This is a genomic window from Caenispirillum bisanense, assembly GCF_039523075.1.
GTDB lineage: Bacteria > Pseudomonadota > Alphaproteobacteria > Rhodospirillales > Rhodospirillaceae > Caenispirillum > Caenispirillum bisanense.
This window is the reverse complement of the sequence record NZ_BAAAEP010000005.1, coordinates 1-42,812: the sequence shown is the minus strand read 5'-3', so window position 1 is coordinate 42,812 and position 42,812 is coordinate 1. Positions and strand designations below refer to the sequence as shown.

42 protein-coding genes and 1 riboswitch are annotated in these 42,812 nt (G+C 71.4%); of the genes, 22 read left to right on the top strand and 20 right to left on the bottom strand.

Annotation, left to right across the window (positions count from 1 at the left end; translation table 11 throughout):
• Window positions 1-157 precede the first annotated feature (157 nt).
• The 3 genes from ABD056_RS04310 to ABD056_RS04300 all read right to left on the bottom strand — a co-directional run bounded on the left by ABD056_RS04310 (window position 158) and on the right by ABD056_RS04300 (window position 3,651).
• Complete coding sequence (locus ABD056_RS04310; RefSeq protein WP_343864754.1) at window positions 158-820, bottom strand: YiaD family glycine zipper/OmpA-like lipoprotein; 663 nt, start codon at window positions 818-820, stop codon at window positions 158-160.
• An 80-nt stretch (window positions 821-900) separates the two neighbouring features.
• Window positions 901-1,809, bottom strand: coding sequence for a DMT family transporter (locus ABD056_RS04305; protein WP_343864753.1), 909 nt, complete (start codon window positions 1,807-1,809; stop codon window positions 901-903).
• Window positions 1,810-1,968: 159 nt separating this feature from the next.
• Window positions 1,969-3,651 (bottom strand): diguanylate cyclase domain-containing protein, encoded by a 1,683-nt coding sequence (locus tag ABD056_RS04300; RefSeq protein WP_343864751.1) that lies wholly within the window; start codon window positions 3,649-3,651, stop codon window positions 1,969-1,971.
• Window positions 3,652-4,038: 387 nt separating this feature from the next.
• On the opposite strand from ABD056_RS04300, the gene ABD056_RS04295 reads away from it, so the two are divergent.
• From ABD056_RS04295 to ABD056_RS04280, 4 genes are read left to right on the top strand one after another with little or no spacing between them, the layout of a single operon-like run.
• Window positions 4,039-5,970, top strand: a complete 1,932-nt coding sequence (locus ABD056_RS04295; RefSeq protein WP_343864749.1) for an MASE1 domain-containing protein — start codon at window positions 4,039-4,041, stop codon at window positions 5,968-5,970.
• A complete protein-coding gene (locus ABD056_RS04290) occupies window positions 5,967-6,440 on the top strand; it encodes a response regulator (protein WP_343864747.1) in 474 nt (157 codons plus the stop codon). Before ABD056_RS04295 ends, ABD056_RS04290 begins: the two co-directional genes overlap by 4 nt.
• A complete protein-coding gene (locus ABD056_RS04285; RefSeq protein ID WP_343864745.1) occupies window positions 6,437-7,036 on the top strand; it encodes a molybdopterin-dependent oxidoreductase in 600 nt (199 codons plus the stop codon). The genes ABD056_RS04290 and ABD056_RS04285 overlap by 4 nt, the downstream gene beginning before the upstream one ends.
• Complete coding sequence (locus ABD056_RS04280) at window positions 7,033-10,341, top strand: PAS domain S-box protein (protein ID WP_343864743.1); 3,309 nt, start codon at window positions 7,033-7,035, stop codon at window positions 10,339-10,341. Before ABD056_RS04285 ends, ABD056_RS04280 begins: the two co-directional genes overlap by 4 nt.
• A 27-nt stretch (window positions 10,342-10,368) precedes the next feature.
• Here the strand turns inward: ABD056_RS04280 and ABD056_RS04275 are convergent, their stop codons facing one another.
• The gene (locus tag ABD056_RS04275) at window positions 10,369-11,298 is read right to left on the bottom strand and encodes an LOG family protein (protein WP_343864742.1); all 930 of its coding nucleotides are present in this window, start codon (window positions 11,296-11,298) and stop codon (window positions 10,369-10,371) included.
• A gap of 94 nt (window positions 11,299-11,392) precedes the next feature.
• Window positions 11,393-11,968, bottom strand: a complete 576-nt coding sequence (locus ABD056_RS04270; RefSeq protein ID WP_343864740.1) for a gamma-glutamylcyclotransferase — start codon at window positions 11,966-11,968, stop codon at window positions 11,393-11,395.
• A 77-nt stretch (window positions 11,969-12,045) separates the two neighbouring features.
• Between ABD056_RS04270 and ABD056_RS04265 the strand changes: the two genes are divergently transcribed.
• Window positions 12,046-13,404 carry an NAD(P)/FAD-dependent oxidoreductase gene (locus tag ABD056_RS04265; RefSeq protein ID WP_343864739.1) on the top strand — a complete coding sequence of 453 codons (1,359 nt, stop codon included), beginning with the start codon at window positions 12,046-12,048 and terminating at the stop codon, window positions 13,402-13,404.
• A 4-nt stretch (window positions 13,405-13,408) separates the two neighbouring features.
• On the opposite strand, the gene ABD056_RS04260 is transcribed toward ABD056_RS04265, so the two are convergent.
• Window positions 13,409-13,933, bottom strand: coding sequence for a DUF2155 domain-containing protein (locus ABD056_RS04260; protein ID WP_343864737.1), 525 nt, complete (start codon window positions 13,931-13,933; stop codon window positions 13,409-13,411).
• A gap of 134 nt (window positions 13,934-14,067) precedes the next feature.
• Here ABD056_RS04260 and ABD056_RS04255 point away from each other — a divergent pair, with 134 nt between their 5' ends.
• Entirely contained in the window at window positions 14,068-14,790 is a 723-nt protein-coding gene (locus tag ABD056_RS04255; protein WP_343864736.1) for a response regulator, read from the top strand.
• Here ABD056_RS04255 and ABD056_RS04250 read toward each other — a convergent pair.
• Window positions 14,758-16,203: an ATP-binding protein gene (locus ABD056_RS04250; protein ID WP_343864734.1), complete on the bottom strand. Its 1,446-nt coding sequence runs from the start codon at window positions 16,201-16,203 to the stop codon at window positions 14,758-14,760. The genes ABD056_RS04255 and ABD056_RS04250 overlap by 33 nt on opposite strands.
• 242 nt (window positions 16,204-16,445) lie before the next feature.
• Here ABD056_RS04250 and napF point away from each other — a divergent pair, with 242 nt between their 5' ends.
• From napF to moaA, 8 genes are all read left to right on the top strand, one after another.
• Window positions 16,446-16,961, top strand: coding sequence for a ferredoxin-type protein NapF (gene napF / locus ABD056_RS04245; RefSeq protein ID WP_343864732.1), 516 nt, complete (start codon window positions 16,446-16,448; stop codon window positions 16,959-16,961).
• Between the two features lie 25 nt (window positions 16,962-16,986).
• Complete coding sequence (locus ABD056_RS04240; RefSeq protein ID WP_343864730.1) at window positions 16,987-17,313, top strand: chaperone NapD; 327 nt, start codon at window positions 16,987-16,989, stop codon at window positions 17,311-17,313.
• Window positions 17,310-19,802: a nitrate reductase catalytic subunit NapA gene (napA, locus tag ABD056_RS04235; protein ID WP_343864728.1), complete on the top strand. Its 2,493-nt coding sequence runs from the start codon at window positions 17,310-17,312 to the stop codon at window positions 19,800-19,802. Before ABD056_RS04240 ends, napA begins: the two co-directional genes overlap by 4 nt.
• A 77-nt stretch (window positions 19,803-19,879) precedes the next feature.
• On the top strand, window positions 19,880-20,692 hold the full coding sequence (napG, locus tag ABD056_RS04230; RefSeq protein WP_343864726.1) for a ferredoxin-type protein NapG: 813 nt from the start codon (window positions 19,880-19,882) through the stop codon (window positions 20,690-20,692).
• Entirely contained in the window at window positions 20,689-21,639 is a 951-nt protein-coding gene (gene napH, locus ABD056_RS04225) for a quinol dehydrogenase ferredoxin subunit NapH (protein ID WP_343864724.1), read from the top strand. The genes napG and napH overlap by 4 nt, the downstream gene beginning before the upstream one ends.
• Window position 21,640: 1 nt before the next feature.
• A complete protein-coding gene (locus ABD056_RS04220; RefSeq protein WP_343864722.1) occupies window positions 21,641-22,081 on the top strand; it encodes a nitrate reductase cytochrome c-type subunit in 441 nt (146 codons plus the stop codon).
• A gap of 32 nt (window positions 22,082-22,113) precedes the next feature.
• Complete coding sequence (locus tag ABD056_RS04215) at window positions 22,114-22,776, top strand: NapC/NirT family cytochrome c (protein ID WP_343864720.1); 663 nt, start codon at window positions 22,114-22,116, stop codon at window positions 22,774-22,776.
• A gap of 121 nt (window positions 22,777-22,897) precedes the next feature.
• Entirely contained in the window at window positions 22,898-23,896 is a 999-nt protein-coding gene (gene moaA / locus ABD056_RS04210) for a GTP 3',8-cyclase MoaA (RefSeq protein WP_343864719.1), read from the top strand.
• 28 nt (window positions 23,897-23,924) lie between these two features.
• Here moaA and ABD056_RS04205 read toward each other — a convergent pair whose 3' ends face one another.
• From ABD056_RS04205 to ABD056_RS04175, 7 genes are all read right to left on the bottom strand, one after another.
• Window positions 23,925-24,077: a hypothetical protein gene (locus tag ABD056_RS04205; RefSeq protein ID WP_343864717.1), complete on the bottom strand. Its 153-nt coding sequence runs from the start codon at window positions 24,075-24,077 to the stop codon at window positions 23,925-23,927.
• 198 nt (window positions 24,078-24,275) lie between these two features.
• Window positions 24,276-25,352 (bottom strand): DUF4142 domain-containing protein, encoded by a 1,077-nt coding sequence (locus ABD056_RS04200; RefSeq protein ID WP_343864715.1) that lies wholly within the window; start codon window positions 25,350-25,352, stop codon window positions 24,276-24,278.
• A gap of 249 nt (window positions 25,353-25,601) precedes the next feature.
• Entirely contained in the window at window positions 25,602-25,709 is a 108-nt protein-coding gene (gene cydX, locus ABD056_RS04195; RefSeq protein ID WP_343864713.1) for a cytochrome bd-I oxidase subunit CydX, read from the bottom strand.
• Window positions 25,710-25,721: 12 nt separating this feature from the next.
• Window positions 25,722-26,873, bottom strand: a complete 1,152-nt coding sequence (gene cydB, locus ABD056_RS04190) for a cytochrome d ubiquinol oxidase subunit II (protein ID WP_425545004.1) — start codon at window positions 26,871-26,873, stop codon at window positions 25,722-25,724.
• Between the two features lie 14 nt (window positions 26,874-26,887).
• A complete protein-coding gene (locus ABD056_RS04185) occupies window positions 26,888-28,474 on the bottom strand; it encodes a cytochrome ubiquinol oxidase subunit I (RefSeq protein WP_343864711.1) in 1,587 nt (528 codons plus the stop codon).
• A 4-nt stretch (window positions 28,475-28,478) separates the two neighbouring features.
• The gene (locus ABD056_RS04180) at window positions 28,479-28,700 is read right to left on the bottom strand and encodes a hypothetical protein (RefSeq protein WP_343864709.1); all 222 of its coding nucleotides are present in this window, start codon (window positions 28,698-28,700) and stop codon (window positions 28,479-28,481) included.
• Window positions 28,701-28,752: 52 nt separating this feature from the next.
• Entirely contained in the window at window positions 28,753-29,193 is a 441-nt protein-coding gene (locus tag ABD056_RS04175) for a DUF2946 family protein (RefSeq protein WP_343864707.1), read from the bottom strand.
• 271 nt (window positions 29,194-29,464) lie between these two features.
• Here ABD056_RS04175 and ABD056_RS04170 point away from each other — a divergent pair, with 271 nt between their 5' ends.
• Both ABD056_RS04170 and ABD056_RS04165 read left to right on the top strand, forming a co-directional pair.
• Window positions 29,465-29,968, top strand: coding sequence for a ferritin-like domain-containing protein (locus tag ABD056_RS04170; RefSeq protein ID WP_343864705.1), 504 nt, complete (start codon window positions 29,465-29,467; stop codon window positions 29,966-29,968).
• Window positions 29,965-30,384, top strand: a complete 420-nt coding sequence (locus ABD056_RS04165; RefSeq protein ID WP_343864703.1) for a DUF2141 domain-containing protein — start codon at window positions 29,965-29,967, stop codon at window positions 30,382-30,384. Before ABD056_RS04170 ends, ABD056_RS04165 begins: the two co-directional genes overlap by 4 nt.
• On the opposite strand, the gene ABD056_RS04160 is transcribed toward ABD056_RS04165, so the two are convergent.
• Window positions 30,378-31,184, bottom strand: a complete 807-nt coding sequence (locus ABD056_RS04160; protein ID WP_343864701.1) for an AraC family transcriptional regulator — start codon at window positions 31,182-31,184, stop codon at window positions 30,378-30,380. The genes ABD056_RS04165 and ABD056_RS04160 overlap by 7 nt on opposite strands.
• A 76-nt stretch (window positions 31,185-31,260) precedes the next feature.
• Here ABD056_RS04160 and ABD056_RS04155 point away from each other — a divergent pair, with 76 nt between their 5' ends.
• The 6 genes from ABD056_RS04155 to ABD056_RS04130 all read left to right on the top strand — a co-directional run bounded on the left by ABD056_RS04155 (window position 31,261) and on the right by ABD056_RS04130 (window position 36,997).
• The gene (locus ABD056_RS04155; protein ID WP_343864699.1) at window positions 31,261-31,677 is read left to right on the top strand and encodes a nuclear transport factor 2 family protein; all 417 of its coding nucleotides are present in this window, start codon (window positions 31,261-31,263) and stop codon (window positions 31,675-31,677) included.
• A 26-nt stretch (window positions 31,678-31,703) separates the two neighbouring features.
• Window positions 31,704-32,165, top strand: a complete 462-nt coding sequence (locus ABD056_RS04150; protein WP_343864697.1) for a GNAT family N-acetyltransferase — start codon at window positions 31,704-31,706, stop codon at window positions 32,163-32,165.
• Between the two features lie 113 nt (window positions 32,166-32,278).
• Window positions 32,279-33,820, top strand: a complete 1,542-nt coding sequence (locus ABD056_RS04145) for an ABC transporter substrate-binding protein (protein ID WP_343864695.1) — start codon at window positions 32,279-32,281, stop codon at window positions 33,818-33,820.
• Window positions 33,817-34,752, top strand: coding sequence for an ABC transporter permease (locus tag ABD056_RS04140; protein ID WP_343864694.1), 936 nt, complete (start codon window positions 33,817-33,819; stop codon window positions 34,750-34,752). Before ABD056_RS04145 ends, ABD056_RS04140 begins: the two co-directional genes overlap by 4 nt.
• On the top strand, window positions 34,749-35,603 hold the full coding sequence (locus ABD056_RS04135; RefSeq protein ID WP_343864693.1) for an ABC transporter permease: 855 nt from the start codon (window positions 34,749-34,751) through the stop codon (window positions 35,601-35,603). The genes ABD056_RS04140 and ABD056_RS04135 overlap by 4 nt, the downstream gene beginning before the upstream one ends.
• On the top strand, window positions 35,600-36,997 hold the full coding sequence (locus ABD056_RS04130) for an ABC transporter ATP-binding protein (RefSeq protein ID WP_343864691.1): 1,398 nt from the start codon (window positions 35,600-35,602) through the stop codon (window positions 36,995-36,997). Before ABD056_RS04135 ends, ABD056_RS04130 begins: the two co-directional genes overlap by 4 nt.
• Here the strand turns inward: ABD056_RS04130 and ABD056_RS04125 are convergent.
• The 5 genes from ABD056_RS04125 to ABD056_RS04105 all read right to left on the bottom strand — a co-directional run bounded on the left by ABD056_RS04125 (window position 36,991) and on the right by ABD056_RS04105 (window position 42,141).
• Window positions 36,991-37,800 carry an ABC transporter ATP-binding protein gene (locus tag ABD056_RS04125; protein ID WP_343864689.1) on the bottom strand — a complete coding sequence of 270 codons (810 nt, stop codon included), beginning with the start codon at window positions 37,798-37,800 and terminating at the stop codon, window positions 36,991-36,993. The two genes, ABD056_RS04130 and ABD056_RS04125, sit on opposite strands and share 7 nt — an antisense overlap.
• Window positions 37,797-38,801, bottom strand: coding sequence for a FecCD family ABC transporter permease (locus ABD056_RS04120; RefSeq protein WP_343864687.1), 1,005 nt, complete (start codon window positions 38,799-38,801; stop codon window positions 37,797-37,799). The genes ABD056_RS04125 and ABD056_RS04120 overlap by 4 nt, the downstream gene beginning before the upstream one ends.
• Window positions 38,798-39,553 carry an ABC transporter substrate-binding protein gene (locus ABD056_RS04115; RefSeq protein ID WP_343864685.1) on the bottom strand — a complete coding sequence of 252 codons (756 nt, stop codon included), beginning with the start codon at window positions 39,551-39,553 and terminating at the stop codon, window positions 38,798-38,800. Before ABD056_RS04115 ends, ABD056_RS04120 begins: the two co-directional genes overlap by 4 nt.
• A 74-nt stretch (window positions 39,554-39,627) precedes the next feature.
• The gene (locus ABD056_RS04110; RefSeq protein ID WP_343864683.1) at window positions 39,628-40,197 is read right to left on the bottom strand and encodes a DUF7676 family protein; all 570 of its coding nucleotides are present in this window, start codon (window positions 40,195-40,197) and stop codon (window positions 39,628-39,630) included.
• Between the two features lie 15 nt (window positions 40,198-40,212).
• Window positions 40,213-42,141, bottom strand: a complete 1,929-nt coding sequence (locus ABD056_RS04105; RefSeq protein ID WP_343864681.1) for a TonB-dependent receptor plug domain-containing protein — start codon at window positions 42,139-42,141, stop codon at window positions 40,213-40,215.
• 254 nt (window positions 42,142-42,395) lie between these two features.
• Window positions 42,396-42,616: riboswitch (cobalamin riboswitch) on the bottom strand.
• Between the last annotated feature and the right edge of the window lie 196 nt (window positions 42,617-42,812).

Below are 42,812 nucleotides of genomic sequence, written 5' to 3'. Positions count from 1 at the left end.
TGAGTCTGGTGCGGTCCCTCAGGTGCCGGGCGCGCGCTGACCGCGCGCTTGGCTCCCGCGGCATAAGCCGCGCGGCGCGGTCGCGCCGTGCAGCCGGCGATGAGGCAGGGTCATCGCCGGCTGGTGGTGGTTCATCCGCTCAGGCGTCGGGCAAGGGTCAGGCGCCTTCCCGGATGGGCGATACCTCGATCTCGACGCGGCGGTTCTGGGCGCGGCCGTCGGCGGTGTCGTTGGTGGCGATGGGGCGGGTCTGGCCGGCGCCCAGCGCCTCGATGCGGTCGCGCGGCATGCCCTGGGCGATCAGCTGGCGCATCACCGCGTCGGCGCGGCGCAGCGACAGGTCGACGTTGTAGTCCGGGCGGCCGGTGGAATCGGTGTGGCCGATCACCCGTACCGTGGTCTGCGGGTTGTCGCGCAGGGTGCGGCCGACGTCCATCAGGGTGTTGCGCGCCTGCGGCGTCAGTTCGGCGGAGTCATGGGCGAAGGTGACGTTGCTCGGCAGGGTGACGACGATGCGCTCGCCCACCCGCTGCACCTCGGCGCCGGTGCCCTGCAGGTCTTCGCGCAGGCGGGTTTCCTGGGCATCCATGTAGGCGCCGATGCCGGCCCCGGCGAGGCCGCCGATGGCGGCACCGATGGCGCCGCGCTGGGCCCGGTCGCGGCCGCCGTCGCCGGTCATGGCGCCGATGGCGCCGCCGCCGGCCGCGCCGATCAGGGCGCCGGTGCCGGTGCGGTTCATGCCGCCGCCCTCGGCGCAGGCGGCCAGGGCGACCACGGCGGCAAGGACGGTGGCGGGGATGACGATGCGACGGCGCGGCATGGCGGCCTTCCTCCTTCGAGCGGATTGTGATCGAAGGTTCAACGGGAGAGGCGGGCGAGCGTTGCCGCGCCCGGCCGCGGTCAGCGCTGCGGCCGCAGCCGCCGCGCCACCAGCCCCTGCAGGCGGCCGTCGATGATGCCGAGGCCGGCGAAGATCAGCGCCATGCCGCCGAAGGCCCGCGGCTCCAGCCGCTCCCCCAGGATCAGCACGCCGAGCGCCAGGGCGCTGACCGGGATGAGGAAGGTCACCAGCGCCACGTTGGTGGCGCCCGCCGACTGCAGGATGCGGAAGTAGAGCAGATAAGCGAGCGCCGTCGACAACAGGGCGAGGCCGACCACCGCCGCCACATGCACGGCGCCGGGATCGAAGGCCCACGGCCGTTCCACCACCACCGCCGCCGGGATCAGCACCACCGAGGAAGCGCACAGCATCCCCGCCGCCGCCACCTGCACCGGCAGCCCCTTGAACCGCCGCCCGTAGAGGCCGGCGCAGGCGTAGGAGATGCCGGCCGCCAGCACCGCCAGCATGCCCCAGCCCGCCGCCGTCAGCCCGCCCAGCGCCGCCGGGCCGATCAGCACCACCACCCCGGCCAGCGCCACCACGACGCCGAGGCCCTTGGCGGCGGTCAGCTTCTCGTCGGCGGTGGCGGCATGGGCGATGAGCACGGCGAAGACCGGCGTCATGGCGTTGAGGATGGCGGCCAGGCTGCTGTCGATATGGGTCTGGCCCCAGAAGATCAGCGTGAAGGGGATGGCGTTGTTGAGCATCCCCATGACCAGGAAGGCGCCCAGCGCCGCCGCGCCGGTCGGCATGGCGTGCCCGCCCAGGCGCACCACCGCCAGCAGCACGGTCGCCGCCAGCGACACCCGGCAGGCGGCGGTGGTGAGGGGGCCGATGGCGCCGACGGCGATCTTCGAGAAGAAGAAGGCGCCGCCCCACAGGAGCGACAGCAGGATCAGCAGGCCCCAATCGCGGCCGGACATGGACATGGCGGAGGATCTCCCTGTCAGGGTGGCACGGTGGCACCGGACAGGGGCGGCGGAAAGGGCCGTTTCGGCGGCGGTCCCCCGGCCTGTCCGGCCAGGGGCGATCATTGCGGCGGTCGGGGGGCGCCGCCATCCGGCGGCTGGCGCCAAAGTGTCGGCCGGTCAGGCCGGGGCGAGGTCGGACGCTGCCCGGTGGTCGACTGCCGGGGCCAGCCGCCAGGTGCCCTTGCCGGCATGCTTGGCCTCGTACATGGCGTGGTCGGCGGCATCCAGCAGCGCCTGGGCCGGCACCGGCTGTTCCGGCTCGCGGCCGGAGGCGAGGGCGATGCCGATGGAGGCGCCGATGCTGGCCTCGCCGATGCCGAGCGCGAAGGGCGGCGTCAGCGCCGCCAGCAGCTTGTCGGCGACGGTGGCGGCGGCCTCCGGGCTGCCGCTGCCGAGGCTGACCACCACGAACTCGTCGCCGCCGACGCGGGCGACGGTGTCGCTGTCGCGCACGCAGCCGCGCAGGCGCTGCGCCACTCCCTGCAGCAGCATGTCGCCGGCCAGGTGGCCGAAGGTGTCGTTCACCGGCTTGAAGCCGTCGAGGTCGATGAACAATACCGCCAGGCCGCTGCCGTCGCGGGCGGTGCGGGCGAGAGCCTGGCCCAGGCGGTCCTGCATCAGGGCGCGGTTGGGCAGGCCGGTGAGGGCGTCGTGGGTGGCGGCCTGCTTCAGTGCCGCCGTCGCCTCCTTCTCCGCCGTGATGTCGCTGAACACCCCGACGTAGTTGGTGACGGTGCCGTCATCATCGGAAATCTGCGAGATGGTCAGGCGCTGGACGTAGAGTTCGCCGTCGGCGCGCCGGTTCCACACCTCGCCGCGCCAGTGGCCGGTCTCCTGCAGGCAGTCCCACATGCCGGAATAGAACAGGCTGTCGTGGCGGCCGGACGACAGCGCCGCCGGCGTGCGGCCGAGGATGTCGGCGGGGCCGTAGCCGGTGGTCTCGGTGAAGGCGCGGTTGACGGCGATGATGCGGGTGGCGGCATCGGTGATGCACATGGCCTCGGCGGTGGTCTGGAACACCGCCTGGGCCAGCCGCTGCTCGCGCTCGCGCGCCCGTCGCGGGCCGATGTCGCGCACGATCAGCTGCGCCGCCCGCCGCCCGCCGAAGCCCACCGGCGCCACCGAGGCCTCGGCATCCAGCGGCCGGCCGTCCAGATCCACCAGCTGGTACTCCGCCGTCGTTGCCGCCGAACCGGAGGCGAGCGCCGCCGCCACCGCCGCCGCCAGCACCGGGCCGCCCGGACCGGCGAGCAGGCTGTCGACCGGCATGCCTTCCAGGTGCTGGCGGCGGCTGCGGCCGAACAGGCGCAGGGCGCTGGGATTGGCGAAGATGACGCCGCTGTCGCCGATCAGCAGGATGGCATCGGGCGACATTTCCACCAGGGCGCGGAAGCGTTCCTCGCTTTCCCGCACCTGCCGCTCGGCGGCGTGGCGTTCCATGGCGTGACGCAGGGTGCGGGCCAGCAGGGCAGGGTCGGTGATGCCCTTGACGACGTAATCCTGGCAGCCCTGCTGGACGGCCATGACGCCAGTCTGCGGATCGTCGAGCCCGGTCATCACCACCACCGGATGGTCGGTGGCGAGCTGAAGGGCGCCGTTCACCGTCTCCAGCCCATGGGAATCGGGCAGCCCGAGGTCGGTGACCACCACATCCGGGGCGACGGCGCCCGCCATGCGGCGCGCCTCGGCCAGGCTGCGCGCCCAGTCGATGCGGATGTCCTCGCCGCTCTCGTTGACCAGTTCCTCGAACAGACGCGCGTCGGTCGCGCTGTCCTCGATCAGCAATACCCTCAGAGTCACGCCATGCCCCCGCACGCCGGCCCAGGTCGTCCCCTCCACAACCTGGAATCGTCTCACCCCGCGGAACTATCCACGGCCCCACGCGAAAGCGCAACACGCTCATTCGCCGCAGGGATGAATTATACTTCTGGCGCCTTATTGCTGTCGCCTTTCGTTCGAGGGGTCAGGTAAAATGAGGGCGGCCGCGTGGGGCGGCCAGGGAGGAGGGGCGCGGTCGGACGACCGGCGTCGGGAGTGGGGGTTATTCGAATGGACAGGGCGAGCGGCGACCTTTCGCCGGGCTCCGCAGTGCGGCCGCCGGAGCCGCCGGAACCGCCGCCGCCCGCACCGGGCGGCCCGGGTGGAACAGGCGGCGCGGGTGGCCGCGAGAGGCTGCGCCGGGGGGCGATGCTGGTCGGCGTCGCCGTGGCCTATGTGCTCAGCGCCAAGCTCGGCTTCGCCATGGCCTTCGTCGGCGGCAACGTCTCGGCGGTGTGGATTCCCTCCGGCCTCGGTGTCGCGGCCCTGCTGGTGGGCGGACTGCGGCTGTGGCCGGCGCTGTGGGCCGGCGCCTTCCTCGCCACCGCCGATACCGGCGCGCCGCTGCTGACCGCCGCCGGCATCGCCAGCGGCAACACCCTGGAATACATCGTGGCCGCCGTCGTCCTCCGCCGTCTGGCCGGGGGCGTGCCCACCTTCCGCAGCGTGCGGCAGGTGGTGGCGCTGGCGGCCGTGGCGGCGATGGCGCCGGCGGTGTCGGCGCTGCTCGGCACCGCCTCCCTGTGCCTGGGCGGCGTGGCGCCGTGGGCGATCTACTGGATCATCGTCAAGACCTGGTGGCTGGGCGACAGCGCCGGCATGCTGCTGGTGACGCCGCTGCTGGTGGCGTGGAGCCAGTCGCGCCTGCCGCTGCACGGCCAGCGCATGGGCGAACTGGCGCTGCTGGCGGCGCTGGCCGCCGCCGCCTCGGCCAGCATCTTCGGCGCCCAGCTGTGGGAGGCGGACGACCATGTCTTCGCCTACCTGATGTTCCCCTTCCTCATCTGGGCAGCGCTGCGCCATGGCATCCGCGGCGCGGCGACGGTGGTGCTGGCGGTGAACATCCCCGCCATCGTCTTCACCGCCCAGGGCATGGGCCTGTTCGCCCGCCCCGACCAGACCCAGAGCCTGCTGCTGCTGCAGGCCTTCATGACGGTGGCGGCACTGACCGCCCTGGTGACCGCCGCCGCCCTGGCCGAGCGCGATGCCGCCAGCGACCGCGCCCGCCTGCTGGGCCACGCGGTGGAGCAATCGGCGACCACCGTCATGATCACCGACCCGCAGGGCAACCTGACCTTCGTCAACCGCGCCTTCGTCGACCTCACCGGCCACCGGGCGGAGGACGTCATCGGCACCAACCCGCGCTTCCTGAAGACCGGCCACACCCACCCCGACGAATACGCCCGGCTGTGGGAGACGATCTCGTCCGGGCGCACATGGCGCGGCGAGTTCCTCAACCGCACCGCCGATGGCGGGGTGATCTGGGGGCTGGCCACCATCTCGCCGGTGCGCGACGAGGACGGCCGCATCACCCACTACATCGGCACCGAGGAAGACATCACCGCCCGCAAGGCCGGCGAGGCCCGCCTGCGCCGGGCGCTGGCCAAGGTGGAGCGGGCCAAGGCGGAACTGGAGCGGGTGGCCTATGCCGTCACCCACACCCTGCAGGAGCCCCTGCGCGGAATCGGCGGCTTCACCCAGCTGATCGAACGCCGCTACGGCGCGCAGCTGGATGCCGAAGGGCGCGGTTACCTTCAGCGGGTGGTCGAGTCCACCCACCGCATGCAGCGGCTGTTCCGCGACCTCATGGACTATGCCCTGATCGACCAGGTGCAGGAGGTCGACACGCCCGTCGATCTGGCCGCCGTGGTGCGGGCGGCGGTGGAGGCCTGCGGCGGTGCCGGGCGGGTGGAGGTCGGGCCGCTGCCGGTGGTCAGCGGCAATGCCACCCAGCTGCGGCATGTGATGACCCACCTGATCGGCAACGGCCTCACCTACCATCCGCCGGGCCGGCTGTCGCGGGTGACCGTCACCGCCGACCGCGACACCGACATGTGGAAGATCGTCATTGCCGACGACGGCATCGGCATCGCCGACGAATACCACGACCGCCTGTTCAACCTGTTCGTCCGCCTGCATACGGAGCAGGAATACCCCGGCTCCGGCGTCGGCCTCGCCTATTGCCGGCGGGTGGTCGAGCGCCACGGCGGCGCCGTCGGCCTGGAATCCGACCCCGGCCTCGGCACGCGGGTGATCCTGTGGCTGCCGGTCCCGTCCACGCCCGAGGAGATCGCTGCATGAGCCAGCCGCCGCATGTGCTGATGGTCGACGACAACCTGTTCGACGTCGAGCTGACCCGCGAGGCGCTGGTGGAGCTTGGCTTCGGCGGCTCGTTCGCCACCGTCTCCAACGGGCTGGAGGCGCTGGCCTACCTGCGCGGCGACCCGCCCTACGGCGACCGGATGCGGCCGTCGCTGGTGCTGCTCGACCTCAACATGCCGCGCCTGGACGGGCGCTCGACCCTCGCCCGCATCAAGGCGGATGCAGCGCTGTGCGACATTCCGGTGGTGATCCTGTCGACCTCGGAGTCCGAGCGCGACGTGCTCGACTGCTATCGCGGCCATGCCGCCGCCTTCATCACCAAGCCGGTGACCATGGACGACCTGATCGACAAGTTGCGGGTGGTCTGCCAGCTGTGGCTCGGCGGCGTCGCGGCGCTGCCGCACGGACCGGAGGCCGCCCCCACCGACAGCGGGGAGGTGCCGCCATGACCCCGATCCTGACCCCCACCCCGACCCTCTGGCGCTCCCTCCTGCCGACCCTGGTCCTCGGCTGCCTGCTGCTGCTGGCGACCGCCGCCGTCGCGGTGGCGGCAGGCGCCGCCCGGCCGCAGCCGGTGACGCTGCCGCCGCTGCCGCCCGGACCGCCGGTGCTCACCGTCGCCGCCGAGGGCGGGGCGCGCGCCTTCTCGGTGGCGGAGCTGGAGGCGCTCGGCCTACATGCGCTGGAGGTCGACCTGCTGTGGCAGGGGGAAAGCGACAGCTACCAGGGCGTCCTGCTGGCCGATGTGCTGCGCGTCACCGGTCTGGCGGCGGCCGAGGCGGTGGAGGTGGAGGCCCTGGACGGCTACCGCGCCGTCATCCCGCGGGCGGACATCGAGGCCTGGTCGGTGCTGCTGGCGACCCGCCGCGCCGGCCGCCCCATGTCGGTGCGCGAGAAGGGGCCGCTGCGCATTCTCTATGCCATGACGCCGGAGCAGCTGCTGGCGGCTCCCCAGATGGACACCCGCTGGGTGTGGATGGTGCGCGCCATCCGCCCCGCCACGACCGTTCCGGCCATGGCCCCGGGCAAGGAGGCGGAGCGATGAGACAGACCAACCGCCTGTACTTCCTCTCCCTGGCCGCCCTGCTGCTGACGGCGGCGCTGCTGGCCGGCGGCTACAGCACCATCGTGCTGACCGACATCGAACAGGGCCTGCCGCGGCGGGCCGAACTGGTGGCGCGCGAGGCCGGCAAGCTGGACCGCGAGGTCGCCACCCTCGACCAGGCGCTGGCGGTGGTGGTGGCCACCGGCCGCGCCACCGACGCCGCGCAGGCGCAGCTGATGGTGGATTTCGTCCACGCCCGCATCGGCACCGTCGCCAGTCTGGCGGAGACCGTGGCACCGCCCGGCACCCTTGGCATCACCACCCTGGACGCGCCGCTGGATCAGGTGGAGACGGCCCTGCACCGGCTGGTGGCCGCCGCCGAGGCCGCCGGATCGGGCGGCAGCGCCGCCACGGCCGAGCGCGAGGCGGTGGCCGAGGCCGGCCGCGCCTTCGACGCCGTGGTGCAGACCGTGCGCGACGACGCGGTCACCGCCGGCGATCTGGCCGCCGCCGCCATCGCCCGTCAGGCCGAGAAACTGTCGGCATTCCGCACGTCGGCGCTGCTGGTGCTGGGGGCGGGGGCGCTGACCCTGCTGGTGGCGCTGGGACAGCTGTACCGCCAGCACCTCACCGCCGCCGCCCTGCGCGACAGCCAGATGCGCTATCGCCGGCTGTTCGAGGACAACGGCGCCATGATGCTGGTGGTCGACCTGCAGGCGCAGCGGGTGGTGGACGCCAATGCCGCCGCCGCCGCCTTCTACGGCTGGTCGCTGGAAACCCTGCGCGGCATGCCGCTCGCCACCATCAACCCGCTGTCGGCCAGCGAGCGACGGGCGGAACTGGACCGGGCGGCGAGCGAGAACCGCCGTCACCTCTACATGCAGCACTGCCGCGCCGACGGCAGCCTCTGTGACGTGGAGGTCCATGCCGCGCCGGTCGTGGTCGACGGTCGTCCGTTGGAACTGTGCGTCGTCCACGACATCTCCGGCCGCCGCGAGGCCGAGCGCATGCTGTCGGAAACCGAGCAGCGCTACCGCAAGATCGTCGATTCCGCCACCCAGGGCTTCTGCTTCGTCGCCCCCGGCACCGGCTCCATCATCGACGTCAACCCCAGCCTCTGCCGCATGCTCGGCTATGAGCGGGAAGAGATGCTGGGCCGCCCCGCCGTCGACTTCCTCACCGGGCCGGACCGCGAGCTGCTGGTCGACCAGCTCCGGCAGGCGGCGCTGACCCAGCACCGCAGCTATGAACTGACGCTGACCCGCAAGGACGGCGGCAAGGTGCTGACCCGCTTCAACGCCACCACCCTGCGCGACGGCGCCGGGGTGATGCGCGGCTCCTACGCCTTCATCGACGACATCACGGAACAGCGCGCCTTCGAACGCCGGCTGGCGGAGAGCGAGGCCATGCTGCGCTCCATCACCGCCAACATCCCCGGCGTGCTCTACCAGTGGTACGAGCGGCCGGACGGCAGCCGCGGCTTCCATTGGGTCAGCCCGCGGTCGCTGGAAATCCTCGGCATCCCGCAGAAGGAGCTGGAGCGCGACTGGCGCGTGCTCACCATCCACCCCGAGGATGTGCCGCGCTGGCAGGCTTCGATCCGCCAGGCGGTGGAGACCAGCAGCGACTGGTCGTTCGAGGGGCGCTTCATCCTGCCCGGCGGCCGCATCATGTGGTGGCGCGGGCTGGCGCGGCCGGTGGTCACCGCCACCGAAACCCTGTTCAACGGCATCGTCTTCGACATCACCCACCAGAAGGAACTGGAAGCGGCGCTGGGCGAAAACCGTCGCCTGCTCGACCTCGCGCTGGAGGCGGGGCAGGTGGGGGTGTGGGATCTCGACCTGAAGACCGGCGCCGTGTGGTTCTCGCCGTCGTGGAAGGCCCAGCTGGGCTATGCCGACGACGAGTTCGAGAACACCATGGAGGCTTGGCGGGCGGTGATCTTCCCCGAGGATGCCGAGGCCGCCATGGCGCTGGTGGACGCCTATCTCGCCGGCCGGGCGGAGACCTTCGAGGCGCTGCAGCGCTTCCGCCACCGCGACGGCTCCACCGTCTACATCCGCACCCGCGCCCAGGCGGTGCGCGACGATGCCACCGGCGAACCCATCCGCCTGATCGGCGCCCATGTGGACCTGACGCCGCAGATCCAGGCGCAGGAGAAGCTGGCGCAGGCCGGCATCCACACGGCGCTGATCCTCGACAGCACCGCCGACGGCCTGTACGGCCTTGATCTTGCCGGCAACCTCACCTTCGCCAATGCGTCCTGCCAGCGCCTGCTCGGGTTCAGCGAGGAGGAGCTGATCGGCCGCAACATGCACCTTCTCACCCACCACACCCGTGCCGACGGCAGCCCCTATCCCGCCGACGACTGCCCGGTGTTCAAGGTGCTGCGCGACGGCAGCCGGCGCGAGCAGATGGACGAAATGCTGTGGCGCAAGGACGGCGCCGCCATGCCGGTGGAGATGAGCGCGGCGCCGATGACCGTCGACGGCCGCGTGGTCGGGGCCATCGTCAGCTTCCGCGACGTCACCGAGCGGCAGAAGTACAAGACCGAGCTGGAACGCTCCAACGCCGAACTGGAACAGTTCGCCTATGCCGCCTCCCACGACCTGCAGGAACCGCTGCGCGGGGTCACCAGCTACCTCAGCCTGCTGAAGCGCCGCCATGGCGCCGGGCTTGATCCGGCGGTGATGTCCTTTGTCGACCAGGCCATGGACAGCGCCTTGCGCATGACCACCATGATCCGCGACCTGCTGACCTATTCCCGCGTCTCCACCCGCGGGCAGCAGATGGTGCCGACCGATGCCGGCGCCTGCATCGCCATGGCCCTGGCCAACCTGCGCATCGCCATCACCGAGGCGGAGGCCGAGGTGGTGGTGGACGGCGAACTGCCGCACGTGCGCGCCGATACCGGCCAGCTGACCAGCCTGTTCCAGAACCTGATCGGCAATGCGGTGAAGTACCGCGACCGCTCCCGCCGGCCGTTCGTGCGGGTGCGGGTGGAGCCGGCGCCGGGCCGCCGCTGGAAGTTCAGCATCAGCGACAACGGCATCGGCATCGAGGCGGCCTATCTGGAGCGCATCTTCCTGCCGTTCCAGCGCCTGCACGGCCACGACCAGTACGAGGGCACGGGCATCGGCCTGGCGGTCTGCCGCAAGGTGGTGGAACGCCACGGCGGCCGCCTGACCGTCACCTCCACCCCCGGCGAAGGCTCGGTCTTCACCTTCGACCTGGAGGCGGCCGCCGCCCCCGACGAGCTGGAATGGGCCCCGGCCAAGGCCCCGGCGGAGGCGGCGGCCCCCTGACGGTTGCCGCTCCGCCGCCTCGCCCGCTTACTCGGTCGGCGCCGCCGCCCAGCGGTTGTGGGGCGGGCGGTTGCGGTAGAAGTCGATGATGTGCTGCCAGCCTTCTTCCGCCGTCTCGACGAAGCGGATGATGTCGAGGTCGTGGGGGGAGATGGTGCCGGCGTCCACCAGGGCGTCGAAGTTGACCACCTTGCGCCACCAGCTTTCGCCGAACAGCAGCACCGGCATGGGCTCGATCTTGTGGTTCTGGATCAGGGTCAGGGCCTCGAACAGCTCGTCCAGGGTGCCGAAGCCGCCGGGGAAGCAGGTCAGCGCCTCCGCCCGGATCAGGAAGTGCATCTTGCGGACGGCGAAGTAGTGGAAGTTGAACGACAGCTTGGGCGTGATGTAGCGGTTGGGCGCCTGCTCGTGCGGCAGCACGATGGACAGGCCGATGCTTTCCGCCCCGACGTCGTCGGCCCCGCGGTTGGCCGCTTCCATGATGCCGGGGCCGCCGCCGGTGACCACCACATAGCGGCGGTTGCCGCTCTGCTGGCCGTGGCTGGAGACCAGCCGCGCGAACTCCCGCGCCACGTCGTAGAAGTGGCTGGTGTCCATGACGTTGCGCGCCACCTTGAGCGCCTGCTGCGCCGCCGCGTCGTCGGGGTGGGCAGCCGCCGCCTTCTCCGCCGCCGCCAGCCGCGCCTTGGCGACCTCCGGTTCCGGGATGCGGGCGGAGCCGAACACCACCACGGTGGAGACGATATGCTCTTCCTGCAGCAGCAGTTCGGGCTTCAGCAGTTCAAGCTGCAGGCGGATCGGGCGCAGCGCCCGGTCGGTGAGGAAATCCAGGTCGGTGAAGGCAAGGCGGTAGCTGGGCGACAGGGTCTGCGGCGTCTGTTCGCGGGCGACGCTCGCCTCGTGCGACCGCTTGTCTTCGGCGGCGGAGGGGAAGCGGCTGCGGCCTTCTCGCGACATGGTGTCTCCTCGTCGGATGCTTGGGGGGCGACGACGATAGCGGCGGCAGCGCGGGGTGCCTAGCGAATATGGGGTGAACGTCCGTGCGGCGGGGTCAGATACCCTGGCCGGCTTCAACCTCTCCGGTCCGGCGCCAGACCTCTTCCAGCAAAGCGTGTAGCGGCGGCTCGACGACGCCGTGCGCTTCCAGTTCCCGCACCGTGTTGATCAGGTAATCGCGGTTGAGTCCGTTGCGGCCGACCGCCTCCATGATGATCGCCGCCGAGGCCTCGACGCCCAGGTCGCCGGCGTACTGGCGGTGGGCGGGATCGGCAACGAAGGTATAGGCGGTCACCGCCTGGCCGTCGCGCAGGCGGACGGGCAGGGTGGCTTCCACATAGGCATAGCCGCACAGTTCCCGTTCCCGCAGGTAGTCGCGCACCAGCGGCGCCTGCTCGCCGGCGACGCGGAAGGCGACGCCGGGGCACTCGCCGCCGGGGGCGAGGCCCAGCACCAGCCCCGGCCGCTCCGGCGTGCCGCGGTAGTGGGTGGAGTAGATGCAGAAGCTGCGGTGATAGCCGGCCAGGACGGCAGGCTCGGCGGCAAGGGCGGTGAAACCCGGGTTCCACATCAGGGAGCCGTAGCCGAAAACCCAGAATGCATCGCCGGTGTGCGGGGTCGGTGTGGTCATGGCGGCAGTATGGCGGACCTGCGGACGGAACGCGAGAGCCCTGCAAGTGGATCTAGGGCGGCCGGCGGCGGCAGGTCATGATGAGGCTCATGCGCGACCTCTACAGCCCCGATGCCTACGACACCGCCCACCTGCCCGACAGCTGGTGGGCCGCCTCCGCCGGCGATCCGCCGGCCGACGAGCCGCTGGCGGCCGACATCACCGCCGACGTGGCGGTGATCGGCGGCGGCTTCACCGGCCTGTCCGCCGCCCTGCACCTTGCCCGCGACTTTGGCCGCCGGGTGGTGGTGCTGGAGGCCGGGCCGCTCGGCTGGGGCGCCTCCGGCCGCAACGGCGGCTTCTGCTGCACCGGCGCCTCCAAGCTGGGGTGGGAGGCGCTGACCCGCCGCTACGGTGCCGAGTCCGCCGCCGCCTTCTTCCGCGCCCAGTGGGACGGCGTCGGGCTGGTGCGGCAACTGGCGGCGGAGGAAGGGCTCGACATTGAGGCGCAGGGCCGGGGGGAGATGCTGCTCGCCCACAAGCCCAACCGCCTGAAGGAGCTGGAGGCCGAACAGGCCGACCTGCGGCGCCGCTTCGGCCAGGAGACGGACCTGGTGGACGTCGCCGGGCTGGCGGCCCGCGGCATGGCCGGGCCGCACTTCCATGGCGGGCTGTTCGTGCCCGGCCCCTTCGGCGTCCATCCCCTGCGCTACACCTGGAGCCTCGCGCGGGCGGCGCGGCGGCACGGGGCGGCGGTGCACGGCCGCAGCCCGGTGCGGGCGATCGAGGACGCCGGCGCCGCCGGCCTGCGGCTGGTGACGCCGCACGGGCGGGTGACGGCGGCGCGGGTGCTGATCGCCACCAACGGCTATACCCGCGACGGCCTGCATCCCGGCCTCGCCGGGCGCACCCTGCCGGTGCTGTCGAGCATCCTGGTCACGCGGCCGCTGACGGCCGACGAGCTGGCGGCGCAGGGCTGGCACAGCGGCGATCTGGCCGCCGACACCCGCCGCCTGCTGCACTATTTCCGCCTGCTGCCCGACGGCCGCTTCCTGTTCGGCGGTCGCGGCGGCACGCGCACCGGCGCGGGGGTCGAGGTCATGCATCGGCGGTTGGAGCGGGCCTTCCGCGCCATGTTCCCGGCGTGGCAGGCGGTGACGGTGACCCATCGGTGGAACGGCTTCGTCTGCCTCGCCCTCGACCTGCATCCGCATCTGGCGGAGGTGCGGGGCGAGGGGCGGCTGACCTGCGCCCTGGCCTACCACGGCGCCGGCGTCTCCACCGCCACCTGGACCGGCCGGGCGGCGGCGGCGCGGATGGCCGGGCGGCCGCTGCATTACGGGCCGGTGCCGGACTTCATCCAGAGGCCGCCGCCGCGCTTTCCGCTGCCGGGCCTGCGGCTGTGGGGGCTGCGGGCGGCCTATCTGCGCTACGGCCTCAGCGACGAGTGGCTTTAGGCTGTCAGTCGATGATGTCCGGCTTGCGGGTCGGCAGCACCATGGCTTCCTGCACGGCGTCTTCCGGGCGGTCCTCGCAGCTTTTGACCCAGATGTCGTAAACCGGGTGCTCCAGCCCGGTGAGGGAGGGGCTGGAGGCGAACATCCAGCCGCTGTAGATCGGCGCGTCCGGCCCGTCGCCGATTTTTGGCACCGTCTCCCCCCACGAGCTTTCGTCGCGGATTTCCAGGAAGGCGGCCTCGTGCGGGGTGGTGGAGACGGGGGTGATGCGGCAGGCCTGCACCGTCACGTGCAGGCCGTAGAAGCGGGTGGTGTCGCCGACCCGCACGGTCATTTCGCTGATGCGGCCCATCTGCTTGTCGAGGGCGCGCAGCACGGCGGTGTTGGTGTCGACGAACTCCTCCTCCGCCTCGATGGCCGACTGGGCGGCGGCCGGGGCGGCGGCGAGCAGGCCGGCGGCCAGGGTGACGGTTACGGCGGTGGTGGCGGTGACGGTGACGGCGGCGGCGGAACGGCGGTATCGGGCCATGGCGATCATCCTCCTGTCCTTACCTACGCCCGTCCCGGGGCCGGCGCTTCATCGGATCGTGACGGATCACCCCCTTTGACGGCGGCGCCATTGCTCGTAAGATGCGCCCACGCTTCTGAAAGGCCCACCGTTCCATGCGCGTCATCCTCGCCGACGACCACTCCATCATCCGCGCCGCCCTGCGGGCCGTGGTCACCGACATCGACCCCGCCATCACCATCACCGAGACCGCCTCGTTCGACGATCTGGAAGCGGTGCTGGAAACCCTGCCGGCGCAGCCCGCCGATCTGGTGGTGCTGGACCTGCGCATGCCGGGATTCCGCGGGCCGGAGCAGATCCGGGCGCTGGTGGAGCGGGTGGCGCCGTGCCCGGTCGCCATCTTCTCCATGAGCGAGGAACCGGAGGAAATGCGGGCCATGCTGGCGCTGGGCGTGCGCGCCTTCATCCCCAAGTCGACGCAGCATGCGGTGCTGGGCGGCGTGCTGCGCATCGTGCTGGCGGGCGGAACCTATGTGCCGCCGGTGCTGGGCTTCGGCGGCGGGGCCGGGTTCGGCGCCGCGCCGGTTGCGGTGCCGCCGCCGGCGACCTCCGGCCGGCGCAGCAACGGCGCTGCCGCCGCCGGTGGCGAGACGGCCGGCTGCGAGCCGCTGCCGCCGGCCATCGCCTCGCTCACCCGCCGTCAGCGCGAGGTGATGGAACTGCTGGCCGAGGGCTTGTCCAACGCCGAAATCTGCGAGCGTATGGACCTCAACCTGTCCACCGTGAAGGCGCATGTGTCCGGCGTGCTGCGGGCGCTGGGCGTCGACAGCCGCACCCAGGCGGCCCTACGCATCCGCGAGGTGCTCGGCCGGCGCTGAGGCGGCCGGGCAGTCGATGGTGAAGGTGGAGCCGCGCCCCGGCACCGACTTCACCGTCACCCGGTGGTGCAGCAGGCGGCACAGGCGGTCGACGATGGCAAGGCCGAGGCCGAGGCCCTCGCTGCGGTCGTGCGCCGTCTCCCCCACCTGCACGAATTCCTGGAAGATGCGGGCCTGATCGGCGGCGGCGATGCCGACGCCCGAGTCCACCACCTGCAGCCACACCCGGCCGCCGCGCCGCCGGGCGCCCAGCACCAGCCCGCCGGTGCGGGTGTAGCGCAGGGCATTGCCGACCAGATTGCGCAGCACACGCTCCAGCAGCAGCGGGTCGCTGTTCACCCACAGGTCGGGCGCCACCACGTTCAGCCGCAGGTCGCGGTCGAGCGCCTGAGGTCCGAACTCCGCCGCCAGCCCGTGCAGCAGCGGTGCCACCGCCACCGGCTGAAGGGCAGGGCGGATGGTGCCAGCCTCCAGCTTCGAGACCTCCAGCACCGACTGCACCAGATGGCGCAGGGAATCCTGCGTCCGCCGCAGGTCGGTCATCACGCTGCGGCCGCGCGGCGTCAGCGCCTCGCCCTCCAGCAGGCCGGTGAACATCTCCGCCGCCTGCAGCGGCTGCAGCATGTCGTGGCCGGCGGCGGCGAGGAAGCGGGACTTGCTGCGGTTGGCCTTCTCCGCCTCCGCCTTGGCGTCGGCCAGCTCGCGGGTGCGGGCCAGCACGCGGGCTTCCAGTTCCTCGTTGGCGCGGCGGAGGGAGGCGGACATGCGGTCGATGTGGCCGAACTGGCTGCGGATGCGCCCCACCATGGGGCGGAAGATGAGCATGGCCTCCAGCAGCAGGGTGAGCAGCGTCAGCGTCACCACGGTGAATTCCATGCGCCGCAGGGTGGCGAGCGCCGCCTCGCCGTCGATCTGATACTGGTGGACGATCTTGTCCAGGCTGTCGAGCAGCGGCCCCGGTCCCTCCGCCAGTACGTGCCGTACCGCCGGGTGGTCGGGACCGATACTTTCGGCCGGGGCATCGGCGACGAGGCGGGCGGCGGCGGTGTAGCGCTCCACCCGCTCGTGCAGCGACGGACTGCCGCCGAAGTACAGTCCCTCCACCTGCGGGCTGGTGGGGCCGGGCACGTCCAGGGCGGCGCTGCCGAAGGCGAGGGCGCGGTGGGCGGTATCGAACAGGGCGATGGACTCGCGCAGGGCCTCGACGCAGGTGCTGCGGCGGTCGTCGCAGGTATCGTGCGACAGCTTCTCGACATAGAGCGCGATGCGCTGGCTGAGCATGCGCTGGCGGCCGGAGATGTTGACCACCGCCAGGGTGCGGTCGTGTGCCGCCACCAGGGCCTGGAAGGCGCCGAGTCCCGCCACGGCCAGCATGGCGACGGCGGCCAGCGCCATCACGTAGCGGCGCGTCATCCAGCCCGTCGGTCGAGCCAAAGGTACCGTAGCGGTTTTATCGGGAATAGGGCTGCCAGCGTCCGTCATGTCGTTTCGAACCCTATGGTTTCCGCGGATGATGCGTATGCACCCGCTCGTGCGCTTGATCTTTAGTATCCGACTAGCCGCGTGGATATTATACCTTAGCGTTTCCCTCAGTTGATATAGGGTTTCTTTGGTCGTACAAAGGTATCAACAACCTGCCGGGCCGGAGCCCTCCCATGTCCGCAACCAGTACCATCGTATCAACCTCCGCCATGACCCGCCGCGGCCTGTTCCGCCGGCTGGGCCGGGCGCAGACGGTTGAGGCGGTGCGTCCGCCGCATGCCGCCGGCGAGGCCGAGTTCCTCGCCGCCTGCGACCGCTGCGGCGACTGCGTGGCGGCCTGCGCGAGCGGCATCATTGTCATGTCCGGCGGCTACCCGGAAGTCACTTTCTCGCACGCTGGTTGCGACCTGTGCGGCGACTGCGCGCGGGCCTGCCCGACGGCGGCCCTGGATGCCGCCCGCCCGGCCGGTGCCGCGTGGTCGCACGCCATCGCCATCGGCGACGGCTGCCTCAGTGCCCAGGGGGTGCTGTGCCGGGTGTGCGGCGAGCACTGCGAGGCCGGCGCCATCCGCTTCCGCCCGGCGGTCGGCGGCCGCAGCCGGCCCGAGCTTGATGCCGCCGCCTGCACCGGCTGCGGCGCCTGCGTGGCGCCGTGCCCGGCCGGTGCCGTCGCCGTCACTTTCGCCTGACTGGCCTTTGGAGGGGTTCGCGATCATGCGGACGGGACGCTTTGAACGCATCGACCACACCGCCGCGCCGGCGCCCGCCGACCCGGCCCTGGTCAACATCTGCGGCGTGCTGCTGCACGCCCTGCCGCAGGCCGCCGATGCGGTGGCGGCACGGCTGGACCACACCGTCGGCTGCGAGGTCCACGCCCGCACCGCCGACGGCCGCATCGTCGTGGTGATCGAGGATACTGCCGAGGCATCGGCCCTCGACCGCATGCGCGACTTCACGCAATGGGACGGGGTGGCGGCGTCCTCCCTCGTCTTCCACCAGTTCGAGGACGCGGAAGCCCTGGAAGGGGAGATCGAGGCATGAGCATCACCCGTCGCACGTTCGTCAAGGCCAACGCCGCCGCCGCCACGGCCGCGGCCGCCGGCATCTCGCTGCCCGCCATGACCGCCGCCGCCGCCGCTCCCGGCGCCGACGGCATTGCCTGGGACAAGGGCGTCTGCCGCTTCTGCGGCACCGGCTGCGGCGTGCTGATCGGCACCAAGGAAGGCCGCGTCGTCGCCACCCAGGGCGACCCCGATGCGCCGGTCAACCGCGGCCTCAACTGCATCAAGGGCTACTTCCTGTCCAAGATCATGTACGGCAAGGACCGTCTGACGACGCCCATGCTGCGCATGAAGAACGGCCGCTTCGACAAGGAAGGCGATTTCGCCCCCATCACCTGGGACCAGGCCTTCGACATCATGGCCGAGAAGTGGAAGGCCACCCTGAAGGAAAAGGGCCCGACCGCCATCGGCATGTTCGGCTCCGGCCAGTGGACCATCTGGGAGGGCTATGCCGCCTCCAAGCTGATGAAGGCCGGCTTCCGCTCCAATAACCTGGACCCCAACGCCCGCCACTGCATGGCCTCGGCCGTCGCCGGCTTCATGCGCACCTTCGGCATCGACGAGCCGATGGGCTGCTACGACGACCTGGAGCACGCCGACGCCTTCGTGCTGTGGGGCTCCAACATGGCGGAGATGCACCCCATCCTGTGGTCGCGCCTGACCGACCGCCGCCTGACCCACGAAGGCTGCAAGGTCGCCGTGCTGTCGACCTTCGAGCACCGCTGCTATGAACTGGCCGACCTCGGCATCCTGTTCACGCCGCAGTCGGACCTGGCGATCCTCAACTTCATCGCCAACCACATCATCCAGAGCGGCCGGGTGAACGAGGCCTTCGTCAGCGCCCACACCAAGTTCAAGAAGGGCGCGACGGACATCGGCTACGGCCTGCGCCCGGAACACCCGCTGGAGCAGAAGGCCGCCAACGCCAAGACGCCCGACGCCGCCGAAGACTGCGACTTCGAGGCCTACAAGGCGATGGTCGCCGAATACACGGTGGAAAAGGCGAGCCAGATTTCCGGCGTGCCCAAGGCGCAGCTGATCGAACTGGCGGAGCTTTATGCCGACCCCAAGGTGAAGGTCGTGTCCTACTGGACCATGGGCTTCAACCAGCACACCCGCGGCACCTGGGCCAACAACCTCGTCTACAACATCCACCTGCTGACCGGGAAGATCTCCGAGCCCGGCAACGGCCCGTTCTCGCTGACCGGCCAGCCCTCGGCCTGCGGCACGGCGCGCGAGGTGGGCACCTTCGCCCATCGCCTGCCGGCCGACATGGTGGTCATGAACCCCGACCACCGCGCCAAGACCGAAAAGCTGTGGCAGGTGCCGGAAGGGACCATCCCCGACAAGCCCGGCTACCACGCCGTGCTGCAGCACCGCATGCTGAAGGACGGCAAGCTGAACTGCTACTGGGTGCAGTGCACCAACAACATGCAGGCGGCGCCGAACCTCAACGAGGAAAGCTATCCCGGCTACCGCAACCCGGCCAACTTCATCGTCGTGTCGGACCCCTACCCGACGGTGACGGCGCTGGCCGCCGACCTCATCCTGCCGACTGCCATGTGGGCGGAGAAGGAAGGCGCCTACGGCAACGCCGAACGCCGCACCCAGTTCTGGCGCCAGCAAGTGCAGGCGCCCGGCCAGGCGCGGTCGGACCTGTGGCAGCTGATGGAATTCGCCAAGCGCTTCACCATCGAAGAAGTGTGGCCGGAAGAGCTGCTGGCCAAGGCGCCGCAGTACCGCGGCAAGACCATGTTCGACGTGCTCTACGGCAACGGCAAGGTCAACGCCTACCCGCTGTCCGACCTGCCGGAGGGCCAGCTGAACGACGAAAGCCGCGCCTTCGGGTTCTACGTGCAGAAGGGCCTGTTCGAGGAATACGCCGCCTTCGGCCGCGGCAAGGCCCACGACCTGGCGGACTTCGAGCTGTACCACAAGTCGCGCGGCCTGCGCTGGCCGGTGGTGGACAACCAGGAAACCCTGTGGCGCTTCCGCGAAGGCTATGACTCCTACGTCAAGGCCGGCGAGGGCGTGAACTTCTACGGCCAGAAGGACGGCCGCGCGGTGATCTGGGCGCTGCCCTACGAGCCGCCGGCGGAAAGCCCGGACAAGGACTATGACCTGTGGCTGGTCACCGGCCGCGTGCTGGAACACTGGCATTCCGGCTCCATGACCCGCCGGGTGCCGGAACTGCACAAGTCGTTCCCCAACGCCGTGGTGTTCATGCACCCCGTCGACGCCCGCGACCGCGGCCTGCGGCGCGGCCAGACGGTGAAGCTGGAAACCCGCCGCGGCGAGGTGCTGACCACCGTCGAAACCCGTGGCCGGAACAAGCCGCCGCAGGGCGTGGTGTTCATCCCCTGGTTCGACGAAAGCCAGCTGGTGAACAAGCTGACCCTGGACGCCACCTGCCCGATCTCGAAAGAGACCGACTACAAGAAGGCGGCGTGCCGCGTGGTCAAGGCCTGACGGCCATCACTAGGTGACGGACGGCGCGCCCCGGAAACCGGCCGCCGTCCGCCCCCTCCGCTGAGGGGTTTGGGACGATGACATCCGACGTCAGCAAGACAGGCAAGCAGGGACCAAGCCGGCGCGACATGCTCACCGGCGCCGCCAGGGCGTGTGGCGCGGCCTGTGTCATGGCGCTCGGCCTGGCGGCGGTGGCGGGGGCGCAGAAGGGCGCCGTCGCGGCCACCGCCCTGCGTCCGCCCGGCGCCCTGCCGGAGGAGGATTTCCTCTCCGCCTGCGTGCGCTGCGGGCTGTGCGTGCGGGATTGCCCTTACGACACGCTGGTGCTGTCGGGCCTCGGTGGTCCGGCGCCGGTCGGCACCCCCTACTTCAACGCCCGCGCGGTGCCGTGCGAGATGTGCGACGACATCCCCTGCGTGAAGGCCTGCCCGACCGGGGCCCTCGACCCGGCGCTGACCGACATCGACGACGCCCGCATGGGCACGGCGGTGCTGATCGGCCGCGACACCTGCCTCAACCTGCTCGGCCTGCGCTGCGACGTCTGCTACCGCGTCTGTCCGCTCATCGACCAGGCGATCCGGCTGGAGATGCGCCCCAACACCCGCACCGGCAAGCACGCGGTGTTCGAGCCGGTGGTCGATCCCGCCGTCTGCACCGGCTGCGGCAAGTGCGAACAGGCCTGCGTGCTGCCCGACGAGGCCGCCATCAAGGTCTTCCCCACCGCCCAGGCGCGCGCCAGCTCGGCTGACCACTACCGCCTCGGCTGGGAGGAAAAGCGCCGGCAGGGCGAGGCGCTGATCCAGGACACCATCGACCTGCCGGACCGCGGCTATGACCCGGTCACCGTCCTGCCGACGGAAGACGGCGGTCTGAAAGGGTTCAAGCCATGACCGCGCAGCCCATCCGCACCGTCGTCGGCAAGGATGCCCCGGCCGTGCTCGCCGTCGCCGCCAAGGGGCGGCTGGCGGCCCACAAGTGGCTGATCCTGCGGCGCCTGAGCCAGCTTGCCGCCCTCGGCCTGTTCCTCTCCGGCCCGCTGGTCGGGGTGTGGGTGATGAAGGGGACGCTGGCGTCGAGCAGCCTGTTCGGCGTCGTGCCCTTCACCGATCCGCTGGTGTTCGTGCAGTCCCTGGCCACCGGCCACGGCCTTGCCGCCACCGCCTGGATCGGCGCCGCCCTGCTGGTGGCGCTCTACGCCCTGGTCGGCGGCCGTGCCTTCTGTTCCTGGGTGTGCCCGGTCAACGTGCTGACCGATGCCGCCCACCGCGCCCGCATCCGCCTCGGCCTCAAGGGCGGGGTGGCGATCAGCCGCAACGCCCGCTGGTGGGTGCTGGCGGCGGCGGTGGCGGTTTCCGCCGTCACCGGCGTCATCGCCTGGGAGGCGGTGAACCCGGTCACCCTGCTGCACCGCGAGCTGGTGTTCGGCATCGTCTTCGCCGGCTCGCTGGCGTGGACGCTGGTGCTCGGCATCGTGCTGTTCGACATCTTCGTCGCCAACCGCGGCTGGTGCGGCCACCTGTGCCCCATGGGCGCCGCCTACGGCCTGATCGGGCGCCTCAGCCTGACCCGCGTTTCGGCCCGCAACCGCGCCGCCTGCGACCAGTGCCTGGCCTGCTACCACGTCTGCCCGGAGCCGCAGGTGCTGACCCCGGCGCTGAAGGGCGGCGCGACCGACACGCCTGTCATCACCGACGGCGAATGCACCAACTGCGGCCGCTGCATCGACGTCTGCCACCGCCATGTCTTCGCCTTCACCCATCGCTTCGACCGCTCGACGGCCGCCGCCCCTGCCGCTGCGCCCGAGCCGTCCGCCCACGCTTCACAGGGGAGTGTCTGAGATGCGCACCATCACCAAGGCCATCGCCGCGGCGTGCTTCGCCCTGGCGGCCGCCATTGCCGCCGTTCCGGCCGCCGTCGCCGCCGATGTCGTGTCGCTGCGCGGGACCGTCGAGATCGACGAGCTGGATGCCAAGCCGGAACTCTACGGCGTCACCGAGGGCAAGGCCTTCGGCCGCGCCTATCGGCAGCAGCCGCCGCTGATCCCGCACCGCATCGACAAGTATGAAGTCGACCTGAAGACCAACCAGTGCCTGAGCTGCCACGACTGGCCCTTCAACACCGAATTCGGCGCGCCGAAGGTGTCGGAGACCCATTACGTGGACCGCGCCGGCAACCGCCTCGACAACGTCGCCCGCACCCGCTGGTTCTGCACCCAGTGCCATGTGCCGCAGATGGACGCGCCCGAGCTGGTCAACAACACCTTCGAGCCGGCCCGCTGAGGCCAGCTCCCCGTATTGAGGAGGGACCCGCCATGTCCACCGAGCAGGAAAAGCGGCCGAACGTCATCAAGCGCCTGTGGCGCTGGTTCTGGGGCCCGGCCGGCGCGCTGTCGCTGGGGGTGCTGCTGATCGGCGGCTTCATCGCCGGCGTCGTCTTCTGGGGCGGCTTCAACACCGCCATGGAGATGACCAACACCGAAACCTTCTGCATCTCGTGCCATGAGATGGAAAAGAACGTCTATGCCGAATACGCCGGCTCGGTGCACGACACCAATGCCTCGGGCGTGCGCGCCACTTGCCCCGACTGCCACGTGCCGAAGGACTGGAACCACAAGATCGTGCGCAAGATCCAGGCCTCCAACGAGGTGCTGCACAAGGTGCTCGGCACTATCGACACGCGCGAGAAGTTCGAGGGCAAGCGCCTGCAGCTGGCCCAGAACGTGTGGCGGTCCATGAAGGAGACGGACAGCCGCGAGTGCCGCAACTGCCACAACTTCAATGCCATGGACGTCACCCTGCAGAACAAGCGGGCGCGTGAGAACCACCTGCGGGCTCAGGACGACGGCCTGACCTGCATCGACTGCCACAAGGGCATCGCCCACGAACTGCCCAAGGGCGCCTATGGCATCGACCCTGAAATGGTGAAGGCCCACCCGGCGCCGCTGCCCGTGCCGGCGGCCGACCCCAAGGGCTGATCCGCCTCCCCACCGGCGGCGACCGCTTCCCCTGTCTCCTCCCCAGCGGTCGCGCCGTGCGGCCGCCGGGTCTGACCCTCCTCGGACCCGGCGGCCCGTCCCTTTCCCGGAGTATCGGCCCATGGCCCCGCTCACCGACATCCTTGGCCGCCGCATCACCTACCTGCGCCTGTCGGTGACGGAGCGCTGCGACTTCCGCTGCACCTACTGCATCGCCGAGGACCAGCAGTTCGCCCCCCGCGCCGAGGTGCTGTCGCTGGAGGAACTGGGCCGGCTGGTAGACGTCTTCCTCGACCTGGGGGTGGATACGGTGCGCCTGACCGGCGGCGAGCCGCTCACCCGCAAGGGGCTGCCGGTGCTGCTGGAGCACCTCGGCCGCCGCCGCGCCGAGGGTCGCCTGCGCGAACTGACCCTGACCACCAACGGCAGCCGCCTCGCGGCCTTCGTGCCTGCCCTGGCGGCGGCGGGGGTGGAGCGGGTGAACGTGTCGGTGGACACCGTGGACCCGGACCTGTTCGCCCGCATCACCCGCCGCGGCAGCCTCGCCGCCGTGCAGGCCGGCATCGACGCGGCGGCACGGGCGGGCCTGCGGGTGAAGCTCAACTGCGTGGTGCAGAAGGGCGTCAACGACGGGCCGGAGCACCTGGACGCCCTGCTGCGCCATGCCGGCGCCCGCGGCCACGACATCACCTTCATCGAGGTGATGCCCATGGGTCCGGCGGCCTTCGACTTCGCCCGCCACCACCGCCCCCTGGCCGAGGTGCGGGCCGATCTGTCCCGGCGCTGGACGCTGGTGCGCGAAGGCTTCCGCACCGCCGGCCCGTCGCGCTACTGGCGCTGCGTGGAGACCGGCGGCCGCATCGGCTTCATCGCCGCGACGTCCAGCTGCTTCTGCGCCGGCTGCAACCGGGTCCGCGTGACTTCCGACGGCACCCTCTACCCCTGCCTCGGCGACGAACGGGCCGTGCCCTTGCGCGCCCTACTGCGCGACGACCCGAGCGGGGAGGCGGTACGGGCGGCGGTGGCGGCGGCCATCACGATAAAACCCGACGGCCACCACTTCACCCCCACCGGCACCCCGACCGACATGGCCCGGGGAATGAACGCGACGGGCGGGTGAGGGGGCTTTTTCGCCACCAATGGGGTTTTCACCACCAAGGCACAAAGACACCAAGGGGCTGCGGCGGAATGGCCGGCAGCTCCTGGGTTTGGCGATTCTTTATCGTAGCGGGTGACGATTTCAGGAGCTGGTTGCTCCTGTTGACCGGGATGATGGCACCGGTTTTGTTCTTCTCGGCCATGAGCTCAACGGCGTTCTTCTCGCCCAGCAGTGTCGCCCGGCCGGGGCGGCCCGATGCGGGGAACTGCGGACGAAGCTCACGTAAGTCATGAAGATGTTCCCCTTACTCGTACCGCAGCCGCGACTTCTCCAATCCCCCACCTGAGGGAGTTGTTGAAGCGCGGCGCGGCACGAGAAGGCCTTTGATCGGGCTCTCGATTTAGTTGGCGGTCGCCGGCGGGGCGTTGGTGGCGGGCGGCGCGGTATCGCCGGCCGGCGTCTGGTTACGGTTCACCGTGCCGTCGTCATCGGTGCCTTCCCATTCCGGCAACTCGGACACCTGCTCGTCCGTCAGGTTGACGCGGATGCCTTCGGCGGTGATCTGCACGTCGTTGATGTCGAGCGCCACCGAGGTCTGACCGATGCCGAGGAAGCCGCCGCGGTCGATGACGATGCGCTCCACGCTGTCGTCGCTGGTGCTGATGACCACGTCGGAGACCTCGCCGATCTGGTCGCCGTTCTGGCCGTAGACCGACTTGCCCATCAGATCCTGGCGGGTCGGGGTGGCGGAAGCGGCCTGGGTATCCTGCATCTGGCCGACATCCTGGCCCTGCTGCTGGGCGGTGGTGGTAGCGGCAGTGCCGCCGGCCGCACCGCCGGCCGCGCCGGTGGCACCGGTCGCGCCGGCATCAGCCTGGGCCTGGGCGCCGCCCACCTGCTGCAGGAGATCCTGCGCCTCGCGGTGGTGCTGTTCCAGGGTCGGGATCTGCGCTTCGGCGAACTGCTTCAGCTGCTCGTGCTCGCCCTGCTGCGCCTGCTGGCGGAAGAGTTCGAGCGCCCGCTCGTGCTCGTCCACCATCATCTGCATGTAGGCCTGGTCGAACTGCTGGCCGTCCATGTCGTCCAGGCGGTCGGCCTTCTGCTGTTCGGCATCGGGCAGGTCGTCGGGCAGGTCGATGTCGGCGTTGGCCTGCTCAAGCAGGGTCTTCAGGCTTTCGGAGGACTGGTCGTGGTCCTGCGCCATGCGCTCGCCGAACTGCTTGACCTGTTCGTTCTCGGCCTTGTCCTGGGCCTTTTCGCCCAGTTCCTTCTCCAGCATGTCGCTGATGGCGGCCTGCTCGACGAACTGGCGATCCTGCTGGCTCAGCTGACCCTGGGCCTGCTGCTGACCGGCGGCGGCGGGCGCCTCGGTCTGGGCCTGCGGCTGAGCGGTGGGGGCGGTCTGGTTCTGCTGCGCCAGGGCCGGAGAGGCTACCAGCAGCGCGACCACGGCGGCCGCCGTCGGAAACGTGCGCATTCGTCTGCTCCTTCAGTCTATGTGTCGGGTCGAGGGCGACCCTCTGCCCAAGCCAACGCCTGAAATCGCGGAACGCGGCATAAAGTGCGGATAAATTCTTGAACGAGGCGCTACCTCTTTCTGACCTTTCTCTTGCAGGTGGTGGGGTTTGTCTTCTCCTCTCTTTAAGGTCGTCGCGGCCCGTCAAGAAGAAGAGCGGGGCGGGGAAGGCGCTGTTATTGCTCGCCTTCCCCGTGCTCCGGCCCGTCGTCAATCGGTCCGGCCGGGATCGGGCTCGCGGACCTCATGCCACAGGGCGTTGAGGATGGCGAAGGCGCAGGCGAGGCCGACGCCGAGAATCCACGCGAAGTACCACATGATCGGCTCTCCTCAGTACAGGCTGTTGCTGTTCTTCTCGACGTAGTCCGCCGTCACCTTGCCGCGCAGCACGCGGAAGACGAAGCTGGTGTAGGCAAGGATGATGGGCAGGAAGATCAGCGTGGCGACCATCATCACGAACAGGGTGAAGTGCGACGATGTGGCGTCCCACGCCGTCAGGCTCGATGCGGGGTCGAGGCTGGAGGGCATGAGGAAGGGGAACAGGCTGACGCCGGCGGTGGCGATGATGCCGGTGACGGACAGGGCGGTGGCGATGAAGGTCGGGCCCTCGGCGCGGGTCCGCACCAGCACCAGGGCGGCGGCAGCCCCGGCGAAGCCGAGCAGCGGCGCGGCGATCATCCACGGATGGCGGCCGTAGTTGGCGAGCCAGGCGCCCGGCTCCCGCGCCACCTCCTTCAGCAGCGGGTTGGACGGGCCGGCGGTGTCGACCAGCGAGGTGATGACATAGCCCTGCACGGCGGTCGACACGCCAAGCCCGCCAAGCGCGAACAGCACGATGGTGGCAATGGCGGCGACCGTCAGCGCCTGCCGGGCGCGGGCCTGGATGTGGCCGTCGGTCTTGATGTTGAGGTAGGCGGCGCCGTGCATCACCAGCATGGTCACCGACAGCAGGCCGGCCAGCAGCCCGAGCGGGTTCAGCAGGCCGAGGAACCCGCCATCGTAGAACACCCGCAGGTCGGCATCCAGGCGGAAGGGCACCCCCTGCAGCAAGTTCCCGAAGGCGACGCCGAACACTAGCGCCGGCACAAAGCCGCCGAGGAACAGGCCCGTATCCCACACCCGGCGCCAGCGTGGGTCGGTCACCTTGTTGCGGAAGTCGAAGCCCACGGGGCGCAGGATCAACGCCACCAGGGTCAGGAACATGGCAAGGTAGAAGCCGGAGAAGGCGGCGGCATAGATGGGCGGGAAGGCGGCAAAGACGGCCCCGCCCCCCAGCACCAGCCACACCTGGTTGCCTTCCCATACCGGCCCGATGGTGTTGATCAGCACGCGGCGTTCGGTATCGGTGCGGGCGACGATGGGCAGCAGCGTGCCGACGCCGAGGTCGAAGCCGTCCATGACGGCAAAGCCGATCAGCAGCACGCCGAGGAACAGCCACCAGACAAGGCGCAGGGTTTCATATTCGATGGGAATGGTCATCATGGCTTGGTCTTCCTCTACTCGGCGGCCACGAAGGAGTCGGCGCGGGGGTCGGTGACGGCGGGGATGTCGCGCGGGGGCACGCCCAGCGCCTCCGCCGGTCCCATGCGGACGTACTTGACCATCAGGAAGACGTCGACCACCGCCAGGCTGGAGTAGAAGACGATGAAGCCGATCAGGGTGAACAGCACCTGTCCGCCGGTGAGCGACGACGACGACAGGAAGGTCGGCAGCACTCCCTCGATTGACCACGGCTGACGGCCGTGCTCGGCGACGAACCAGCCCAGTTCCGCCGCGATCCACGGCAGCGGCAGGCTCAGCGTCAGCAGACGCAGGAACCAGGTGCGGCTGAAGTCCCGCCGCGATGCCAGCCAGAAGGCGAAGGCAAAGGCGGCGATGAAGTAAAAGCCGAGGCCGACCATGAGGCGGAAGGTCCAGAACAGGCTCGGCACATGCGGCACGGTGTCCTGCGCCGCCTGGGAGATCTGGGCTTCCGTGGCGGTGCGCGGATCGTCCACGTACTTCTTCAGCAGCAGCGCGTAGCCCAGGTTGCCCTGATGGGCGAGCAGCGTGTCGCGCGCTTCGGCGCTGGTGCGGTCGGCGCGCAGGCGCTCCAGGGCGTCGTAGGCGACCAGACCGTCGCGGATGCGGGCGGCGTTGGCGGCAACCTGGTCCTTGATGCCCGGCAGTTCCTCGTCGATGGAACGGGTGGCGATCAGGCCCAGCGCCCAGGGAACCTTTACCTCGGCATGGGTTTCCTGCGCCTGCTGGTCGGGGATGCCGAACAGGGTGAAGCCGGCGGGCGCCGGCTCCGTCTCCCACATGGCTTCGATGGCGGCCAGCTTCATCTTCTGGTGTTCGCTGACGGCGTAACCGCTTTCATCGCCCAGCACCACCACCGACAGGGCAGAGGCGAGGCCGAAGGCGGCGGCGACGGTGAAGCTGCGGCGGGCAAAGGCGGTGTGGCGGCCTTTCAGGAGATAGAAGCTGGAAATCGCCAGCACGAACATGGCGCCGGTGACATAGCCGGCCGACACGGTGTGGACGAACTTGGACTGCGCCACCGGGTTGAACAGAATCTCGGTGAAGCTGGTCAGCTCCATGCGCATGGTGTCGACGTTGAAGGCAGCGCCGATGGGGAACTGCATCCAGCCGTTGGCGATGAGAATCCACAGCGCCGACAGGTTGGAGCCGATGGCGACCAGCCAGGTCACCGTCAGGTGGCCGACCTTGCTCATGCGGTCCCAGCCGAAGAAGAACAGGCCGACGAAGGTGCTCTCCAGGAAGAAGGCCATCAGGCCCTCGATGGCCAGCGGGGCGCCGAAGATGTCGCCGACGTAGTGGCTGTAATAGCTCCAGTTGGTGCCGAACTGGAATTCCATGGTGATGCCGGTGGCGACACCCATGGCAAAGTTGATGCCGAACAGCTTGCCCCAGAACTTGGTCATGTCGCGCCAGATTTCGCGGCCGCTCATGACATAGGCGCTCTCCATGATGGCAAGCAGGAACGACAGCCCCAGCGTCAGGGGTACGAACAGGAAGTGATACATGGCTGTCATGCCGAACTGCAGGCGCGACAGGCCGACCGGATCAAGGTCGAACATGGTGTCAGGACTCCCGGGCAGGGACGGAGAGGGGCGCCGTCAGCCGGTCGCCCATGCTGTCAGGGGTGACGATCACCTTGTGCTCGCCGCCGAAGACGAAGACCTTGGCGAGCACGACGATGCAGACCTTGATGACCAGCACGGGGACGATGGCGCGCGCCAGTCGGCCGCGCGGCTTCAGGCCGCTGGCGAGGAAGGCGCGCAGGCTTCCGAGAACGCCGCGCATGGCGATCCCTCCGAATGACTGCGGATGATGGGGTGATAAGCGATCGCGGGGCTCAGGCGGTCGGCGGGCCGCGGGTCGTGCGGGTGGTGCCGAAGCACCGCAGCCGCCGCACCGGCCACGCCTGGGCTGCCACCGGCGCGGCCTGACGCATCGGCCGCGGCGGCGGCAGGATCAGCAGCACCACCGCCGCCAGTGCCACCGCGGCGGGCGCCAGCGGCAGGCACAGCAGGCACAGGTCGTCCGCCGGATGGGCCGGCGGGGGCAGGGTGGTGAGGCTGCCGTCGAGGGCGATCACCGCCAGCCCGGCCCCGGTGCAGATGAGGATCTGGCCGAGCGGCAGCTCGGCGCCGGGATGCGGCTGTTCCGTCAGGCGGGAGGATGTCAGTGCCGCCGCCAGCAGGCCGACCAGCAACACCGACAGCCCCAGCCACCCCATGAGGCGGCGGCGGGTGCCGACGGTCGGCAGCGCGGGAACGGCGAGAACGGTGCTCATCTCTCTCGGCACGGCGGCGGGACGGGGGCGGCCGCCACTCCACCGTGAATGACCGGGGGTCCGTCACGGGAGGTCGGGGGGAGCGGCGACCGGCAGTGTCATCCTATGCCGCCGGGGGGAGCGGCGCATTGCGCATTGTCAGTCCCTGCATATTCCGATCATTCAAATAAGTCCTGAGGGGCGCTCCGGTCATTGCGGATTGTCATGGCAGGGTGGCGGCACGGCTCTGCACACTGGCGTCATGCAAGTCATTCTCAACAGGAGACTCCCGATGTCCCTGCACGAGGCGCTGAGCGCCGCCCTTGATGACGAATACAAGGCCATCGCCACCTATGAAGCGGTGCTGGCGGCCTTCGGCCCGGTGCGGCCGTTCGTGAACATCGTGGAGGCCGAGCGCCGCCACGCTGCCGCCCTGCTGCGGCAGTTCGATCGCCTGGACCTGACGCCGCCGGCCGACCTCTGGAGCGGACAGGTGGCCGCCCCGGCATCGCTGCCTGAGGCCTATGCCGCCGGCGTGGCGGCCGAGGTGGAGAATGCCGCGCTTTACGACCAGCTTCTGGCGGCGGCGCGCGGCGAGCCGGAGGTGACGCGGGTGTTCATCGCCCTGCGGGATGCCTCGCAGGACCGGCACCTGCCGGCCTTCCGCCGTCACCTCGACGGTGGTGCCGGGCGTGGCACGGCCGTAGCGGCCTTCGACTTTGCCGGTGCCGGTGCCGGTGGGGGATGCGGCGGCGGCGGTTTCGGTGGTGGCTGTGGCTGCGGAGCCGGGCGATGAACGGCGCGGCTGGCGCCGCCGTTGCCCTCGCGCTGCTGGCGGGGCCGGCCGCTGCCGCCGAACTGCACGTCAGCGTCACCGGCGTGACCCATGCCGACGGCACCCTGCGGGTGGCACTCTACGACACCGCCGCCACCTTCCGCGACGAGGATGCCGCCCGTGCCACGGCCACCCTTCCGGCCGTGCGCGGCACGGTCGGCACGACCTTTCCCGATCTGCCGCCCGGCACTTATGCCCTCATCGTCTACCATGACGAGAACGGCAACGGCCGCCTGGACCGCTTCCTCGGCATGATCCCGACCGAGGGCTACGGCCTCAGCAACGACCCCGAAGTCTCCGGCCCGCCGCGGTTCGAGGCCTGCGCCTTCCAGGTGGCGGAGGGTCGGGCCGAGGTGGCGGTGCGGCTGGTCTACTGACCGCCGGCGCCGTCGAAGTACCGGCCCGGCGTGCTGCCGAAGGTCAGGCGGAAGGCGCGGATGAAGCTGCTGACGCTGTCGTAGCCGAGGTCGAAGGCCACCGTGGTCACCGGCGTGCCCGCCGCCAGCAGCTCCAGCGCCCGCAGCAGCCGGGCCCGCTGCCGCCAGGCGGCGAAGGTGAGGCCGGTCTGCTGCGGGAAGCGCCGCGACAGGGTGCGCGGCGCCACCCAGGCGGCGGCGGAAAGGGCGGTCATGGGGCGGTCGTCCGCCGGATCGGCCGCCAGCGCCTGCGCCACCCGCGCCAGCCGCGGGTCGGTCGGCAGCGGCAGGGTGAAGGCATCGTCCGGCGGCCCGGCGATCTCGTCCAGGATGTCGCCGGCAAGCCGTTCCTGCGCCGGCGTCAGGGCGGTTCCGTCCGGCGGCCAGGAACAGGCGCGCAGCACCGCCTCGCGCAGCAGGCCGCTCATGCCCACCACCCGCGGCGTCGCCGGCAGGTCGCCGTAGGCGGCCGGCGCCACATAGACGCTCCAGCCATCGAACGGGCCGTGGGAGCGCGCCGCGTGCGGGGCGCCGGGCGGCAGCCACAGGGCGCTCACCGGCGGCAGCACCATGGTGCCGGTGGCGGTGGTCACGGTCAGCAGGCCGCCCAGGGTGCCGAGCAACTGCCCGCGCGGGTGGCGGTGCAGGGCGGTGTCCCGCGCCGCCCCCTGGCGGCGGCGGGCGGTGACCAGCAGCGGCGCCGGGGCGGCAGCCCGGTGGGGCGGGAGCAGGGGGCGATCTGGCGTCAGCTGCACACTCATTGTCTTCACAGCGTTAGCGGCGCCGGGCGGCGGTGTCTAGTCTTGCCGCATCCGTCCCGTCAATACGAGGCAGCCCATGACGCCGCAAGACAGCATTGCCCTCATCACGACCATGTTTGCCGCCTTCTGCCAGCCCGACACCAGCGCCGCGAAGTTGGCCCGGTTCTTCACCCCCGATTACATCCAGCACGTCGACGGCAAGCAGCTGGACCTGACCGCCTTCCTGGACCACTTCCGCGCCCTGCAGGCGGTGCTGCGTCGCCTGAACATCACCATCGAGCACGTGGTCAGCGACGGCACCACCGCCGCCACCGTCCACATCGCCGAGGCCGAGAAGCGCGACGGCACCCGCAGCCGCATCAAGGTGGTGGCGGTCTATGTCCTGCGCGACGGCCGCATCGCCCTGGTGGATGAACTGACGCGGGTGCTTGACGGTGCCGCGGGGGATGCCGACCTAGGCTCGCTCGGCACCACCACCACCGCCGCCGCCTGACCGCACCCGCACGCCCGAGGACGATCATGCCGCACCCGCAGCCCCTGGCTTTCCATCCCGTCACCGCCTCCGACCTGCCCGACCTGGAGTCGTGGTTTGCCGATGCCGACCTGGCGCGCCGGCTGGAGGCGCCGACTCCCGACTGGCTCGCCCACGTCAGCGGCGGCACCGAGGCCGCGGCCTGGGTGGTGCGGCCGGTCGGCGGCGGGCCGGCGCTCGCGTTGATGCAGGCCGACCGGGATGGTCCCGGCCGCGCCGTCATCGCCATCGCCGTCCGCCGCGAGTGCCGCCACGCCGGCCTCGGCCGCCGGGTGCTGGACACCTTCGCCGACGGTCCGGGCAGCGCCCATGCGGTGCTGGTGGCGACCGTGGAGCCCGACAACCTCGCCGCCCTCCGATGCCTGCAGCACGCCGGCTTCCGCCCGGCGGGGCAGGATGACGACGGCTTCCTGGTGCTGGAGCGCCACCGGGAGCGGGTCTGTCTTTAGTCGGATGACAAAAGTTATGTTATAACATGTTATTCCCTCTCTGTCGCGCCTTGAGCTGCGAAGGATTATCATTATCATCTCGCCCCGCCTGTAATCCACCGAGAGGGAAAAGAATGCGCCTTCGCGCCCTGGGAGCCATCATGCTTGCCGCCGGCCTCGGCCTGTCGGGCCTTGCCGCCGGTGCCGCCGCCGCGCCTCGCGATCAGGTGCTGGATGTGGTGGCGCCGTGGGAAATCGGCAGCCTCGACCCGTCCAAGCATGGCTACGTCTTCACCCGCCTGCAGATCGCCGAGACGCTGGTGGAGGCCGATCCGGCGGGGGCCCTGGCTCCGGGCCTTGCCACCGCCTGGACGGTCAGCGACGACGGCCTGACGTGGCTGTTCACGGTGCGCGAGGGCGTGCGGTTCCACGACGGCAGCCCGCTCACCGCCGAGGCCGCTGCCACCGCCCTGCGCCATGCCCTCGGCAAGCCGGGCATCCTGGCCCAGGCGCCGGTGGAGGAGATCGCCGCCCAGGGCGGGGCCGTGATGGTGCGCCTGCGCGAGCCGTTCTCGCCGCTGCCGGCGGCGCTGGCCGGCACCGCCAACCAGATCCTGGCGCCGGCGTCCTATACCGATGCCGGTGAGGTGACGCAGGTGATCGGCACCGGCCCCTACCGCCTGGACCAGCTGCAGCCGCCGCAGAAGCTGACGGCGGTGCGCTTCGACGGCTACTGGGGCGAGCCGGCGGCCATCGAGCGCATCTCCTACCTCGCTGCCGGCCGTGGCGAAACCCGCGCCATGATGGCGGAAAGCGGCGATGCCGACATCGTCTTCACCCTTGATCCCGCCAGCCGCGCCCGGCTCGCCCGCAACGACGGCCTGACCATCCACGCCGAGGCGATCCCCCGCACCGTCACCATGAAGGTGAACGCCGCGCATCCGCTGCTGGCGGACCCGCGCGCCCGCCAGGCGATCAGCGCCGCCATAGACCGGACGGCCATCGCCACCGCCATCCTGCGCGAGCCGGAAGCCGCCGCCGCCCAACTGTTCCCGCCGAGCCTCGCCGGCTGGCACCTTGCCGAGGCCCCGGCCGCCAAGGCCGATCCGCAGCGGGCGGCGGCGCTGCTGGCAGACCTGGGCTGGCAGACGGGCGGCGACGGCATGCTGGTGAAGGACGGCCAGCCCTTCCGCGTCACCCTGCGCACCTTCCCCGACCGGCCGGAACTGCCGCTGCTCGCCACTGCCATCCAGGCCCAGCTGCGCGAGGTCGGCATCGACCTGCAGGTGGCGGTCGGCAACTCCAGCGAGATCCCCGCCGGCCATCGCGACGGCAGCCTGGAGCTGGCGCTGCTGGCCCGCAATCTGGCGCTGGTGCCCGACCCGCTCGGCACCCTGCTGCAGGACTACGCCCCGGCCGGCGGCGACTGGGGCGCCATGAACTGGGCCGATCCGCGCCTGACCGAAATCCTGGCGACGCTGGTGCGCGGCGTCGGCGACGACGCCGACCGCCTGGCCCTGCAGCAGGAGGCCGCGGCCATCCTGGATGCGGCGCTGCCGGTCATTCCGGTCACCTGGTACCAGCAGACGGCGGCGGTGTCGCGCAGCCTGGACGGCTTCGTCATCGACCCGTTCGAGCGCACCTACGGCCTCTCCCGCCTGCGGTGGGCGCCGTGATCCGGCTGCTCGGCTATCGCCTGGTGCAGGCCGGGCTTGTCGCCCTGATGGTGGGGGTGCTGACCTTCGTGCTGGTCCGCGCCCTGCCGGGGGACATGGCCTTTCGCATCGCCGCCGGCCGCTACGGCTACGACTGGGTGGATGCCGCCGCCGCCGCCGCCGTGCGGGCGGAACTGGGGCTCGACCGCCCGGCGCTGGCCGCCCTCGGCCAATGGCTGTGGGATCTGGTGCGGTTCGACCTCGGCCGGTCGCTGGTGAGCGGCGAGCCGGTGATTGACGAGATCCGCCATCAACTCGGCCACTCGCTGCAACTGGCGGCGGCGGCGGTGGTGCTGTCGCTGCTGCTCGGCCCGCCGCTCGGCGTGCTGGCCGGGCTGCGGCCGGGCGGGCTGCTCGACCGCGGGCTGCTGTCGGCCGCCCTGGTGGCGCGGGCGCTGCCGCATTTCGTCATCGGCATCCTGCTGGTGATGGTGGTGGCGGTGCAGTTGCGCTGGCTGCCGGCCGCCGGCCATGGAACCGTCGCCCATACCGTGCTGCCGGCCCTGACGCTCGCCATCTGTCTGGCGGCGGTGTCGAGCCGGGTGGCCCGCGATGCCATGGCGGCGGTGGCGGCCAGCCCCTACTACGCCTTCGGCCGCACCAAGGGCCTGGGCGAGGGCATTCTGTTCCTGCGCCACGGGCTGCGCAACGTCGGCGTGCCGGTAGTGGCCTACCAGGGGGTGCAGTTCGTCTACCTGATCGAGGGCGTGGTGGTGGTCGAAACCCTGTTCGCCTGGCCCGGCATCGGCCACGCCCTGGTGCATGCCATCGTCGCCCGCGACGTGCCGATGATCCAGGGCACCGCCCTGGTCATGGGCCTGATGTTCGTGCTGCTCAACGCCGGAGTGGACCTCTTGTGCCACGTCATCGATCCGAGGAGGCGCGCCGCATGACGACGCCCGCAACCCTCACCCTGCGCGGCCTCGGCGCCCGCCTGCGTCCCGGCGCCGGCGGCGGGCCGGTGCTGAGTGGCCGGCGGCTGGTCGGTGCCGGCCTGCTGGCGCTGCTGGCCGTCTTCGCCTGGGGCGCGCCGCTGATCAGCGATGCCGACCCGGCCCGCCAGGACCTGCTGCGCACCCTGGTGCCGCCAAGCCTGGAGGCGCCCCTCGGCACCGACCACCTCGGCCGCAGCCTGCTGGCGCGGCTGGCGGCGGCGGTGCGGCTGTCGCTCGGTCTCGCGCTCATGGGCGTGCTGACGGCGGCGGTGCCCGGCGTGCTGCTCGGCATCCTGGCCGGCTGGCGCGGCGGCTGGGTCGACCGCCTGCTGGTGGTGCTGTCGGACGCCTTCCTGGCGCTGCCGGGCCTGCTGCTGGTGCTGCTGATGGTGGCCATCGCCCCCGGCTCGTTCTGGGCGCTGTATGTCGGCATCGCGCTGGTGCTGTGGATCGAGTACTTCCGGCTGGTGCGGGCCACCACCCGCACCCTGGTCACCTCGCCGCAGATCGAGGCATCGCGCCTGCTGGGCTTCGGGCCGCTGTACATCGTCCGCCGCCACCTGTGGCCGGAGCTGGCGCCCATGGTGCTGACCCTCGGGGCCTTCGGCGGCGCCACCGCCATCATGGCCATCGCCGCCCTGGGCTTCGTCAGCGTCGGCCTGCGTCCGCCCACCGCCGAACTGGGCCTGATGATGACCGAACTGCTGCCCTATCACTACGAGGCGCCATGGGCGCTGCTGCAGCCCATCGCGGTGGTGTTCCTGCTGGTGCTGGGCCTCATCCTGCTGGCCGGAAAGGACCCGCGATGACCGTACTGCTGGACCTGACGGAGGTGGCGGTGGCTTCGGCCGATGCCATCGTCCATCCCACCAGCCTGACCCTCACCGCCGGGCGGCCGCTGACCATCCTGGGCGAGACCGGATCGGGCAAGAGCCTGCTGGCCCAGGCGGTCATGGGCACCCTGCCGGCGGGCCTGCGGGCCGAAGGCGGCATCCGCCTGCTCGGCCAGGATGTCGGCAGCCTGTCGCCGCGGCAGCGCCGCGCCCGGTGGGGGCGGCAGATCTCGCTGCTGCCGCAGGAACCGTGGCTCGCCCTCGACCCCACCATGAAGGCGGCGGCGCAGGTGGCGGAAACCTATCGCCATGTCGCCGGCTCGCCGCCCGCCGAAGCCGCCGCCAACGCCCGTCGCGACCTGCGTCAGCTGGGGCTGGAGGGGGCGGAGGAGCGGCTGCCGGGGCAGCTGTCGGGCGGCATGGCGCAGCGCGTCGCCTTCGCCGCCGCCCGTGCCCGCGGCGCCCGCGTGGTCATCGCCGACGAACCCACCAGCGCGCTCGACGACGACCGCCGCGACGAGGTGGTGGCCCTGCTCAAGCGCGAGGTGGACGACGGCGGCGGCCTGCTCACCATCACCCACGACGTGGCGGTGGCGCGCGCCCTTGGCGGCGACGTCATCGTGTTCCGCGACGGCCGGGTGGAGGAAAGCGGACCGGCGGCGCGGGTGCTGACGGCGCCCGCCAACCCTTACGCCCGCCGGCTGCTGGCCGCCGAGCCGGCGGCATGGCCGGCGCTGCCGCCGCGCCGCACGGGCGGTGGCGGGCCGGTGCTGCGGGCGGAGGGGCTGCGCAAGCAGCGTGGCGGCCGGGTGCTGTTCGAAGACCTGTCGGTCACCGCCGAGGCCGGGGAGGTGGTCGGCGTCTGCGGCCCGAGCGGCTGCGGCAAGAGCACCCTCGGCGACATCTGCCTCGGCCTGCTGGCGGCGGACGGGGGCACGGTGTGGCGCGATCCGGCGGCGGCGCGGGTGCGCTGGCAGAAGCTCTACCAGGACCCGCCGGCCGCCTTCCCGCCGCACGTCACCCTGCGGCAGGCGCTGACCGATGTGGTCCGCCTGCACCGCCGCGACTGGAGCGAGGTGGAAACCCTGATGGCCCGCCTGCGGCTGGTGCCGGCGCTGCTCGACCGTCACCCGCGGTCGGTTTCGGGCGGCGAGCTGCAGCGGCTGGCGATCCTGCGGGTGCTGCTGGTCGACCCGGTGTTCCTGTTCGCCGACGAGCCGACCTCCCGCCTGGACCTGATGACCCAGAAGGAGACCATGGACCTGCTGGTGGGCCTCGCCCGCGACCGTGGCTGCGCCGTGCTCCTGGTCAGCCACGACCGGGCGCTGGTCGACAAGGTCTGCGACCGCACCGTCCGCCTGGATCACTGAGCGGCGGCGAGGGGCGGCGGCGCGTGCGGCTCCAGCGGGGTGACGACGGCGGCGCCGTCCACCCGGCTGCGGGCGAAGCGGACGCCATAGGCTTCCTCCAGCGCCGGCGAGGCGAGCGCCGCCGCCGCCACGCCGGCCGCCAGCACCCGGCCCTCGGCCAGCAGGATCAGGTCGTCGCAGTAGCGGGCGGCCAGCGACAGGTCGTGCAGTACCACCGCTACCGCCCGGCCGGCGCGGTGGGCTTCCTCCCGCAGCAGGCCCATCACCGCCAGCTGGTGGCGGGGGTCGAGCGCCGCCGCCGGCTCGTCGGCCAGCAGCACCGGCGTTTCCGTCACCAGCACCCGCGCCAGCATCACCCGCGCCCGCTCGCCGCCGGACAACGTCTCCACCGTCGCATCGGCAAGGGCGGCGGTGCTGGTGCGGTCGAGCGCCGCCGCCACCGCCGCCTCGTCGGCGGGGCCGAGGCGGCTCTGCCAGGCGTGCAGGTGGGGCAGGCGGCCGAGTGCCACCGTGCGCCGCACCGTCAGCGGCCAGTGGACGGCATGGCCCTGCGGCAGGAAGCCGATCAGCCGCGCCCGCGCCCGCGATCCCGGCCGCGGCAGGGGCCTGCCGGCGTGGGCGAGGGTGCCGGCGGCGGGCTCCGTCACCCCGGCCAGCACCCGCAGCAGGGTGGACTTGCCGGCGCCGTTGGGGCCGATGATGCCGGTCAGGCGGCCGGCCGGCAGGGACACGGATACCGCTTCCAGCAGGCGGCGGCCGCCGGCGACCTCGACGGTGACGGCGCGCGCGGTGAGGGCGGTCATGGCAACCTCCGGTTCAGGCGCAGCACGAGGACGAGGAAGAACGGCGCCCCGATCAGGGCCGTCACCACCCCCACCATCACCTCCTGGTTGGTCGGCAGCAGGCGGGAGACGATGTCGGCCGTCGCCACCAGGGCGGCCCCGCCCAGCGCGCTCGGCAGCAGCAGGCGGCGCGGCTCGTGGCCGACGAAGGGGCGCAGCATGTGCGGCACCACCAGGCCGACGAAGCCGATGGAGCCGGCCACCGCCACCGCCGCCCCCACCACCAGGGCGGTGCCGAGGATGACGGCGAGGCGCAGGCGGGTGAGGTCTATGCCGAGGGTCTGCGCCGCTTCCTCCCCCAGGCTGAGGGCATCCAGCCCGCGCCCGCTGGTCAGCAGCAGGGCACCGCCCACCAGCAGGAAGGGCAGCGCCAGCACCACATGGTCCATGGAGCGGTCCTTCAGCGACCCCAGCAGCCACAGCATCATTTCCGACAGGGCATAGGGGTTGGGCGCCAGATTGAGCGCCAGCGACGTCAGCGCCACCGCCAGGCTCGACACCGCCACGCCGGAGAGGATGAGCGTCAGGCTGCCGGCGGTGCGGCGGGCGATCATCAGCAGGATGACCGTGGTCGCCGCCGCCCCGGCCATGGCGGCCAGGGGCACCGCCCATTGGCTGACCGCGACCAGCCCGAAGTGGAAGGCGATGACGGCGCCGAGGCCGGCGCTGGCCGAGACGCCGATCAGTCCCGGCTCGGCCAGCGGGTTGCGCAGCAGGCCCTGCAAGGCGGCCCCGGCGAGGCCGAGCGCCGCCCCCACCTCCAGCGCCAGCAGCACGCGCGGCAGGCGGACCTCGTGGACGATGGCGGCCAGCCGCTCATCCCCGAGCCCCATCAGCGCCCCGGCGACGGCGGCGGGGTCGTAGGCGACATAGCCGACCAGCAAGCCGGCCACCGCCGCCCCGATGGCGACGACGGCCAGCACCAGCAGCAGGCGGCCTTGCGGCAGGGCGGCGGCGGTCATGGCGCCAGCTCCCGGTTCAGACGCTCCGCCGCCTCGGCCAGGATCCAGCCGGCGCAGACCCAGTAGGCGCCGGGCACGTGGGCTTCCGGCAGGGCAGCGGCCCGACGGAGGAAGGCGGGATGATTGCCGAAGCCGCCGTTCCTGCTGCGGTGGGGGCTTTCGAAGAAGCTGGTCACGATCACCTCCGGCGGGGCGGCGATGAACCGCTCCAGGTCATAGCTGCTCCAGCCGCTCAAACCTTGTTCGGTCGCCTGATTGCGCAGGCCGGCGGTGTCCATCAGGGTGGCGACGAAACTGCCGGCGGCGGCGGTGCCGCCATCGGGACGCAGGTAGAGGCCGAGCCGTCCGCCGCCGTTGGGCGCGGCCTCGACGGCGGCGATCTTCTGCCGCACCGCCGCCACCAGCGCCTCGCCCCGCTCGGACTGGCCGAGGACGGCGGCGACCTCGCGGATGCTGGCGACGACGCTGTCCATGTCCTCCGCCAGCGGCAGGCGGATCACGGTGAGGCCGAAGCGTTCCAGCAGGGCGGCGGTCTGCGCCTCGCTCCAGGCATTGGTGATGACCACCTCCGCCCCGGCGGCGAGGTAGCCCTCGGCGCTCGGCCGCAGCAGGGGCAGGCCGGCGGCGCGGTCGGCCAGCAGCGACAGCCAGGGCGAGGCGGCATCGGGCGACAGGGCGGCGATCTGCTCCGGCGCCGCCAGGGCCAGCACCATCTGATCGGCGCAGACGGTGGCGGAGGCGACCCGAGGCAAGGCCTGGGCCGGCGGGGCCGCGACGGCGGGGCGGGGGCCCCCAGCCCCCCCCCCCCCCCCCCCCAGGGCCAGGGTCAGCCGCCGCATGGGAAGCCGTGCGCCTGCCGGTCGCGCGGATCGGGCGGCAGACCGAGGTAGCGCTGGCGGAAGCTGTCCCACATGGTCAGGCGGCTCCAGTCCGGGTCCTTGCGCACGCGGTCGCCGGGGTCGAGGAAGGGGTGGGGGAAGAACACCGTCAGCTGGTTCTCCCCCTTGCCGTTGAACAGCCGCAGCTGCCAGCTGCGCGGCCGGTCCTCGGCGGCCAGGATGCGGATCATCTCCGCCCGCGCGGTGCGGCGGATGCGCGCCAGCTCCTCCTCCACCGGCGAGCGGCGGGTGCCCTTGTTCTCGCCGATGCAGACGTGGAAGTGCCAGGCGCCGAAGTCGACGGTGAGGTAGCCGTCCAGCACCCCCACCTTGCGCGGCGCGTTGGGGGCGTGGATCTCGAACACGGCGCCTTGCACCAGGGTGCCGAAGGCCACCTGATCCCACCAGTTTTCGAACACGTCCTTCAGCACGGCGAACAGGGTGTCCTGGTCGGTGGGCAGGGCGAAGATTTCCACCCGGCCGACGCCGGCCTCTTCCGTGATGGTCGATGCGGTCATGGCTGTGGTTCTCCTTCAGAACTTCACGGTGATGCCGGCGTAGGCGGAGCGGCCGGGGGTGCCGTAGCCGACCTCTTCCTCGTAATCGGCGTCGAACAGGTTCTCGACGCGGCCATGCAGGGAGACGCTGTCGGTGACGGCGTAACGAAGGGCGAGATCAGCGGTCCAGAACTCGTCGCTGGACTCCCCGGAGTACTTGTTCTGCGTCTGGTCGCGGTAGCGCAGCGACAGGGTGGCGGTGGCCTCCGGCACGAACTGCCAGCCGAGGGCGGCGGTGGCCTGGTGCAGCGGACGGTTGCGCAGGCGGACGTCGCGCTCGTCATCGACGGCGTTCTGCCAGGTGTAGGACAGGCTAGCGTCGACGGTCGGCAGCGGCTTGGCCGCCAAGGTCGCCTCGATCCCTTCCACCCGCGTGCGGTTGACGTTCACATAGCTGCCGCCGGAGCAGGCGGCGGAGGTCGGCGGCGTCCACTGCCAGTCGATCTCGTCGCGGGTGCTGGTGCGGAAATAGGTGACGCCGGCGGTCAGGCGGTCGCCGGCCAGGTCCTGGTCGATGCCGACGTCCCAGCCGCGGCTGCGTTCCGGGCGCAGGTCGGCGGCGCCGTAGCAGGGGTCGAACCGCTCGTAAAGGCTCGGCGTCTGCCAGGCGGTGCCGTAGCTGGCGCGCAGGGTGGTGGCGGTCGGCTCGATGCGGTAGGCGGCGCCGAGGCGCCACGTCGCCTTGCTGCCGAACTCCTGGTGATCGTCGCCGCGCAGGGTGGCCGAGAGGTCGAGGCCGTCCAGCGGCGTGACGCCGAGGGTGGCGAAGGCGCCGGTCTTCCAGAAGTCGGCCTCCATGACCGGCGCGTCGGGGGCGAAGCCGGGGGTGTGCTGCTCCATGCGCTCCTGGGTGGCGTCGAGGCCGGCTTCCACCGTCACCCGCTCGCTCGCCGCCCAGGTGGCGACGTAGTCGAGGCGGGTCTTGTAGCCGTCATAGGTGTCGCCGGCGGTACCGAAGCCCCAGTACTGGCGGGTGATGGCGGTGTCCGACACGCCCAGCACATGGGTCAGGGTGTTGTCGAAGGTCTCCAGCGTGGTGGCGAGGCGCAGGAAGCGTTCCGTCTCGTCGCGGTTCCAGTCGCGGTCGGCGGTGTTGGCGTCATAGAAGAGGTCTTCCCGCTGGTAGCGGGCGGTGGCGTCGAAGCGCAGCCGGTCCGACGCCTGCAGGCCGAGGCTGCCGGCCAGCGACCACTGGCGGTAGGGGTCTTCGGCATCGCCGCCGCGCCTGCCGTTGAAGTCGGAGTAGCCGAGGGCATGGGTGCCGGCCGCCGACAGGCGGAAGTCCACCGGCCCCTGCAGGCCGGAGACGCTGGCGCGGGCGCGGCTGGTGTCGTAGCTGCCGTATTCGGCGCTGACCTCGCCGGCCAGCGGCTCGGTCGGGCGCTTGGTGACGATGTTGATGACGCCGCCGCCGGTGTCGGCGCCGAAGCGGCCCGGCTGCGGCCCGCGCAGCACGTCGATGCGGGCGAGGTCGGCCATGGTCAGCTCGCTGATCGGGTATTGCGACTGGCTCTGGCTGGTGTCGCTCATCTCGATGCCGTCGATGAACACCCGCACGTTGCGGGGGGCGAGGCCGCGGATGGTGACCGATGCCGGCTGCCCCATGCCGCGCTGGCCGGAGATGGTGACGCCCGGCGCCAGCCGCAGGGCATCTTCCAGCCGGCGGATCTGACGGGCCTCGATGTCGGCGGCGGTGACCTCGGTGACGGCGGTGGCGGCCAGCGCTTGCGGCACGCCGAGCGGCGGCGGCGCCGTCACCCGCAGGGGCGGCAGATCGGCGGTGTAGGTGGGGTCGGTCAGCACCACGCGGGTCGGCTGACCGTCGTCCGCCACGGCGGCGGAAACGGGCAGGGCGGCGGCGAGGGCGAAGGCGAGGGCAGGCGTTGGAACGGAACGCTGGCGCATGATGGGTCGGCGGCCTTGCTTCCTGCGGATCGGCCGGGCGCGCGGGGGCGGTGCCGGCGTCGATCCGGGCGGATGGACGACGGACGTCGGCCGCGTCCGTCGGCCGGCGCGCAACGGCCGGGCCTGGGGACACGGGATGGCCGCGACGGCCGAAATCAGAAGCGGAAGGCTCTGCGTCCGGGGCGCCACGGTGACGTCGATGGGCGCGTCACCGCAACGGCTGCCCGCACCCTCGACACACCCCGATCGAAGGTATGGTGACGCTGTCTGCGGCAGGTCTCCTGGCTCGCGGATCGCCGACCTGCGTCGCCTTCCCGGCGCCGGGGCGCCAGTGGCATGAGACGCAGGCCTCACCGCTCACAGTTGCGGGGACAGCCACGGCACAAGGCCCTCGACCGAGTCGGCCTCTTCCGTCGTTCCCTTTTAATCCTCCGGCGTTTCCACCGTATGAGGAACCGTAGACCGTTTTCAGGTACCCTGGCGGGCAGCCAATGTCAACCGGCGGCTGTGCGACGCAAAGGGAGAGGGAGGACGTGGTGACCCACCCGGCCGAGCCGCCCGGCGACCCCGCCAGCCCGCCCTGCCTGCTGCACGAGGCCGACCCGCTCTACGCCGGCTTCGCCCCGCCGCATGAGGTGGCGGCGGCCCTGGCGGCGCTGCTGGCGGAGGAA

Coding starts and splice junctions, on each gene's coding strand:
- ABD056_RS04125 (WP_343864689.1), bottom strand. CDS start 37,800: ATGACCGCCCTCACCGCGCGCGCCGTCACCGTCGAGGTCGCCGGCGGC.
- ABD056_RS04105 (WP_343864681.1), bottom strand. CDS start 42,141: ATGCGCCAGCGTTCCGTTCCAACGCCTGCCCTCGCCTTCGCCCTCGCC.
- ABD056_RS04135 (WP_343864693.1), top strand. CDS start 34,749: ATGACGACGCCCGCAACCCTCACCCTGCGCGGCCTCGGCGCCCGCCTG.
- ABD056_RS04295 (WP_343864749.1), top strand. CDS start 4,039: ATGCTGGTCGGCGTCGCCGTGGCCTATGTGCTCAGCGCCAAGCTCGGC.
- ABD056_RS04145 (WP_343864695.1), top strand. CDS start 32,279: ATGCGCCTTCGCGCCCTGGGAGCCATCATGCTTGCCGCCGGCCTCGGC.
- ABD056_RS04285 (WP_343864745.1), top strand. CDS start 6,437: ATGACCCCGATCCTGACCCCCACCCCGACCCTCTGGCGCTCCCTCCTG.
- ABD056_RS04240 (WP_343864730.1), top strand. CDS start 16,987: ATGCGGACGGGACGCTTTGAACGCATCGACCACACCGCCGCGCCGGCG.
- ABD056_RS04180 (WP_343864709.1), bottom strand. CDS start 28,700: ATGCGCGGCGTTCTCGGAAGCCTGCGCGCCTTCCTCGCCAGCGGCCTG.
- ABD056_RS04270 (WP_343864740.1), bottom strand. CDS start 11,968: ATGACCACACCGACCCCGCACACCGGCGATGCATTCTGGGTTTTCGGC.
- ABD056_RS04305 (WP_343864753.1), bottom strand. CDS start 1,809: ATGTCCATGTCCGGCCGCGATTGGGGCCTGCTGATCCTGCTGTCGCTC.
- ABD056_RS04165 (WP_343864703.1), top strand. CDS start 29,965: ATGAACGGCGCGGCTGGCGCCGCCGTTGCCCTCGCGCTGCTGGCGGGG.
- napF (WP_343864732.1), top strand. CDS start 16,446: ATGTCCGCAACCAGTACCATCGTATCAACCTCCGCCATGACCCGCCGC.
- ABD056_RS04150 (WP_343864697.1), top strand. CDS start 31,704: ATGCCGCACCCGCAGCCCCTGGCTTTCCATCCCGTCACCGCCTCCGAC.
- ABD056_RS04155 (WP_343864699.1), top strand. CDS start 31,261: ATGACGCCGCAAGACAGCATTGCCCTCATCACGACCATGTTTGCCGCC.
- ABD056_RS04205 (WP_343864717.1), bottom strand. CDS start 24,077: ATGGCCGAGAAGAACAAAACCGGTGCCATCATCCCGGTCAACAGGAGC.
- ABD056_RS04185 (WP_343864711.1), bottom strand. CDS start 28,474: ATGTTCGACCTTGATCCGGTCGGCCTGTCGCGCCTGCAGTTCGGCATG.
- ABD056_RS04290 (WP_343864747.1), top strand. CDS start 5,967: ATGAGCCAGCCGCCGCATGTGCTGATGGTCGACGACAACCTGTTCGAC.
- ABD056_RS04175 (WP_343864707.1), bottom strand. CDS start 29,193: ATGAGCACCGTTCTCGCCGTTCCCGCGCTGCCGACCGTCGGCACCCGC.
- ABD056_RS04265 (WP_343864739.1), top strand. CDS start 12,046: ATGATGAGGCTCATGCGCGACCTCTACAGCCCCGATGCCTACGACACC.
- ABD056_RS04220 (WP_343864722.1), top strand. CDS start 21,641: ATGCGCACCATCACCAAGGCCATCGCCGCGGCGTGCTTCGCCCTGGCG.
- napA (WP_343864728.1), top strand. CDS start 17,310: ATGAGCATCACCCGTCGCACGTTCGTCAAGGCCAACGCCGCCGCCGCC.
- ABD056_RS04170 (WP_343864705.1), top strand. CDS start 29,465: ATGTCCCTGCACGAGGCGCTGAGCGCCGCCCTTGATGACGAATACAAG.
- moaA (WP_343864719.1), top strand. CDS start 22,898: ATGGCCCCGCTCACCGACATCCTTGGCCGCCGCATCACCTACCTGCGC.
- napH (WP_343864724.1), top strand. CDS start 20,689: ATGACCGCGCAGCCCATCCGCACCGTCGTCGGCAAGGATGCCCCGGCC.
- ABD056_RS04250 (WP_343864734.1), bottom strand. CDS start 16,203: ATGACGCGCCGCTACGTGATGGCGCTGGCCGCCGTCGCCATGCTGGCC.
- ABD056_RS04275 (WP_343864742.1), bottom strand. CDS start 11,298: ATGTCGCGAGAAGGCCGCAGCCGCTTCCCCTCCGCCGCCGAAGACAAG.
- ABD056_RS04160 (WP_343864701.1), bottom strand. CDS start 31,184: ATGAGTGTGCAGCTGACGCCAGATCGCCCCCTGCTCCCGCCCCACCGG.
- ABD056_RS04280 (WP_343864743.1), top strand. CDS start 7,033: ATGAGACAGACCAACCGCCTGTACTTCCTCTCCCTGGCCGCCCTGCTG.
- ABD056_RS04310 (WP_343864754.1), bottom strand. CDS start 820: ATGCCGCGCCGTCGCATCGTCATCCCCGCCACCGTCCTTGCCGCCGTG.
- cydX (WP_343864713.1), bottom strand. CDS start 25,709: ATGTGGTACTTCGCGTGGATTCTCGGCGTCGGCCTCGCCTGCGCCTTC.
- ABD056_RS04260 (WP_343864737.1), bottom strand. CDS start 13,933: ATGGCCCGATACCGCCGTTCCGCCGCCGCCGTCACCGTCACCGCCACC.
- cydB (WP_425545004.1), bottom strand. CDS start 26,873: ATGATGACCATTCCCATCGAATATGAAACCCTGCGCCTTGTCTGGTGG.
- ABD056_RS04120 (WP_343864687.1), bottom strand. CDS start 38,801: ATGACCGCCGCCGCCCTGCCGCAAGGCCGCCTGCTGCTGGTGCTGGCC.
- ABD056_RS04215 (WP_343864720.1), top strand. CDS start 22,114: ATGTCCACCGAGCAGGAAAAGCGGCCGAACGTCATCAAGCGCCTGTGG.
- ABD056_RS04200 (WP_343864715.1), bottom strand. CDS start 25,352: ATGCGCACGTTTCCGACGGCGGCCGCCGTGGTCGCGCTGCTGGTAGCC.
- ABD056_RS04130 (WP_343864691.1), top strand. CDS start 35,600: ATGACCGTACTGCTGGACCTGACGGAGGTGGCGGTGGCTTCGGCCGAT.
- ABD056_RS04110 (WP_343864683.1), bottom strand. CDS start 40,197: ATGACCGCATCGACCATCACGGAAGAGGCCGGCGTCGGCCGGGTGGAA.
- napG (WP_343864726.1), top strand. CDS start 19,880: ATGACATCCGACGTCAGCAAGACAGGCAAGCAGGGACCAAGCCGGCGC.
- ABD056_RS04255 (WP_343864736.1), top strand. CDS start 14,068: ATGCGCGTCATCCTCGCCGACGACCACTCCATCATCCGCGCCGCCCTG.